This window comes from Spirosoma sp. SC4-14 (genome assembly GCF_037201965.1).
GTDB lineage: Bacteria > Bacteroidota > Bacteroidia > Cytophagales > Spirosomataceae > Spirosoma.
Genome location: NZ_CP147518.1, coordinates 2,145,830 through 2,203,500, shown reverse-complemented (window position 1 = coordinate 2,203,500; position 57,671 = coordinate 2,145,830). Strand labels below are relative to the sequence as shown.

General features: G+C 47.1%; 53 protein-coding genes and 1 tRNA gene (2 of these 54 running past the window's edge). 25 read left to right on the top strand and 29 right to left on the bottom strand.

The genetic code is table 11. The features are described from left to right. From WBJ53_RS08900 to WBJ53_RS08880, 5 genes are all read left to right on the top strand, one after another. On the top strand, window positions 1-514 hold the 3' portion of the coding sequence (locus WBJ53_RS08900; protein ID WP_338875731.1) for a glycosyltransferase family 1 protein. Its footprint begins 590 nt before the window's first position; 514 of the gene's 1,104 nt are visible here — the last part of the coding sequence; its start codon lies off the left edge, out of view; it ends in the stop codon at window positions 512-514. A 4-nt stretch (window positions 515-518) separates the two neighbouring features. Continuing rightward, entirely contained in the window at window positions 519-1,415 is an 897-nt protein-coding gene (locus tag WBJ53_RS08895) for a glycosyltransferase family 2 protein (protein WP_338875730.1), read from the top strand. Window positions 1,416-1,487: 72 nt separating this feature from the next. Continuing rightward, the gene (locus tag WBJ53_RS08890) at window positions 1,488-2,870 is read left to right on the top strand and encodes a hypothetical protein (RefSeq protein WP_338875729.1); all 1,383 of its coding nucleotides are present in this window, start codon (window positions 1,488-1,490) and stop codon (window positions 2,868-2,870) included. Further along, a complete protein-coding gene (locus WBJ53_RS08885) occupies window positions 2,870-4,036 on the top strand; it encodes a glycosyltransferase (protein ID WP_338875728.1) in 1,167 nt (388 codons plus the stop codon). Before WBJ53_RS08890 ends, WBJ53_RS08885 begins: the two co-directional genes overlap by 1 nt. 22 nt (window positions 4,037-4,058) lie before the next feature. Next, a complete protein-coding gene (locus WBJ53_RS08880) occupies window positions 4,059-5,246 on the top strand; it encodes a glycosyltransferase (protein ID WP_338875727.1) in 1,188 nt (395 codons plus the stop codon). On the opposite strand, the gene WBJ53_RS08875 is transcribed toward WBJ53_RS08880, so the two are convergent. The 3 genes from WBJ53_RS08875 to WBJ53_RS08865 all read right to left on the bottom strand — a co-directional run bounded on the left by WBJ53_RS08875 (window position 5,215) and on the right by WBJ53_RS08865 (window position 8,969). Then, window positions 5,215-6,069, bottom strand: coding sequence for a polysaccharide deacetylase family protein (locus WBJ53_RS08875; RefSeq protein ID WP_338875726.1), 855 nt, complete (start codon window positions 6,067-6,069; stop codon window positions 5,215-5,217). The genes WBJ53_RS08880 and WBJ53_RS08875 overlap by 32 nt on opposite strands. Window positions 6,070-6,152: 83 nt before the next feature. Beyond that, window positions 6,153-6,917 (bottom strand): formyltransferase family protein, encoded by a 765-nt coding sequence (locus WBJ53_RS08870; RefSeq protein WP_338875725.1) that lies wholly within the window; start codon window positions 6,915-6,917, stop codon window positions 6,153-6,155. 63 nt (window positions 6,918-6,980) lie between these two features. Then, the gene (locus WBJ53_RS08865; RefSeq protein WP_338875724.1) at window positions 6,981-8,969 is read right to left on the bottom strand and encodes a sialate O-acetylesterase; all 1,989 of its coding nucleotides are present in this window, start codon (window positions 8,967-8,969) and stop codon (window positions 6,981-6,983) included. 134 nt (window positions 8,970-9,103) lie between these two features. Between WBJ53_RS08865 and WBJ53_RS08860 the strand changes: the two genes are divergently transcribed. The 7 genes from WBJ53_RS08860 to WBJ53_RS08830 all read left to right on the top strand — a co-directional run bounded on the left by WBJ53_RS08860 (window position 9,104) and on the right by WBJ53_RS08830 (window position 18,100). Then, on the top strand, window positions 9,104-10,021 hold the full coding sequence (locus tag WBJ53_RS08860) for a glycosyltransferase family 2 protein (RefSeq protein WP_338875723.1): 918 nt from the start codon (window positions 9,104-9,106) through the stop codon (window positions 10,019-10,021). Continuing rightward, window positions 9,987-10,580 carry a WcaF family extracellular polysaccharide biosynthesis acetyltransferase gene (locus WBJ53_RS08855; RefSeq protein WP_338875722.1) on the top strand — a complete coding sequence of 198 codons (594 nt, stop codon included), beginning with the start codon at window positions 9,987-9,989 and terminating at the stop codon, window positions 10,578-10,580. Before WBJ53_RS08860 ends, WBJ53_RS08855 begins: the two co-directional genes overlap by 35 nt. Continuing rightward, on the top strand, window positions 10,577-11,356 hold the full coding sequence (locus WBJ53_RS08850) for a glycosyltransferase family 2 protein (RefSeq protein ID WP_338875721.1): 780 nt from the start codon (window positions 10,577-10,579) through the stop codon (window positions 11,354-11,356). The genes WBJ53_RS08855 and WBJ53_RS08850 overlap by 4 nt, the downstream gene beginning before the upstream one ends. A 177-nt stretch (window positions 11,357-11,533) precedes the next feature. Continuing rightward, window positions 11,534-12,742 (top strand): MraY family glycosyltransferase, encoded by a 1,209-nt coding sequence (locus WBJ53_RS08845; protein ID WP_338875720.1) that lies wholly within the window; start codon window positions 11,534-11,536, stop codon window positions 12,740-12,742. Window positions 12,743-12,939: 197 nt separating this feature from the next. Then, complete coding sequence (locus tag WBJ53_RS08840) at window positions 12,940-15,360, top strand: PAS domain S-box protein (RefSeq protein WP_338875719.1); 2,421 nt, start codon at window positions 12,940-12,942, stop codon at window positions 15,358-15,360. A 160-nt stretch (window positions 15,361-15,520) separates the two neighbouring features. Then, entirely contained in the window at window positions 15,521-16,183 is a 663-nt protein-coding gene (locus WBJ53_RS08835; protein ID WP_338875718.1) for an arginine-tRNA-protein transferase, read from the top strand. A gap of 870 nt (window positions 16,184-17,053) precedes the next feature. Further along, window positions 17,054-18,100, top strand: coding sequence for a hypothetical protein (locus WBJ53_RS08830; protein WP_338875717.1), 1,047 nt, complete (start codon window positions 17,054-17,056; stop codon window positions 18,098-18,100). A 40-nt stretch (window positions 18,101-18,140) separates the two neighbouring features. Here the strand turns inward: WBJ53_RS08830 and WBJ53_RS08825 are convergent, their stop codons facing one another. Together WBJ53_RS08825 and WBJ53_RS08820 are read right to left on the bottom strand one after the other, a co-directional pair. Further along, window positions 18,141-20,237 (bottom strand): alpha/beta hydrolase domain-containing protein, encoded by a 2,097-nt coding sequence (locus tag WBJ53_RS08825; protein WP_338875716.1) that lies wholly within the window; start codon window positions 20,235-20,237, stop codon window positions 18,141-18,143. Between the two features lie 52 nt (window positions 20,238-20,289). Beyond that, window positions 20,290-20,634 (bottom strand): carboxymuconolactone decarboxylase family protein, encoded by a 345-nt coding sequence (locus tag WBJ53_RS08820; RefSeq protein ID WP_338875715.1) that lies wholly within the window; start codon window positions 20,632-20,634, stop codon window positions 20,290-20,292. Between the two features lie 260 nt (window positions 20,635-20,894). On the opposite strand from WBJ53_RS08820, the gene WBJ53_RS08815 reads away from it, so the two are divergent. Further along, entirely contained in the window at window positions 20,895-21,104 is a 210-nt protein-coding gene (locus tag WBJ53_RS08815) for a hypothetical protein (RefSeq protein WP_338875714.1), read from the top strand. Window positions 21,105-21,208: 104 nt separating this feature from the next. Here WBJ53_RS08815 and WBJ53_RS08810 read toward each other — a convergent pair whose 3' ends face one another. Next, window positions 21,209-21,739 (bottom strand): hypothetical protein, encoded by a 531-nt coding sequence (locus WBJ53_RS08810; RefSeq protein WP_338875713.1) that lies wholly within the window; start codon window positions 21,737-21,739, stop codon window positions 21,209-21,211. A 191-nt stretch (window positions 21,740-21,930) separates the two neighbouring features. On the opposite strand from WBJ53_RS08810, the gene WBJ53_RS08805 reads away from it, so the two are divergent. Further along, window positions 21,931-22,266: a hypothetical protein gene (locus tag WBJ53_RS08805; protein ID WP_338875712.1), complete on the top strand. Its 336-nt coding sequence runs from the start codon at window positions 21,931-21,933 to the stop codon at window positions 22,264-22,266. A gap of 185 nt (window positions 22,267-22,451) precedes the next feature. Here the strand turns inward: WBJ53_RS08805 and WBJ53_RS08800 are convergent, their stop codons facing one another. From WBJ53_RS08800 to WBJ53_RS08790, 3 genes are all read right to left on the bottom strand, one after another. Next, complete coding sequence (locus WBJ53_RS08800) at window positions 22,452-22,853, bottom strand: response regulator (RefSeq protein ID WP_338875711.1); 402 nt, start codon at window positions 22,851-22,853, stop codon at window positions 22,452-22,454. Window positions 22,854-22,873: 20 nt separating this feature from the next. Continuing rightward, complete coding sequence (locus WBJ53_RS08795) at window positions 22,874-26,503, bottom strand: CheR family methyltransferase (protein WP_338875710.1); 3,630 nt, start codon at window positions 26,501-26,503, stop codon at window positions 22,874-22,876. Between the two features lie 423 nt (window positions 26,504-26,926). Then, the gene (locus WBJ53_RS08790; RefSeq protein WP_338875709.1) at window positions 26,927-27,307 is read right to left on the bottom strand and encodes a hypothetical protein; all 381 of its coding nucleotides are present in this window, start codon (window positions 27,305-27,307) and stop codon (window positions 26,927-26,929) included. Between the two features lie 377 nt (window positions 27,308-27,684). Between WBJ53_RS08790 and WBJ53_RS08785 the strand changes: the two genes are divergently transcribed. Beyond that, window positions 27,685-28,503 (top strand): hypothetical protein, encoded by an 819-nt coding sequence (locus WBJ53_RS08785; protein WP_338875708.1) that lies wholly within the window; start codon window positions 27,685-27,687, stop codon window positions 28,501-28,503. Window positions 28,504-28,763: 260 nt separating this feature from the next. Here WBJ53_RS08785 and WBJ53_RS08780 read toward each other — a convergent pair. The 3 genes from WBJ53_RS08780 to WBJ53_RS08770 all read right to left on the bottom strand — a co-directional run bounded on the left by WBJ53_RS08780 (window position 28,764) and on the right by WBJ53_RS08770 (window position 30,812). Next, window positions 28,764-28,837: transfer RNA gene (locus WBJ53_RS08780), tRNA-Arg, on the bottom strand. 174 nt (window positions 28,838-29,011) lie between these two features. Continuing rightward, a complete protein-coding gene (locus tag WBJ53_RS08775; RefSeq protein ID WP_338875707.1) occupies window positions 29,012-29,695 on the bottom strand; it encodes a hypothetical protein in 684 nt (227 codons plus the stop codon). A 109-nt stretch (window positions 29,696-29,804) separates the two neighbouring features. Further along, a complete protein-coding gene (locus WBJ53_RS08770) occupies window positions 29,805-30,812 on the bottom strand; it encodes a gluconolaconase (RefSeq protein ID WP_338875706.1) in 1,008 nt (335 codons plus the stop codon). 258 nt (window positions 30,813-31,070) lie between these two features. On the opposite strand from WBJ53_RS08770, the gene WBJ53_RS08765 reads away from it, so the two are divergent. From WBJ53_RS08765 to WBJ53_RS08755, 3 genes are all read left to right on the top strand, one after another. Further along, window positions 31,071-31,430 (top strand): hypothetical protein, encoded by a 360-nt coding sequence (locus tag WBJ53_RS08765; protein ID WP_338875705.1) that lies wholly within the window; start codon window positions 31,071-31,073, stop codon window positions 31,428-31,430. Between the two features lie 119 nt (window positions 31,431-31,549). Further along, window positions 31,550-32,593 carry a tRNA preQ1(34) S-adenosylmethionine ribosyltransferase-isomerase QueA gene (gene queA / locus WBJ53_RS08760; protein WP_338875704.1) on the top strand — a complete coding sequence of 348 codons (1,044 nt, stop codon included), beginning with the start codon at window positions 31,550-31,552 and terminating at the stop codon, window positions 32,591-32,593. A 125-nt stretch (window positions 32,594-32,718) separates the two neighbouring features. Further along, on the top strand, window positions 32,719-33,405 hold the full coding sequence (locus tag WBJ53_RS08755; protein ID WP_338875703.1) for a 2-C-methyl-D-erythritol 4-phosphate cytidylyltransferase: 687 nt from the start codon (window positions 32,719-32,721) through the stop codon (window positions 33,403-33,405). A 67-nt stretch (window positions 33,406-33,472) separates the two neighbouring features. Here WBJ53_RS08755 and WBJ53_RS08750 read toward each other — a convergent pair whose 3' ends face one another. Next, entirely contained in the window at window positions 33,473-34,915 is a 1,443-nt protein-coding gene (locus WBJ53_RS08750) for an aminotransferase class I/II-fold pyridoxal phosphate-dependent enzyme (RefSeq protein WP_338875702.1), read from the bottom strand. Window positions 34,916-35,020: 105 nt separating this feature from the next. On the opposite strand from WBJ53_RS08750, the gene WBJ53_RS08745 reads away from it, so the two are divergent. Next, window positions 35,021-35,896 (top strand): LysR substrate-binding domain-containing protein, encoded by an 876-nt coding sequence (locus tag WBJ53_RS08745; RefSeq protein WP_338875701.1) that lies wholly within the window; start codon window positions 35,021-35,023, stop codon window positions 35,894-35,896. Window positions 35,897-35,898: 2 nt separating this feature from the next. Further along, the gene (gene meaB, locus WBJ53_RS08740; protein ID WP_338875700.1) at window positions 35,899-36,903 is read left to right on the top strand and encodes a methylmalonyl Co-A mutase-associated GTPase MeaB; all 1,005 of its coding nucleotides are present in this window, start codon (window positions 35,899-35,901) and stop codon (window positions 36,901-36,903) included. Window positions 36,904-36,950: 47 nt separating this feature from the next. On the opposite strand, the gene WBJ53_RS08735 is transcribed toward meaB, so the two are convergent. The 5 genes from WBJ53_RS08735 to WBJ53_RS08715 form a co-directional block, all read right to left on the bottom strand. Beyond that, window positions 36,951-38,585: a glycosyl transferase gene (locus WBJ53_RS08735; protein WP_338875699.1), complete on the bottom strand. Its 1,635-nt coding sequence runs from the start codon at window positions 38,583-38,585 to the stop codon at window positions 36,951-36,953. Between the two features lie 78 nt (window positions 38,586-38,663). Then, window positions 38,664-39,026 carry a hypothetical protein gene (locus WBJ53_RS08730; RefSeq protein WP_338875698.1) on the bottom strand — a complete coding sequence of 121 codons (363 nt, stop codon included), beginning with the start codon at window positions 39,024-39,026 and terminating at the stop codon, window positions 38,664-38,666. 53 nt (window positions 39,027-39,079) lie between these two features. Beyond that, window positions 39,080-39,613 carry a hypothetical protein gene (locus WBJ53_RS08725; RefSeq protein WP_338875697.1) on the bottom strand — a complete coding sequence of 178 codons (534 nt, stop codon included), beginning with the start codon at window positions 39,611-39,613 and terminating at the stop codon, window positions 39,080-39,082. A gap of 561 nt (window positions 39,614-40,174) precedes the next feature. After that, window positions 40,175-41,659, bottom strand: coding sequence for a SusD/RagB family nutrient-binding outer membrane lipoprotein (locus tag WBJ53_RS08720; protein WP_338875696.1), 1,485 nt, complete (start codon window positions 41,657-41,659; stop codon window positions 40,175-40,177). 47 nt (window positions 41,660-41,706) lie between these two features. After that, complete coding sequence (locus tag WBJ53_RS08715) at window positions 41,707-44,967, bottom strand: SusC/RagA family TonB-linked outer membrane protein (RefSeq protein ID WP_338875695.1); 3,261 nt, start codon at window positions 44,965-44,967, stop codon at window positions 41,707-41,709. A 771-nt stretch (window positions 44,968-45,738) separates the two neighbouring features. Between WBJ53_RS08715 and WBJ53_RS08710 the strand changes: the two genes are divergently transcribed. The 3 genes from WBJ53_RS08710 (at window position 45,739) to WBJ53_RS08700 (ending at window position 48,565) form a co-directional block, all read left to right on the top strand. After that, window positions 45,739-46,014: a hypothetical protein gene (locus WBJ53_RS08710; protein WP_338875694.1), complete on the top strand. Its 276-nt coding sequence runs from the start codon at window positions 45,739-45,741 to the stop codon at window positions 46,012-46,014. Between the two features lie 208 nt (window positions 46,015-46,222). Then, a complete protein-coding gene (locus WBJ53_RS08705; protein ID WP_338875693.1) occupies window positions 46,223-46,654 on the top strand; it encodes a hypothetical protein in 432 nt (143 codons plus the stop codon). 3 nt (window positions 46,655-46,657) lie between these two features. Continuing rightward, window positions 46,658-48,565: a hypothetical protein gene (locus tag WBJ53_RS08700; RefSeq protein WP_338875692.1), complete on the top strand. Its 1,908-nt coding sequence runs from the start codon at window positions 46,658-46,660 to the stop codon at window positions 48,563-48,565. An 81-nt stretch (window positions 48,566-48,646) separates the two neighbouring features. Here the strand turns inward: WBJ53_RS08700 and WBJ53_RS08695 are convergent, their stop codons facing one another. The 10 genes from WBJ53_RS08695 to WBJ53_RS08650 all read right to left on the bottom strand — a co-directional run bounded on the left by WBJ53_RS08695 (window position 48,647) and on the right by WBJ53_RS08650 (window position 54,878). Beyond that, window positions 48,647-48,871, bottom strand: a complete 225-nt coding sequence (locus WBJ53_RS08695; protein ID WP_338875691.1) for a hypothetical protein — start codon at window positions 48,869-48,871, stop codon at window positions 48,647-48,649. 31 nt (window positions 48,872-48,902) lie between these two features. After that, on the bottom strand, window positions 48,903-49,352 hold the full coding sequence (locus tag WBJ53_RS08690) for a hypothetical protein (protein ID WP_338875690.1): 450 nt from the start codon (window positions 49,350-49,352) through the stop codon (window positions 48,903-48,905). Next, entirely contained in the window at window positions 49,349-49,651 is a 303-nt protein-coding gene (locus tag WBJ53_RS08685; protein ID WP_338875689.1) for a hypothetical protein, read from the bottom strand. The genes WBJ53_RS08690 and WBJ53_RS08685 overlap by 4 nt, the downstream gene beginning before the upstream one ends. Before the next feature lie 84 nt (window positions 49,652-49,735). After that, window positions 49,736-49,930, bottom strand: coding sequence for a hypothetical protein (locus tag WBJ53_RS08680; protein ID WP_338875688.1), 195 nt, complete (start codon window positions 49,928-49,930; stop codon window positions 49,736-49,738). A 128-nt stretch (window positions 49,931-50,058) separates the two neighbouring features. Beyond that, the gene (locus tag WBJ53_RS08675) at window positions 50,059-50,256 is read right to left on the bottom strand and encodes a hypothetical protein (protein ID WP_338875687.1); all 198 of its coding nucleotides are present in this window, start codon (window positions 50,254-50,256) and stop codon (window positions 50,059-50,061) included. Between the two features lie 55 nt (window positions 50,257-50,311). Beyond that, window positions 50,312-50,659, bottom strand: coding sequence for a hypothetical protein (locus WBJ53_RS08670; RefSeq protein ID WP_338875686.1), 348 nt, complete (start codon window positions 50,657-50,659; stop codon window positions 50,312-50,314). Window positions 50,660-50,663: 4 nt separating this feature from the next. Next, window positions 50,664-51,362: a hypothetical protein gene (locus tag WBJ53_RS08665; RefSeq protein WP_338875685.1), complete on the bottom strand. Its 699-nt coding sequence runs from the start codon at window positions 51,360-51,362 to the stop codon at window positions 50,664-50,666. 223 nt (window positions 51,363-51,585) lie between these two features. Then, window positions 51,586-52,518 carry an ATP-binding protein gene (locus tag WBJ53_RS08660; RefSeq protein WP_338875684.1) on the bottom strand — a complete coding sequence of 311 codons (933 nt, stop codon included), beginning with the start codon at window positions 52,516-52,518 and terminating at the stop codon, window positions 51,586-51,588. A gap of 27 nt (window positions 52,519-52,545) precedes the next feature. Then, window positions 52,546-54,696 carry a Mu transposase C-terminal domain-containing protein gene (locus WBJ53_RS08655; RefSeq protein ID WP_338875683.1) on the bottom strand — a complete coding sequence of 717 codons (2,151 nt, stop codon included), beginning with the start codon at window positions 54,694-54,696 and terminating at the stop codon, window positions 52,546-52,548. Beyond that, window positions 54,693-54,878 carry a hypothetical protein gene (locus WBJ53_RS08650; RefSeq protein ID WP_338875682.1) on the bottom strand — a complete coding sequence of 62 codons (186 nt, stop codon included), beginning with the start codon at window positions 54,876-54,878 and terminating at the stop codon, window positions 54,693-54,695. Before WBJ53_RS08650 ends, WBJ53_RS08655 begins: the two co-directional genes overlap by 4 nt. A gap of 90 nt (window positions 54,879-54,968) precedes the next feature. On the opposite strand from WBJ53_RS08650, the gene WBJ53_RS08645 reads away from it, so the two are divergent. After that, complete coding sequence (locus WBJ53_RS08645; protein ID WP_338875681.1) at window positions 54,969-55,346, top strand: helix-turn-helix transcriptional regulator; 378 nt, start codon at window positions 54,969-54,971, stop codon at window positions 55,344-55,346. Window positions 55,347-55,986: 640 nt separating this feature from the next. After that, window positions 55,987-56,412 carry a hypothetical protein gene (locus tag WBJ53_RS08640; protein ID WP_338875680.1) on the top strand — a complete coding sequence of 142 codons (426 nt, stop codon included), beginning with the start codon at window positions 55,987-55,989 and terminating at the stop codon, window positions 56,410-56,412. A gap of 205 nt (window positions 56,413-56,617) precedes the next feature. Here the strand turns inward: WBJ53_RS08640 and WBJ53_RS08635 are convergent, their stop codons facing one another. Next, window positions 56,618-57,671, bottom strand: the 3' portion of a protein-coding gene (locus WBJ53_RS08635) for a glycoside hydrolase family 130 protein (protein WP_338875679.1). 404 nt of this gene lie beyond the right edge of the window; only the last 1,054 of its 1,458 coding nucleotides appear in the window; its start codon lies off the right edge, out of view; the stop codon is at window positions 56,618-56,620.

The window sequence follows — 57,671 nt, the reverse complement described above, 5'->3', positions numbered from 1 at the left end:
CTATGTGGGCAAGCGCGGGCTTTATAAAAACTTTACTACCTTTTTCAGGGCTGTCAGGCCGGTTTTTAAACAGCACCCCAACTTACACCTGATCTGTGCAGGTGGAGGTTCCTTTACCGCCGATGAGCAGGCGCTGTTTCATTCGGCTCAGTTAGGTAGCCGGGTCCATTATCGGCCAATTACCGATGAAAGCCTGTTTGGGCTCTATCATCATGCAACGGCCTTTGTGTTCCCATCGCTCAACGAAGGTTTTGGCATACCAGTGCTTGAAGCCTTTAGTGCAAGTTGTCCGGTCATTTTGAGCAATCGGAGTTCATTGCCCGAAGTAGCAGCCGATGCCGCCGTTTATTTCGACCCGGAAGATGACGATTCCATTGCCAATGCCGTTGAACAGGTTCTGTCGAGCAATGCCCGACAACAGGAATTACGACAGAAAGGCACAGAGCGATTGACGCACTTTTCGTGTGAACAAACTGCCCGACAAACGCTGACTGTTTATCAATCACTCCTCTAGACACATGAATCAGCCTGGCCAATCGCTCCACCCATTCGTCACCAAAGCCTACCAACCCCGCACGGTAGCCACTGAAAAATCGTATCCAAAACTCACCGTCGTAACGCCTTCTTACAATCAGGTTCACTACCTGGAGCGCACGATTCTTAGCGTATTGAATCAGAACTACCCCAATCTGGAATATTTTATCATCGATGGCGGATCGGCCGATGGGAGTGTCGATCTGATAAAAAAATATGAGCCTTATCTTGCAGGCTGGGTAAGTGAGAAAGATCGCGGTCAGACGGATGCTATAAACAAAGGCTTTCGCATGGCAACCGGCGACTATGTTGCCTTTCAGAACTCGGATGACACGTTTGCGCCCGATGCCTTCAGTCGGGTTGCCGATGCCTGGCGCCTGGCACCCGATACCGACGTTTTTTTTGGCGACATGTACATAACCGACGAACAGGACGTTATTCTGGAAGAGCTTCGTGCCCCTGAATTCTGTGTCGAATGTCAGATTTATGAAGGCATGCAGGTATTTAACCAGTCGCTTTTTATCCGGCGGGAGCGTTTAAATGAGTTTGGTTTTCTGGACGAAAATTTGCGCTTTGTTATTGATTATGAAATTGTGGCCCGGCTGGGCGTTCAGCCCGGTATGCGGTTTCGGCATGTTGATGGGTTTTGGGGTGGATTTCGGGTTCAACCGAATGCTAAATCGTCAACAATCAGTACCGTTGGGCTTAGTGAGCATCAGGTTATTAAAGAAAAATATCGTCCGCAGCTACAAAGTTCACTGGGAGAAGCATTCTGGCAGCGTTATTGCCGTTTGCGTAAACTACTGACCTTTGTGCTTCAGGGCGAATTTGGCTACGTCCGGCATCGTTTACAGCTACGACAAGCCGCAAAGAAACAATAGTTTTCAGCGAACCGGTACCGTGTTTGTGCCTCGCAAAACCGATAAACTATCCATCTAAAACTGACATTGTTCATGAATGGGCTAATTCGTTTTCTGCAAACTATCGACTACATGCGCATGGTGGTTGGTATCTGTATTCTGGTAGACGGTTATCCATTGATTTTCTTTTTCCGGGATGCACTCAAACTGGCTCCAGGCAGTACGGCTTTTACGGCGGCTGCACTGGCGGGTGGCCTTGTTCTGATGGTGCCTTTTACCATTTTCAGGCGGTTGTATAGACCTAATCTTACCATTTTCTGGATGGGCATAGCTTTTTTACTGCTGTGTATTTTTTATATGTATGTCTATATGGGCGATCCGGGCTTTAAGGATTATGGAAAAGACATGATCTATTACACCTACATTTTCCTGTTCCTGTTCTTACTGATCAACATTCCTAACGATATTATCCGCGTATTTATCCCGGTTGTTATTCTCTTTACCCTGGTATCGAACCTGGGGCTGGTTTACTCGCTGATTACAAACCCGACCTGGGCCATTGGGCAGCGGGCAACTATTACATTAGGCGACAACGACGATGGGTCTGGTAATCCACACGCCTTTGCCCGAAATGCGTTTATGGGGCTTATCGCCTGCGCCATGTGGGTAATTCGTCCACAAACAAACCTCATGTTTCGGTTTTTGGCTCTTTTTTCGGGCGCACTCAATCTGGCCATTCTGGTACTGACCCAAACCCGCTCCGGCATTCTGGCTATGCTGATCGCAGTGGCCTTTTTCATGTTCTACAACGTGCGTCCGGCCCAGATTCGGCTCGCTGTTCGGGGTCTATTGAGCCCTATTTCGCTGGTTACGATTGGTTTAGGCATCGTTGGAATCATTATCTTCTTCCGAAGATACGACGATATATATTCCATTCTGTTCAGCTATGTATCGGCCTTCGTCGAACGCAACCTCGAAAATGTGTATGCTCTGTTAGGCTTAAAAGCCAAAGGGGCAGGCTATCAGGCCGCGCTGGATGCTTCGGCGGCCAACCGCTCCGTGAGCGCCACGTTCTTCTCGAATGTGCTGGTAGGCCACATCTACATGCTGGTTTTAGGCTTTGGGTATAAGTACCTTTATCTCGATATTCCCATTATGGAATCGCTAACCAACCAGGGGTTGCTGGGGTTTGTGCTCTTCGCGGGTATGAATGGAATAATTTTCTATAACGTCCTGAAAATCATGCGAACCAATCCTAATCCATTGAGCACGTTTCTAGCCTATTTCTATATGCTCATTCTGGTAACGCTGTTTACCAACGGGCGTCCATACGAAATAGCATTCTGGTTTCCGTTAGCACTTATGATACGGTTTGTGGGCGTTGAGCACCTGTTTCCGGCTTATTTATCCGATAAGCCTTCAGTCCCCGCTCCTACAGATCAGTTCATTGTCGTTCCAAATAATCAGGCTTCCTGATGCGCATCCTGATTGTTCATAATCTGTTGTGGGCACACTATAAATCAGCTGTTTTTCAGGCCTTGCAGCAACTCGTCGATCAGCAACCCAACGTTTCGATGCTAGTCCTGCAGATTGCCCGCAACGAACGTTCGCGGGCGGGCCTGGAAACTGAGGATAGCGAATCGACTCCAACTTATAGCTATAACTACAAGTTGCTCTTTGACCGGTATCTGGAAGAAGTTAGTCTTTTCGAGCGAATCCGTGCCCTTTATTTGCACGCCAAAGCCTACCGGCCCGATGTTATCAATCTCACCGGTTACTACGATCCGGCCCAGTTGCTATTGCTATTCTGGGCCAAAGTAAACGGCATCCGGGTAATTATGCAGAATGAAAGCACTGCCGCCGACCACGAACGAGGAGGCTGGAAAGAACGATTCAAACGCATAATCTTTAAGCAGTGCGATGGTTTTTTCTGCTTTGGCAGTCTGTCGGCCCGCTATGTGACCGAGTTTGGTGTAAGCCCAGACAAGGTTCTGCTCAAAAAAAATGCGGTCGACAATCCAACGCTTCAAACCGTTTACGAAAAAGCCATTCAACAACGTACCGATCAGCAACAACAATTAGGTTTACGGCCGCATAATTTTATTTTTGTCGGACGGCTTATTGAGTTCAAAAACCTTCCCGTTCTCATCACTGCCTTTGGCGAAGCCCTCAGCCAATCGCACAATGGCAATCAGTGGGGACTCGTTCTCCTCGGCGATGGGATTGAACATGATTCGCTGGTCGACCAGGTAACCTCTCTGGAACTGACCGACCCTGTCAAATTTTTGCCAGGGCGCCCCTGGTTTAAAGTGCCCGAGCTATTAGCTCTGAGCGATGTACTCGTCTTGCCAAGTCGTTCTGAACCCTGGGGGTTAGTTGTTAATGAAGCAATGGCTTGTGGCCTGCCCGTAATTGTCTCGAACCGCTGTGGTTGTGTGGCCGATCTGGTCCGCGATGGCCAGAATGGTTTCATTTTCGATCCAAACCATTCCATTCAACTAATCAAGCGACTCGTTGAGTTTATGGATAATAACGTTGATATGCGGCAGATGAGTACCGCAGCCAAACAGCTAATTGCTCCTTATTCGCCCGGAGCCGTTGCCCGAGAAATGCTACAGGGATTTAGTAAAATCACAACATAATCGTTTATTTCGCAGCACCTCTATGCGAATACTAAATATTTGTGCTTATACCTGGGAGGCTGGTGGTCCTCCCAAGATCATCTTCGATCATACGCAGGTAGCGCTTCGTTATGGGCATCAGGTCGATATTCTGAGCCCCTATTCTGAAGGCGAAAAACCATATCCTGTTCCTGAGGGCGCCCGGCTTATTCTTTGCCGTAGAACACCCATCATCAGCCGTTTTTTCCGTGAGGTTTCAGGCGAATTATACCAGTACCTGAAAAAGTATATTCATGAATATGACGTTATTCACTGTCATGGTTTGTGGCATTTCGGAACGCTGGCTCCTTTTATGGTCGATAATAGTATCGCCAAAGTAATTACTATTCATGGCGTGCTCGACCGCTGGGTATATGCCCATAACAACCTGAAAAAGCAGTTGATGGACAATCTGGCCCAAAAACGGTATTTGCGCCGTGCCGACCTGGTTCAGATCAATAATACCGACGAACGCGAAGACATCGCCCGTTATTTGGGCTCACCTCATCCGAATGTTGTTATTATTCCTAACGGCATCAAACTGAGCGATTTCACTCACCTGCCCGCTAAAGGTACGTTTCGTCGAAAATTCAACGTGCCCAACTCCCGAAAAATGGTTCTGTTTATGAGCCGACTTAATATAAAGAAAGGCCTTGGCCTGCTCCTGCCCGCATTTAAAGCGTATCAGCAGAAGCATGCAGATGCCATACTGATTGTTGCTGGCGGTAACGACGGCTACGAAGCCGAGGCCCGCCAGTTTATCGACGACAACAAACTCAGCGACTCGATTCGGCTGGTCGGTATGCTAACCGGCGACGATAAGAAAGCCGCATTGGCCGACGCCGACCTCTTTACCTTACCATCTTACTCTGAAGGTTTCTCGATGGCCGTACTGGAAGCAATGGCATCAGGGGCGCCAACACTCGTATCAGACCGGGTTGGATTTGGCGAAACTATTCGTCAGCATCAGGCAGCCGGTCTGGTCAATGAGCTAACTCCAGAAGGGGTTCTGAAAGGACTGGAAACCATGCTGGGCGACAACGACCTGCGCCAACAGGTTGCCCAAAATGCAACAGCTCTCCTGAAAGCTCAATATGACATCGACATTGTAGCCAAACGCTTACTGGACGAATACGAAAAGATCGTGCATTCGAAAAAGGCTAAATTGTCACCTCTTTCGGCGCTATCTTAGCCCAGTCGACCTGCCGGTCGGCTTCGGCCAGATCGACAAACGGGAACTCGATCAACAGTTGCCGGAGTTTGGGTAAACAGTTTTTCAATCCATAATAGGATTTGAATCGGCGGGCCCGGCTTAGTCCTGGAATCATAGGCTGCCCGGCGTCAAAATCGCGGGGATGAAAGTAGGTCATTACGTAGTTGGAGCGGCTCATCAGCCCCCGAATTGCCCGATAGGGCAGCAATCTGAAATAGCCCCCGCCCGAAAAAATCAGATCCTGACCCAATACGGCGGCCGTGTTGATCGGAAACTCTTTCAGTAAAGTACCTTCTACATTCAGGAAACCGGGTTCAAACATTCCCAGGGATGCATCGCCACCGTGCGCCCGACGGGCCGAAAAAACGGAACAGTCAATTTCGATTCCCTGCTCGATCAGGATCGGGAAAACCCAGCGATTATATTCCTTAATTGAAAAACCCGGTGCCCGGTACGATCGTACTTTCTTACCCGTAATATCCTGCAAGTGCTTGATCGACCGTTCCAGGTCGGCCTGAAACTCGGCGGGAGTTTGCTCATAGGCCAACTGATGCGCATACGAATGCGTAGCAATTTCGTAGCCTGCCGCATCAATTCGCCGGATAATTTCCGGATGTTTATCGGCTACCCAACCCAGGCAAAAAAAGGTTGCCCGACTTTTGGTATCGTCCAGAAGCTCGAAGATTCGGTCCATATTCTCATAAATCCGCGTTTCGTACCGACCCCATTCAGCCTCCGTACGAGTCGACGCATTGTCCAGAATATGAAACCACTCTTCAATATCAAACGTCAGAATATTCATAGATAAATGGAGAGTTGGGAATAAGTCATTAGCCATTTGTCTATAAACTAATGACCAATGGCTAATGACTTATTCCCAATCTGTTAATAAAACCGTTTACCCGCAGCCAGAAAGGCTTTCACATCGTCGCGGGTTGGAAAGGTGAAATAGGTCATCTGAGCCGCGTCGTTTTCGATCAGCTCATACTTGCCCGAATGGATCTTTTCGATCGATTCCAGAATGGCATCCATGCCCATCTTCTTGGTCACATCGATCAGTTCGGCCTGACTTCTGTCGCCGATTTCCAGTTTGTTCTGAACCAGAATTGGGCCACTGTCGATGCCTTCATCGACAAAGAAAACCGAAACGCCGGTATGCGTTTCGCCGTTTTTCAAGACCCAAAACGAAGGCATCAGCCCTCTGTATTTTGGCAGAAGCGCCGTGTGCAGGTTAATACAGCCATGCGTGGCTACATCCAGCAACTTGCGCTTAAAAATCTGATTACCCGCAATCGACACAAGCAGATCGGGTTTATAGGCCCGAATTTTTTCGAGATTTTCGTCTTTATTGATGGCTCCTTCAATTTCGATAAGCGGAATTCCCCGATCGGCCAGTGTTTTTCTGACGTTATTGCGGCTATCCAGCTTGGAGAGTACAAACTTAAAGCCATACCGAATAAAAAAAGGAAGCCCAAAAATGTCGTAGGTCTTCTTCATTTTCTCACTGAAGCTCTCGCGCTTGCCAAACGGCGATACGTCGAAAACAACAGTGGCAACAACTTCAGCGTAGGGAGGTAATTTTTTTAACAGGTAGTCGATATTTCGGGCAAGATAGAATGGATCGTCCTGCGTCAGAATCACTAGGCGCATATATCTTCAAAGGGATTTTAGCTACAAAACTAAACAATCTGTGCTAATGCCGAGGCTCATCGCTCACTGAACAACAATCTTATGGTGTAAAACCTTTCCATCGGTAGTTTCAACCTCGGCAATATACAGGCCTTCGGCTACGTCATTCAGTCCGATCAGTAGCTCATTCTGCACTTTCCCCTGCCAGTTTTTTATGGTCTTACCCAATACATCACGAACCACTATCGACTTAATAGCCAATTGATCTACCTCGATATGCAGTACCCGATCGGCTGAAAGAGGATTCGGATAAAGTTTTATGGGCAATTCGGTATTCGCTATTCCCAGAACCAACGGTTTCGACATAACCACATTGCTATAGACCGACTCTGATGTGCTGCTATAAGCCCGTAATCGGTAGTAATAGCTTCCAAACGGATCGGGCACGTTGGTATCATTGAAGGTTGCAACTGTACCTGACACTCTCGCAATGGTTTTAAATGCCGTCTGCGACCCATCGCTGCGTTCCAGAATCTGCGTTTGGGCCGTTGCCGGAGCAGTCCAGGTCAGTTGAATCTGTTTTTCAGAAATGGGCTTAGCGGCAAGCGTCGTTACGGTCGGAATGGCATCGGCAATGGCTACACTATCGAAGCTGAAAGCGCGCATACCGAGCGTGTTTCGCAACGTTGGCCCGTTATAGAACGACGATAAGGCATCAGAAAAGTAAGCAGGCAGATAACGCAGAAATTTAGCTGCCGAGGGTTGTTTCAACCCCAGTATTACCCGATTGCCATTTGTAGTTCCACCCGACAGAAGCCCGGCCTGTTTATCGAGGTAGAAATAATCTTTTAGTTCACGGCTTCCTATTTTTTCACCAGTCGCGAAGTTATAGTAAGCGGTATCTTTCCAGGCCATTTGCATATCGCTGTCAAATACCAGCGTAATGGAGTCTTTAGGGATATTGTAGAACACTTTTTTCACATCGGGCGAGTTGATCTGCAAGGTATCCGTCGACCCATAAAAATCGCGGGCAATCTGCCGAAACTGTTCATAAGCGATCTGCTGATGGCCCAGCGGATCATAGTGAATACCGTCGTATCCACGGGCTCCAATGGTGGCAATTGACTCCACGTTGTCGAAGAGGTATTTTGTCCGGCGCTGAAAATCGCGCAAAGCAGCGGCCCCTTCTTCCTTATCGGCCAGAATATTGATCTGGCCAACATAAATACGGGCATTGCCGTAGTCTTCGCGTAGCTGGTCGTAGAGAACTTTAAACTTCTCGCCATACCCATCGGGCCCGTTTCCGGCTTCGTCTTCGCCCTGTTTCCAAATGATCGCCTTTACGTGTTTATCGACTCCTGCCCACTGAGCCCGGTATAATAATCGGCCATAAAACGTATCCAGATCGGCATGATTGGCAGGGTTTCGGACGGTCAGAGCCGCAATGCCTGTACCGCCATAAGCTCCGTTCAGCACCAGAGTTGGTATGCCATACTGCTCCAGAATAAAGCGTTGCAGGGTCAGCCCGAATCCGCCGATGCTTCCATACGGATCTTTGGCCGCATACCAGCTCATGGCATCCGGAATACTAGGCGCACCATAAGGGTACGAACAGTTGCGCAAGTACGTATCGTCGAAATTAAACGAATAATACTGATCCAGCCCAGCCAGCGCCAGCGCATTCGACTGCCCATGAATGATATATACATCGCCACAGACAATACGCTTTCGCCCGGCAACCAGGGCCGAGTCGGTATTGTTATACAGAAAGACGTTAAAGTCGTACTGTGCTTTTTCGGCCTTAATCGTACTTGAAAACTGAAAAGGTGTGTTGGCAACCGAAGGTGATAAGGTCTGACTCGTAAAGCTGGTTACTTGTCCTTCTCGAAGTACCTGCAGGGCAATTTTAGTGTAGCCGGTACCAACAACCGTTCCGCTAACCCATACCGTTGCCTGATTGTTAGCGTCTCGGGGATAAAGCTGTAAATCGCGGGGCAGTTGCGTAAAATTAACCTGAGCGGAAGCCGAAAAATAGCATAAAAACAATACAAGGGAGGTGTAGAGTGACTTCATTGACTTTTTCTTGGCTAAAAAAAGTGATAATATTGCAGCATTAACCAGTATAAAGTGGTCTTGTAAAAATAATTGCTTCTAGATATTAAATATAATCTACAGCTATACTATTTTAATAGATCTACTACTTGGGCATGGCCGACGTATCTGTCATTATTCTAACACACAACGAGGAAAAACACATTGCCCGGTGTTTGCAAAGCCTGCACCCGTTTACGGATAAGGTTTTTATAGTTGATTCATTTTCAACGGATCGCACTGTTGAAATTGCCCGTTCGCTAGGTGCTGTCGTCGTACAAAACCCCTGGATCAATTATGCGATCCAGTTTAACTACGGAATCGCCAATACGCCTTTCCAGACCACTTGGCTGATGCGCATGGACGCCGATGAATATGTTCTGCCCGAATTAGCGGCTGAAATCAACCAGAAACTGTCGACCATAAGCGCAGACGTATCGGGCATATACGTTAAGCGGAGGGTGATGTTTTTCGATCAGTGGATTCGGCATGGCGCTTACTATCCGATCTGGCTGCTTCGGCTATGGCGACGCGAGCAAGGCATCTGCGAAGAAACCTGGATGGATGAGCATATTAAGCTATCAACGGGACAAACCATTCAGTTTCAGCACGATCTGGTCGACCACAATCTCAATAACTTAACGTGGTGGACACAAAAACATAATAATTACGCTATTCGCGAAGTCATTGATTTGCTGAATATTAAGTATAACTTCGACGAGACACAACGCGTTGAACCAAAGTTGTTAGGCACCCAGGAACAACGAACCCGGTACCTAAAAATACAATATGCGTCGTTGCCGTTATTTGTTCGGCCATTTTTGTATTTTTTCTATCGGTACTTTATTCGACTAGGAATTTTAGATGGGCAGAAAGGATTGATGTGGCACTTCTTACAGGGCCTGTGGTACCGTTTTCTGGTAGATGCCAAGATGTTTGAAGTGTATTATCATGCCGGACGCGACAAGCAGGCAATTATCCAATTTTTCCGAACGCACTATGGCAAAGACCTCAGCCCAGGCAATCGGTCCTGAACAAATAGAGAGAAAAACTGATTTATCAGTATATGACATTAGTTGGTATAAACCGGGCCCTCGCTGGAAAATTATAGTCTGGTTTATGGTAAACGCCGTTCTGATAAATTCTTACCTCCCCCTCCCCATGGTTTTTAAGCGCTTCATTCTGAAGCTATTTGGTGCAAAGATGGGAAAGGGCGTTGTGATTAAGCCCGGCGTCAACATCAAATATCCCTGGTTCCTGGAGCTAGGCAACTACGTCTGGATTGGCGAAAAAGTATGGATCGATAACCTGAGCCAGGTCGTTATTGGCGATCATTCCTGCCTATCGCAGGGAGCTATGATTCTGACTGGCAATCATGACTACCGCCGGTCGACGTTCGATCTGACAACCCGGCCTATCACGCTTGACGATGGCGTCTGGATTGGTGCCAAAGCCATTGTCTGCGCAGGCGTTCGCTGTCATTCACATGCCGTACTGTCGGTCAACTCGGTTGCCACGCGCGACCTGGAGGAGTACGGAATCTATCAGGGCAATCCGGCCATTTTGGTCCGCAAACGAATTATCAGGGCGTGAACGTATCGATCATTACAGTGGTGTTCAATGGAGCGGAGCACATCCGGGATTGCATCGATTCAGTACTGAATCAAACTTATCCGAACATTGAATACATTATTATTGACGGAAAATCGACCGATGGCACCGTAGACATTGTTCGCTCATATGGTACAAAAATTGCTCAATTTGTATCGGAGCCCGATAAAGGTCTATACGACGCCATGAATAAAGGAATTGGCATGGCCACGGGCGATGTAATTGGGTTGCTCAATGCCGACGATTTTTACCGGCATAACCGGGTCATTGCAAACATGGTCGCCACCTTCGAACGAACCGGTAGCGATGCTGTTTATGGCGATATGCTCTACGTAGACCGCACCAATACCCAGAAGCTGAAACGCTACTGGCGTTCGGGATGGTATCATGAACGGGCCTTTTTGTGGGGTTGGATGCCCGGCCATTTATCGTTTTTTGCCCGGCGCTGGCTCTACGAAAAATATGGTACGTTCCGGCTCGACATGAAAAGTGCAGCAGACTACGAACTGTTGCTTCGATTCATTCACAAAAATAAGGCCAAACTCGCTTACATGGATGAAGTTACTATTGTGATGCGGGCTGGAGGAATCAGTAATAGCAGTTTAAAAAACAGGCTTAGAGCCAACAAAGAAGATCGGCTGGCCTGGGAAATGAACGGATTGAAACCTTATTTTTTCACACTGTGGCTTAAACCCCTTCGTAAATTACAGCAATATGTTACCAAACCACCCGCACAACCGAACCAGAACGGTAAGTAATCAGAGAACCGTTCAATCAAATTATTCTTGTGTTCTTAGCTAAAGAATTGATTTTTATGGTAAATCTGAATTAATCTGCATTTTCACTGTCCACATATTTTTAGTTAAATGGGCTTGTCTGGTAACTGTTTTGGTAACGAATCCAACCGGTGAGCTACTCACCCAACTTGAAGCCTTATGAATCTTGATCTATTATTTGCATATCTACAAAATAAACTAAACGACGATCTGTTCGCGCTGGGGCTGTACCAATCAGTTCTGGCATTTCTGGTTGCCTGTTTTGTTTCTGTAGTGTCGATTCCTGTCGTCATCAAAATTTCTGAATTAAAATCATTGATGGAGAAACCCGGCGACCGTCGGTCTCACTCCACGCCTACTCCAACCTTCGGCGGGATTGCCATCTTCGCAGCTATTTTAATTGCCTATTTTCTGTGGCCCAGTATCGACCAGACCGATGTATACAGAACTGATCTGTCGGTGGCCGGAATGACGATCCTGTTTTTCATCGGCATCAAAGACGATCTGGTTGGTATAGATCCCAACAAAAAAATTCTGTTTCAGGTACTGGCTGCTATGATTCTGATCTTTTTCGGTGATCTGCGGGTCGATTATCTATACGGAATTATGGGGCTCCACCATATCGATGAAGTAATCAGTATCCTGCTGACCTGTTTCATTTTTATTGCCCTGACCAATGCCATTAATCTGATCGACGGTATTGATGGCCTTGCCGGCGGCATTGCCACCATTGCCAGCGGCACGTTTGGAGCCTGGTTTCTGCTAACCAATCATTTTACGATGGCGTGTCTGGCATTCACGCTGGCAGGTGCGCTGCTTGGTTTTCTTCGGTTCAATTTTTCGAAAACCAGCAAGATATTTATGGGTAATACCGGCTCGCTAATCATTGGTTTCATGCTTGCGTTCTTTGCCGTACGTTTTGTGAGCCTGAATGCCTCCTACCGCTTTGAGCCAACTGCTTTCTTTAACGCTCCTATTATTGCTATCGTGATCCTGATTGTGCCTATTTTCGACACATTACGTGTGTTTCTGGTACGTATTCTGGCGCGTCGGTCCCCCTTTTCGGCCGACCGGAATCATATGCATCACATTTTACTCGATAATGGGCTTACGCACGCTCAGGCAACAGCCGTTTTGTGTGGCACATCGCTGCTAAACACAATCCTGTTCTTCCTCCTGCACCGCAACATTACCAATACGCAATCGCTGCTTATTCTGGGCGGTTTGTTCGGATTATATATGGTCACGAGTTTTATGCTGAAAATGCGGGCTATGTATATCTCTACGCACCCCCGTCGCCGGAGAGCGGTGCTGCGTCGCGAATTGCAGAATGGCATCATTGGAAAACGAATTGTAGACTATTTATAAGCGCCCCTGCTTATAGAAAAAGCCCAGACTGCCTAGTCTGGGCTTTTTCTGTTTTAGCTGATCACTACAATTATGTTGCGCACGAACTGTAGCGAAAGTTAAAAAACAGGACATTGTCACTAAAAAAGTCACATAAACTACTTACGACATAAACAGATTGGTCTATTTTTGTACGAAGGCGGTATAACTTTATACAAATGGCGGGCAGTACAAAAAGCGTTGAAGAGGAGTTACTTGCAGTAAAAGCTGAACTCCAGCGGATTAAACAACAAACCAGTCAGGCGCTTCAGGCTGTAGGTATTGGCTTATGGACAATGTTTCCGCATCAAAACCGGATTCTTTGGGATGAACAATGTCAGCGAATATATGCATGGTCAGAAGCGTCGATTCGTCTGGACGAATTTCTGGCCCGTATTCATCCTCAGGATTTGCCTCACTTACGGTATGCGATGAGCAATCCCCCTAGTCGTCATACCGGAAAACCAACCGTTATCGACTATCGAATCAGCAGCCCATCCGATGAAACCATACGATGGATTCGTATTACCGGGCGGGCTACCATTTCACAATCAGAAGAAAGTTTTTACTTTTCAGGAACGGCTCAGGACGTTACCGACGAAAAAAACAAGGAAGCCACGCTAAAAACCGTTGAACAACAGTTTCAGACGGCCTTTACCAATGCAGCGGTTGGGGTAGTTATTCTGGATACTCAAAGCAACGTAAAACTAATCAATACCGCGTTTGCCGAGTTCGTAGGTTATTCGCAGGAGGAGTTGTTCGATAAACACTTCAGAACCATTAGCCACCCCGACGATATTGACGAGAATGTAGGGCTGGTGAACCAACTACTCCGGGGCGAATCAACTTCGTATGTGTTCAACAAACGTTACCTCCGCAAAGATGGCTCAATTGTATGGGGGCAGGTTAGCTCGGCACTTGTGCGCGATCAGGATGGAAACCCCGATAGTTTCATCAGCATTGTTCAGGACGTAACAGCTCAGGTGAAAGCCCAGGCCGATCAGAAGCAACTCCTCGCCCTATTACGAGCGAGTGAAGAACGGCTGCGGGAAGCAATTGAACTGGCCGAACTCGGGACCTTCGAAATCAACCTCTCTGACAAAGCCCTGCTGCTCTCCGAACGCGCCAAAGAATGGCTGGGCTTTTCGGCTCAGGAACCTATTGATCTTCAGCAATTGGTTGATCTGGTCCAAAATCGGGACGAAGTAAAGCAGGCCCTGGAGCGGGTGGTTTCAACTACCATCAACACAACCCTGATTCTGGAGTGCCGGATTCAACATCGCCAGACGGGCCAGGAGCGACTCTACCAGACCCTTTCGCGGATAGTTCGCGATAATACCGATCGAAAGAAATTGCTCCTCCGAGGCATTGCCAGAGATATTACGGCCCAGCGCGAGTATGCGCAGGAACTGGAACAGCAGGTGCAGGTCCGAACGCTGGCGTTGCAGAAAGCCAATGCACGAATTGAACAACAGGCTGACCAGCTCCGTTTTGTTACCGACAATGCGCTAACAGCTATTGCCCTCTATTCAATCGTTCGCGATCCAGACACCGGCTCAGTTGTTGATCTGCGCTATGAACTGATTAATCGAATGGCTCAGCAAATGACAGGTCGACAGGCCCATGAACTACTGGGCCGAACCACGCTGGAGGTATTTCCGGGCATGGTTAACAATAAGGTCTGGGACCAATACCTGAAACTGGCCGAAACGGGCATGCCCCTCCGCTATCATAACCATTATACCCAGGATGGATACGATATCTGGTACGAAGTACAGGGCGTTCGTCAGAACGAGTTTCTGGTCATGTCGTTCCTCGACATTACCGAACTAAAGCAAACACAGTTCAAGCTGGAATCACTCAATAAAGATTTACGGGAAGCCAATCATAACCTACAGCAGTTTGCCTTTATTGCGTCGCACGACTTACAGGAACCACTCCGGAAGATACAGTCGTTTGGAACACTATTGCAGGAACAGTATGCCGATCAGCTAGAACAGGGGGCCGACCTCATTCACCGAATGCAACTAGCGGCCGAACGAATGTCGACGCTGATTAAAGATTTGCTTGCCTTTTCCCGAATCACGACGCACCAGCAGCTAACAGTCAATGTACCGTTGAAGCGGGTTATCGATCAGGTTATCGACAATCTGGAGATTGCTATCAGCGAAGCCCAGGCTACAATTACCATCGATTCGCTGCCAACCGTAAAAGGAGACGAATCGCAGTTCAGGCAACTTTTTCAGAATCTGTTATCCAATGCCTTAAAGTTTCGTCGCCCAAACATATCAACTCAAATTCATATTCATACGCAACAACTTACCTTTGCCGAATTACCACCTGGTTTAAGCGCTGCTTCGCAAGCGAACAGTTATTATCTGGTGAGCATAAAAGATAATGGCATTGGATTTGATGAAAAATACCTGGACCGAATTTTCCAGGTATTTCAACGACTGCATAGTAGAAATCAATACGTAGGTACAGGAATTGGGCTTGCCATTGTTCAGAAAATTGTCACTAACCATAGTGGCATTATTACGGCCACCAGCAAACCCAATGAAGGCAGTACGTTTCAGATCTACCTGCCTGCCGATGTCTGATTCTGGCTCCTATTTTGGTTACGGGTCCCCTGCAACGTTCAATTCTATTCTACCGTAGTCTCTAGCGGCAGGGTACTAAATTGATGTTATCAACTGAACCAGTTTCAAAAATTTGTGTTTAAATTAAGCCAGATCAGTACAGTAAAATCTACCTACCCGAATGAAACGAAGCGAACTGGATATATGCCTAAGCAAAGGATATTTTCGAATGCAGCAGTACATTTTTACGTGTCAGTTTGTCGCATTTGATAATATCCTTTACTCGGTGCACTGGCTCCGTATCGTGTTAGGCAATGTTTCATACGGAAAAAGTCAGCTTCGGTTGCTCAAACAGAATGATCCATTTTCGGTAACTATAAAGCCTTTCCGACTGACGGACGAAATAGAGGCTCTTTATACGCTCTACAGAAACGCCATTAACTTCGATGCCCCTGGTTCTGTAGAATCTTGTCTGTTCGATGGGGCTACTTACAATGTTTTCGATACATACGTTGTTGAAGTTCGGGATGGGGCTCTGCTCATTGCGGCCGGAATTTTCGACAACGGCACCCATAGTATTGCAGGCATTATGAATTTCTACCATCCAGCCTACCGTAAATATAGTTTGGGTAAATTCCTGATGTTGCAGAAAATCAATCATGCCCGCCATCAGCAAAAGATCTATTATTACCCTGGCTACCTGGTTCACAATTATCCCAAATTCGACTACAAGCTATTCCCCTGCGAAGCCGCTACCGAAGTCTACGACGCTCATTCGGGCATCTGGCTACCGTTTTTATGGGAAACCGTAAATGCTCAATCTGCCGAGCTGATGAACCAATAACCCCAAAAACCTATGGTTTTAATCATTTCAATATCGTACCTGGCATCGACTTTATCGGATAGTATTTTCCCTGCATAATAAATATCCTTCTTTTACCTTTTTTCGGCTCAGTGCCTATACGGGCTAAAACAGGCTGCAATCTGGTTAAAAACCAATTAATCTGATAGTATAGTAGTTCTTCTTTAGGATATTTGAATCCCTAATTAAGGGTTTAGAAATAACCGGGTCCCCGGCGGCTGCTTAGTTGTCGGGGCTTTTTCTGGGCTTCTTTCCTATAACCGACTTTAGTAGCTCTCTCCTTTGTCGACGAATGATTCCAATCAGGTTAATTTTACCATTTATTCCAATCAAAATTATCTTTATTAGTTACTTATACCCAACGTTTCTACCTATTTCGGATACCGAATAATTAATTAACATAAAATCATTTACATATACAAAATCTTAATAAGTAGCTTCGTGCGTACTACCTAATTGAACGATGAATCCTCTTTTCACTCGCGCTGCTGGCTTTCTGCTGGCAGTTATCCTATTGATCGTCCTTTATCGAAAAGTTAGCTTTCGCAAACGTTGTCCGGCCTGTGGCTATTCGGAACCAAATCGTAGGCCCCGGAAGGGTATCACCAAGCGCCTTCCTGTTAAAGCGTATATATGTGTACGTTGCCGAAATCACTTTTACAAAGTTGAACTCTTTGAAGAAGACCCGCATGAGTATGAAGTAGCTTGAGCTCCTTTCCAACTGGTTTTGGTAGCCAAATGAAGCTACCAAAACCAGTTAGGGAAAGTAAAGGGATGGTTACTGGCAGTAACTAACAATTGTCTTATGCCGACATTTTAAATACGTTTGTATAGTTCTATCCCTTCTTAACTATGCGTTATTTGATCCTTGTGTCTCTACTTACTCTGGTGTGGCTTTTCAACTCATGTAACCTTATCCATCCTGGGCAAAAAGATGGAAAGTTTCAGAAAGAGCCCATAAATCTAACGGACTTCAACTCCGAGTACGACGATTATAATTCAACTCTTCCTTCCAATAAGTACGGGTATGGGCCGCTCATTTTTTCATCGAAACGCGCCGTAAAGGATCGTTTTAATCTGGTTTGTATGCCGTTCAATCTCACGTATGACGACAAAACGGATAAACTGTCGGCCAATACGTCCGTTTTTAGCGGAAGTGATGTACTGGAAAGCATCCGCACGCTGAAGAATGAGCTACAGTTTATTAATGGCGCTTATAACGTTCTTGGCCCGCTTGCTCTCCCCTTCAATACTCCTCAGCTCGAAGACAATACCGGACATAATGGTCAATTCCTGACACTTTTTGCCGATGATCAGGCGGGCAATCTGAACATTCGTTTTGGCTACAACGCCGTAGGCAACAGGTGGGCGTTTGTGGGTCCAATGGATGTTTCGTTCCTGAACAGCTCTGCCGACGATGCCTATCCCACTTTTTATTCCAACTCGCCAAACGGTGAGTATTATACGACACGATATAGCGAAATATATTTTACCTCAAACCGGGATGGTAATTTCGACATCTACCGGGCCATTATTCCTACCAACAAGTCGCTTCTGGACGTTTTGGGATCGGGCGAGAAATTTCCTATTGAAAAGGTCGAAAGTCTTTCCAGTCCATACGACGACAAATGCCCCTTTATCATAGATAACAAAATGGTGTTTACCTCGAACCGCCCCGGTGGACAGGGTGGCTACGACCTATATAGTTCACGAAACATCAACGGTGCCTGGTCGGCTCCCGAAAACCTGGGTTCCCGGATCAATTCATCGTCCGATGACTATCGCCCAATAATTCCTCGCGACCTAAGAACTGCTTTCAATTACGACCTATTGATTTTTTCGTCGAACCGGCCCGGTGGACTAGGCGGCTTTGATCTCTACATGGTTGGTCTGGAATGATGCCGAAGTCTTTTTACTGGGTTAAACAACACCGGCTCGTTTACCTGAGCACGCTACTGGCTTCGGCTTCCCGGATATAATTTTGAGCATCCTCTTCCAGCAAGAACCGCTGCTGAACTAGTTTTCGAGTGCTTTGCCGTACGGCGTTTACATACCCATCGTGCGTTTGGTAACGTTCTTCCAGCGACAATCGTGGATCTACAGATCCAGCTTCTACCATAGCGGTCCGTTCTTGTTTAGTTCTGAAAAATGGAATATACTGTCCTGCCGACTCGCAGCCGTCATCTTTCCCATAGTCATCTCTCCGCAGAGCCCAGCCGGTTGTAGTAGCGATTGGAGCCTCTACAGCTGGCAAGCGAATCCCGGCTATTTCATTGCCATCCTGATCTACTTTCGATACAAAACAGGCATATACAGGGCGCTTTGTCAGGCTGGGAGGATACTGAGCAAGGATGCCCTTATCAAATTCAGGACCAAAGTTTAGCTGATACCGGATAGTGACAAGACCAGAATAGGTAACATTAGGAATGGATGGCCAGCCAAGAGATGCCTGAGGCACTACTCCCGTTGGCGAATCCTGTTGAGCGATGGCCATAGCAGCGGTCCTATTGGCACGGCGGGGCACCTTACTTTCGGGGGGCTTAATTCCTCTGGTAACCCATTCTTCCAGCGCAATAAATAGTGCTCTCAGTACGGGTTCTGCATTGGTAGGATTCTGTAGTTGCTGACATATTCCCCGATTTGTTGCATTACCGGTGCCGTGCTGAGCACCTGCAATCAGAAAAAAACGCACATTCTCCGGGTCTGGCAGGTCGTTGCCGGTTAAATCGGTATGCAGTAGTGATGCGGCTTTAACCCAGTATTCATTAGCGGAATTGATCTCGAATACCTTAGGACACGTGTCACTCTCCCGACATCGGAACTGGCGACCTGCCGTTTTTCCCGTAAACGGATCGGTCAGTACAGGATAGGCAAATGGAAAAATAGCCTCCGGGAAAAAGTGATTCTGGCGGTTACGTTCTGTTCGCGAGGGCTGGGCAAACCGATAATTAATGGCAACTCCACTGCTCCCACCCAACCAGTTTTCCATACCATCAATAACACGTCGGCCCTGTTCATCGGCATTAAACCCCAACGTCTGAAAATCGTTCAGATAGCGTGCCGGTTGCGATAAAGCGTATGAAAACGTATACTGCACATCAGCCGCAAGTGGATTGGCATGGCCATACTCATCGGCCTGGGCATAGCGCAGAAAAGAAATAAAATCGCGCGTAGCTGCCAGGCCCAGCCCTGCTACTAATGGATTTTTAGCGGTATACACAAACTCATAAATAGCACTCTGCTGAAACGCAGTACCGGCGGGTAGTAATCGAATGGAATGGTCATCGATATATTCCCAGCCATCGGGGCCGATCGTTTTCGGAGCATCATTCAGCCGATTACGTACAGTGAGCTTCCCTTTGCTTTTATCGAGTGAAGCAGTAGGATAAGCTAATTTATAGGAGCGTGCGGTCGGATTATCGAATACGATATATTCATACGAAGGCCCGGTTAAGGGTGAACCATCAGACTGAGTAGCCACCGGTACCGTAATGGTCAGGTTATTGTTGTCGGCAGTTGCCGAAATATCCCAACCGTTCCAAACCAGCGTATAACCACGGTTCATCAGAAACGCGTCGCCAGCATCGGCGGCCGTGGTCGGATCGTTCCCGCCCCGACTCGTATTTAACCCTCCGAACAGTTTACCACCCCGGTTGTTGACTTCCAGAAAAAGTTTATGACTCCCTGCACTTAGGTCAACAGGCTTTAGAATATAAATATCCATTGCATATTCTACCATGCCATTTCTGTTGCGTGGAGCCAGTGTAATGTCGGTAATCAGGGAATTTTGGGGTTGTTTAGGGTCAATTTCTCCATAAGCGCGACCCCTGAGTTTTTCGTAAACGCCTACTCTTCCAAAGGTTCTGCCCTCAAACGTTGGCGACTGCCGATGAGTGATTTCGATACGCACAATTCGTGCATAAGCAGGCGAAAAAGCGCAGAAACTACCAGCCAGCAAAATAAGGGCTATAGCCGAACGAACAATACCGGCTAACATCTGAAAAGCAGACGATTCTAAGGGGCAAAAACTGTTCATTTCAGAAGTCGTGAAGGGTATCCTGGCATTCCAGGCTCATAAAAAAACGCACTCAGCGAGCTGCTGTACTTGCTTCCTCAAAAAGACGCATAGCCATAAGTCCATTGCCAACCGCTCCGCCTGCACGAATTGCGGCTGCAATAAATACGGTTTCGGCTATTTCTTCCTGAGTAGCACCAGCTTCGACGGCATTCTGAATGTGCGATTCAATACAATAGGCGCACTGTGTTGTCAGGGCAACAGCAACCGACATCAATTCGCGATACTTAACCGGGATAACACCATCTTTTCGCTCTGCGGTGTATTTAAGATTCAGAAATGCCGCAGCTTCTTTGGGAGCCGAGTTAATGAGTTTGTTGGTGTATGCACGATCTTTCGGAGTCTGGTATTCGGCCATGAGCGTTGATTAAACAAAGTAAGGAAATAGGACGAGCGCGTGGATCGATGAACGAACGCCGTTGCGTCGACGCGATCCTGCCTGTATAAACAAGAAAGTCAGCCCATTGCCAATTTTACCCACGGAACACATAGATCGCTACGCAACACCAAATCTGCCCTTTCGGCCCGCTTGGCCTGTTTCTGAATAACGTTCGATAGCAACTAATAACTTTCTGGCCCGTTTTTCGCTTTATTACTATGCAGTAAATACCAACGTTTATGAAAAAGCAAAAAAAGTTAAAAAAGGAGAGCTGGACAGAGTCGGTTAGTCGCTACCGCAGATCCAGCAGTAAGCCAGCACGAGCGAACTATCCAATGCCTAAAGAGGGTATTGTCATGCATATTGAAGAACTAAAAGAAAAGTTGAGGGAGATCCAGTCGAAATTAGGTTTCGACCCGAGTTTACTCCCGGAAATTATTCATACTTAAGCATAAGCTCGTATACAAAACGGCCCGGTCAATTGACCGGGCCGTTTTGTATACGAGCGCTACATCGATAATTAACTCCGCCAGATCAGCCCTCACCTGACTGGTCAGGCAATGCTTTCGTCCGTAGCCAGAACAGGTCTGGCAATGCCTAGGCCACTCTCCAATTCCCCGCGCAGAGCTATTCCGATCGAATCCAGATAATCAATAACCCCAACGGCGTTAATAAACTGCGAAAATTCGACAGGTTCATCATCGGGTCCCTGGCCTTTCATACAGCCACAGATGATGCCATTACTGCTTATTTGAAGTTCTAAATCGACTGGTTTTCCTATCGGGTTTGATAAAACTGACAGCGTTTTTCCGTCCAGAACGTGAGCCACAATTTCCCGTTGATTGATTCTGCCAAATGCAAGCCGAAAGCACTCTGTTGCTTCGTGCTGTGTGATCTGGGACACCGGACGAAGTTCAATCTGAATATTCCGCACCTTGTCTTTAGCCCGGAACAGATAAGCAAATACGGCTGGTGTAAGCTCGCTTTGTACTGGTTTCCAACTATCGGCAACCAACCGCTCGTAGAATACAGGTTGCCCGATATAGCGGGCTGCGGTACTAGCCTGAAATAAATTTTCACTCATTTGTACTCGTAAACTATACGTTTTTCAGGATGTAGGATTACTATATAAACGCTTCGGGCTTACTATTCCTCCCCGAATCGTACGTTTGTAGCTGTAAAAATACCGGTTTATGTACTCTAAACCGTTTATCTGCTTAACATTTACCGAATCATTCCTGTTAAAGACTTAGTGTACACAAACCCAGTCACGTTATGATGAGCCAGGAAGCAGAAAATTTGAAAGTTATCTTTTATCAGCCGTCGGCTGAAGGGAAGCAGGGAGTAATTGTAGCCGACGGCTATTTTAGCTTTGTGCCAACCTGCAAGGCAGGCGATGCTATTAATATTACCATCAGTAGTAAACAGGCAGCAGACCCGATTGTCCACGACCCGATTGGTCATAAAACGCATCGGATCTTAGCCACAGACTGGGTCATAATGACAGAAGACAACACTAAACAGGCAGTAGCAACACTGATTATTTCCGTATCGCCCATTGACCAAATCCAGCCCCCGGCCGATTACCCTGGCCTTGTTGGCACCCACTAAGTGCATGGCAGATTTGCTCCAGGCAACTGGTTGAGCTAATGGCTTAAGTCTAATGCCCGCTTTTTGAGCGTTGGCTGCGTTGCTTGCAGAAAGCCGTGGCCAACGCTTTCTACACCGCCTGCCGTCGAATAGCGAACGCAACTAGCGTTCAAAAACGGCTTACGCAATAATTCGATTCGCTTACGCTAGCCTTGATCAGTTGCCAGCCCCTGTTCCAGCAATTTTATTAAAATGGGCCAATCAGCAGGTTTAATTAAGTGTGCGTTGAATCCTGCCTGCCGACTTAGCTCCTGGTCGGCCTGACTACTATAACCCGATAGCGCAACGAGCATCATCTGACGGCCCCAGGGCTGAGCACGAATTCGTTGGCAAACGGTAAAACCATCCATATCCGGCATCGCCAAATCCATGATAATAACCGCAGGGCGCAACCGTTCTGCGGCTTCCAGACCAGTCTGGCCATCATGGCAAACATGAGCCCGATAGCCCTTTAATTGCAGCATTCTTTCCATAAGCATGGCTGCATCCTGGTTATCATCGATTAGCAAAATTACCTCTCTGGTCGACTGAGTATTGGTCAAATCCATAGTTTGGTTCCTTAATTGTTTCATTTAGTGGCCAGAGGCAGGCGCACAATAAACTCACTACCCTTCTCTAATCCTTTACTCCGAACATCGACTCTTCCACCGTGTAAGCGCACCAGCTCACGCACCAGCGCCAGCCCCAGCCCTAACCCATTCTGAGGGCGGGTATGCGACATATCTAACTGAGTAAACATAGTAAAAATCTGGTTTAACCCTATTTCGTCAATACCAATCCCATTGTCTACTATGTGCAGCAAGGCTTCATCCCCTATTCGTTCGAGCGAAAGTTCAATAACCCCCTCAGACAGTGTAAATTTAATAGCATTATCGACCAGGTTGCGAAGTACCTGAGTCAACCTGTCGGCATCGCCCATAACATAGAGCGGTTCGGAGGGTAAATGAACCTTAAACTGGTGGTGTGCTTTCTCTACCAGAGGGCGCACCGTAGAAGCCACTTCGGCAACAAATTCAGTAAGGTTAAGCCGCTGACAGCGCAACTCTATTTTACCCCGACTAATCCGGCTTATATCCAGTAAATCATCCACCAGTCGCACCAGATGGGCTACTTCCCGGCTCATAATAGACCGCACAACGTCCAGAGGAAACTGCTCATCAACGCCACCTGTTTCCTCCAGGAGCATCAGCGCATTCGACAGAGTACTAATTGGGTTCCGTAGTTCATGAGCCAACAGGGCTAAAAACTCATCCTTCCGCTGGTCCGATTCTTTAATTGTTGCTTCCGCCTGTTTCCGATCCGTAATATCAGTGGCTGCACCGAACCATTCGACAACCTCCTGCTGCTTATTCAGCAACGGAACAGCCCGCGAAAACGTCCAGCCAATATTACCATCCCGCCGAATCACACGATGCTCAAATTCGAACGGTTTTTTCCCATTAATTGCCTGCCGAATGGTTTCCTGTACAGCAGCCTGATCTTCTGATGGAATATACTGCTCTAACCAGCTTCGGTTAGGATACTCGGTGTCGGCAAGAAAAGACATCCCCTTCAACTGATACATGACTGTCCAGTCGGGGCTCATTTTATAGAGAGAGTCTGAACTGGTTGTCACAAATAGCCGAAACTGTTCTTCGCTTTGGCGCAGGTTCTCTTCGGTTTCCCTGCGTCGGCTGATGTCGACAAACGTAACCACAACGCCATTTATACGATCTTCCGCCGTACGATAGGGCAGTACATGCATAATAAAACTACGGCCGTCTGTTGTCGATACTTCCCGTTCAATAGGATGAAGCTTATCCAATACTTCTTCCGCATCTTCCAGCAGGTGACTGTCTTTCAACCGGTGCGTTATATCGGTCAGTGGCCGACCATAGTCAGATAGAATCAGGTTGAAGATTTCGCCGGCAGCCGGTGTAAACAGATTAACCCGAAAGCCCCGATCAAGAAACAGGGTTGCAATCTTGGTTGAATTGATCAGGTTTCTCAGATTATTGCTACTTAGCGACACTTCTTCGACCTTGACTTTCAATTCCTGATTAACCGTTGTCAACTCTTCGTTAATCGACTGTAGTTCTTCCTTACTGGTCTCCAATTCTTCGGCTGCTGATCGCAACTCCTCATTCATGGCCTGTAGTTCTTCGTTAGAAGCTTTAAGTTCTTCGGCCTGCAGTTCATGATGGGAATTGGAAGCCGCCAGTTGTGCTTTCACCCGAATCAATTCTTCTTCAAGTTGCCGGGCTACGGGTTCAACGGAACTTATTATACTGTCGGGCTGGGCATCGCCTAAAGAAACGGTATCGAAGAGCACCAGAAAATAGCCCCTGGCCGGATCTTCTGGCCGTAGTACAGGGCGTACAAGCAGAACAACCGTTTCGGTTTTTCCTTCCAGATTCAGATTAAGGGGAGGCACCTGAACATTGGTTTGTCGCTGAATTGCCTGATAAAAGGCTGTTCGAAGTTCAAGCCGCAGTTCGGGGCGCACCAGTTTAAGCAGGTTGTTAGATAATTCGCCCCCCGCAATGTGCAGATAACGCCCTGCCCGCTCCGAAACATGCAGAATGTCGTATTGATCATTGACAATAATGGACGGGGGGGCATATTGCTCCAATAGCTGCTGGTGCAAATCGCCATAGTTGATCCGGCTGCTCTGTTGTCCCGAAGTTTCGACCAGCACCTGGGGCGCTCGTTTAATTTCGGGCGCAAAGCGAGGAACTGATTCGGGTACCGGATAAGGGCGCGAAACAACCGGCCGACTCTGGTAGAGATGCTGCTCCCGATTTACGGTCACATACAGGTCATTGGCTCCATCTACCGTTTCCGACAGCCCTAACAACAGATAACCGCCTGGCTTAAGGGCGAAGTGAAATGTTTCCAGCACACGTTCCTGAGCTGTTGGATTAAAATAGATCAGCAGATTCCGGCAGCTTATCAGATCCAGCCGGGAAAAAGGCGGATCTTTCAACACATTATGATGAGCGAAAAGAACCATTTCGCGGATTTCGCTACCGATCCGATAGGATTCTCCTTCCTGGGTAAAAAACCGGCGCAACCGTTCCGGAGATACATCGGCAATGTCGTTGAAAGTATATAACCCTTCGCGGGCAGTAGCAATGGCCGCTTCGTCGATATCGGTAGCAAAAATCTGAATTTTGGGAGCTTCGATCATGCCAGGAATCAGTTCAACACATAGCATGGCCAATGAATATGCTTCTTCGCCTGTGGCGCAGCCCGCCACCCAGATCCGAAGAGAATCGTCTGTTTTTTTATCCTGAAGCAGACCCGTTTTCAGCATTGACTCCAGGGTTATAAATACCTGACTGTCGCGAAAAAAGTTGGTTACTGAAATAAGTAAATCTTTCAGCAGCGCCTGCGTTTCTTCGGGATGCTCATGCAAAAATGCAGCATATGCGGGCAGATCGGCCAAGTTACGAACACTAATCCTGCGTTCTAACCGGCGTAGGAGCGTGGGGCGTTTGTAGTTGGAAAAGTCGTGTCCTGTTCGGAGTCGTAATTGCGCAAACACCTCCCGCAAAGCCTGTTGCTGGTCCTGCGGCCGCTGACCCACTTCTTCAGGTATATCAATTGTCTTTAGTTTTTGCCGGTAAGCCATCAGGCGGGCCGGAATTTGAGCCACTGGCAAAACATCATCTACCAATTCAGTAGCAATCGCATTGCGGGGCATCTCATTGAAGGCGGCTTCGTAGGGATTTTGTACAAAAACCCCTCCTCCATTCTCTTTAATGCGTTTAATGCCCATAGAACCGTTAGCTCCGGAACCCGACAGAATCACGGCAATAGCGTGCGAACCCTGAGCATCGGCCAGGGTTCGGAAAAAAATATCTACTGGAGCTCGTCGTTCTTCCAGCCGCTGATTGGGTAAAGCAAGCAGGCTTCCATCTGCCATTTGCAGATGCCGGTTTGGAGAAATAACGTATACCTGGTTAGGAACTATTGGCTGTTTTTCATTTACCTGAATAACCGGAATATTGGCCACACTCTGGAGGATATGAGCCAGTTGGCTATCATAGTTTGGCGACAGATGCAGAATGACAATATAAGCCATGCCCGAATCGGCCGGAACCTGTTCAAAAAAGGACATAAGCGCTTCAACACCGCCGGCCGAAGCACCGATTCCCACCATTAAGGGAGCCGAATCAGCATGATCATTTTTATTTTTTATTTTCTTTTTACTCATGGCAACACCCCAAAGGCTTTCTATCTAAATTTTTTTTCAAGCCGATAAGCCATTTTAGTCTTATCGGCTTGTTTGCTCCTATTTCTTTTACCAATAGTCGATCAGCCAGTAGCCTCGTTTCTATAATCGAGTTATTCAACAACATCTCTGTTCCTGGCTGTCATTGATTCGCAATTGGCTTTATGTGTACTGATGCTGGCAAACCCCTGCTACGCTTCTGCGTTGCGCTCAGTTAAACCGTGGCTCGCCCCTGGGTGAAAGTCCTGTATGCAATGAAACCAATATGGCGTATTTTTTTACTTATCAATTCAATTATACTGATTCTATAGGCGGAAATTTTCTTTATCCTGTTCTATACACAAACTAAAGTAATCTGGTTTATCGGTACATTGAAACAACCCTTCTTCCTTTTGCCCGACGCTATCAGAGAAAATCTTTAATTACGTCAAATCGGCGTAGGCGTTCATTGTACAAATCCAGGGCTTCATCACTACCGCGCTGGCGCTTCAATGCAAACAGCATTACACGCAATCGATCGCCAAAGTAGGCAGCATGGGCCTCAAAAAGTAGCTCCTGATTGATCCATTCGACCGATTTATTAAGTTGCCAGCCCTGATTTAAAACCGTACTCAACACCTGAGCCGTATGATTTAAGTCTACCGTTACTGCCTGAACATCTTTGATCGATTTGGCAAATACCGAATAATATACCTGCTGCGAAACAGGCAGAATCCAACTTGATTTGGCCAGAATCATCCGGATAATCTGTCGGGCTTCCTTAATATCGATGGCTTTCTGAGTCATTGCTGAACGGAATGCTATAGCTACCCCCAAAGGTATGTTTTTTATGAGCTACCGCTTGAATTTACCTATTATACGTTTACATTGATGACCGTCCGTTTACCAGGGTTTGGGAAAGATAGACTTTACAGCCAGCCAGTCACCGATCCAATCGCATCCCTCAGCAAGTCTTTCAGAATGGCTGAAAACCTATCAATCGTTTAAGCAACCTTGTCGTTATTTCATCTACAGAGGAACTATGTGTATAAGGTGAAAGATTCGCTGGTTCCTATTTACGCTCACCCTCAGCTAAATAAAATATATTTGCACAATAGCCATTCATAATAAGTAATATTCTTCAAAACGTTTGCCTTTCCTTCCAATACCCGTTGTAAGTATCCATGAAATTTGCTCTTAATTTGTACACGTTATGTTCGATTGGAATCATATTCTTTCTGTTGAATGGGTGCAATCGCGAAGATAGCCCCTCGGCACCCAATGCGAAGCCTACAACTATGTGTAGACTAATTGGATGGGATGTGTACGATGGAAGCCGTCACACTATTTATACCGTTACTTATGGCGAAAAAAACCGGGTAAGTTCCATTCTAACAACAGCGGAGGGCTCTACAGTACCTCCTACTAAATACCGTTACTTGTACCAAGCAGACGGAACACTCAAGCAAATAATGGTTGTCTATCCTCGAACTGCTATTGATACCCTCATAACTCAGATTGATGCAGAATCGAGGAACGGAAAATTGACCCGATTGATTGTCAACAATATTGGAATTTCTATCGATCGTTTCAACGTAATTTATAAAGACACGCTCATTTATCGTTATGAACCTGAAACGGCTGGGTCGTCGGGTGCGGTGACGTTTACATATGACGCAAAAGGAAATGTTAGTGAGATCAAAGTAGAAGGGCCTACAGAAAATTCGTCGATCACTACAAATTCGTTTGCCTATTTGCCCTACAAAAATCCCCTCCGTTTACTCCAACTGCCTTTCTGGCAAACCCCCAATAACCTTATCACAAACAACTACGTTTCTTCTGGTTCTGTTTCTACCTACACACCTCGTGGAACGATTCGAGTTTCAGCCGCAATACCTCTGGTATCTTCCAAGCAAAGTACCTCGGGATATGTTGTGGAGGCTATAACCAATGTAAATGGACGAGATGTGAAAACTGTATATAATTTATCCGATTGTGATTGATAAGCGGAAACAGACTCTGAAAGGTAGTGATGCCCCAAACCTTTTCGAGTTGGATTGTGACAGCAATCAACCGGAGTGTCCTGAGCCCTTGAAAGTGAGCTAATGAAAAGTAGGTCGGGCCGCCGGGCGGTAAAAAACTTAACTTTCAGGATAATCGAAAGGGTCAATGAGCATACCTTAACCCGTTAATCTTGGCGAGTTTGTGGGCTAGTAAAAACAAAAGCAGTTACGAAATCGCCCGTAACTGCTTGATTATTAAGTGATCCCGAAGCGATTCGAACGCTTGACCGTCTGCTTAGAAGGCAGATGCTCTATCCAGCTGAGCTACAGGACCAGAAAAAAGAGAGCGTCGGGCTGTTCCAAAACAATAGTCCTCCATAAAACGTCATGTGCTTTAGCAAAAGATGTCTGTTCCGGCAGCCAAAAACGGTGCAAAGCTACGCAAAAAATAGCAAACCTAAAAAATTGGCCTGACGAGTGCTAATAACCCCTAGCTCCGGAAGGCTATTTAGCGGGAAATAACCGCAAATTGCCAGGACTCAATGGCCCCTGTCACCCGGCTATTTTTCAGTACATAACGTATAGTAGCTACGTCAAGCTGCGTACCCGATCTCAGCGCCTTTTTTATATTTTCTGGCATCGAAATACCAATGGCTCCCATTATTTTCTCTACCGTTTGTGTATACGTCTGCAAGGCTTCTTCTCTTTCGTGACTATTGTTGATGTTCACCTCAACCCTGAGCGTTTCAATGTAATCGGGCGATGGCGATTCCAGGCAAAAAGTTAGGTTATTAGGCAATCCGTTGGAGCCTTGTTCACCAAAATCCTGAAAATCAGTAGTATATATCCAGCCATCGTGATCGGTTCGCCACTTTCGAATTGTGCCCGTTCCGGCTGCTACTAGTTTGTTCTGAAGCTGATGAACACTATTAAATAACCGAATTTGGCGCGGCTGCAGCCCAACAAAGGACGTATCGTATTCCGATTGCAGAAATAAGTTAATGACGGCCTGATGAATACGGTTCGCATCGGCTTTTGCCCGCAAATCGTCTCTCGGGAGCAGCCACCAGACAGCACCTCCTACCAGTAGGACCAACCCAATACTACCGCCAACATACATGGGCGTTTTCTGCTTTCGCGAATTTACCAGACCATTCATCCAATCAACTACTAAGCCCGTTTGATTAGTCACGGTATTGACTCACAGAGGCCCAGTAAGTATTTACCATAGGAAGCCAAAACCACTGTGCCTCTGTGAACAACACGAAAACAAACAATCGGAATGATCCTGGCGTCTATGCTCAGTTGCCCGATAAACTGGATTTAAATTGCTGAATGCTATAATCACTGGCCTGTAGCAAAGACGGATTTTTAGCCGCAACGGCCTTGTTTACCTCCTCAATACGGGCATTGAGCGTATAAATCCGCCCGTTTACGGCCACGTTTGTGGTAGCCTGGTTATATCCCGTCGAGTCAGTTTCAACAATCGCAAAGGTATTCCAGTTGTCGGTACTCCGAAGCCGGGAAACCCGGTTCCGATTGTTCACTACGTATAAATCGTTATTATAAAATACCATGCCATCGCCATTGGGCAATGTCGGTCCCAGAATTTGCTTAGGCAGTATCGATGTATTATTTAAGTCTATTTTGAACAGGGTACCTTCATTCGATTTAACCACAATCAGAAAATTGTCTGGATGGTAAACAATACCATTCAAATTAAACCCTTCCGTTCCGGCAAAGAGTGGCGAATATAGCGCACTAGGCTGCGTTGTATCGGACGGTATTTTATAGATAACGGGAGCAAATGAATCCGTTACGTAAGCGTTGCCGTTGGCATCGAAGGCAATGTCGTTGGCAAAGTGCTTCGAATTTGGGTACAGCTTCGCCAGATCGTAACGGGCAACTGATGCGCCGGATGCCAGATCATAAACAAATAAACCGGCCGTTGTAAGGGTAGTTCCGGGCTTACTTTTGGTCGATACGCCCTGATCGCTGTTGCAAACGTACAGTTTACCATTATTGACTTTTATACCAATGGCGCTAATCAGAGAAGTATCCGAAGCAATAATGTCTTCATAACGTCCATTCAGGTCTACCTTGCCAACTTTACCCTGTGTGATCGAGCTAACCAGAAACTGGTCGAGCTGAGACGAATAGGTGATTCCCTCCGGATATTGACGACTGGCCGAAAATGCAATACGTTCCGAAATAACCGGGGCACTAAACTCAGGATCTGGTGTGTTACAGGCTGTCAGGCTACCCGCAAGTATAAATAGCCCACAAACTTTTTTTAAAAATACATCCATCAGAATAAAACTTGTAAACAATTAAGGCATTTACGATCCAATTATAACGACAGATTGGTTCTTTATCGTTTATGTTATAAACTAATCCTAGTTTACGAACCCTTCGCCTAACGAAGCTTTTTATTTCCATGCACTCATTATCAGCAACATGAGTCCTGTGGTAGTATGCTTTATTTTTTGCGCTGGGAGTGGTGGCCAGGCATCTAAACTATCTACTCTTTTTCGAGTTGTATAGTTGTCAAAATTCTTTACAGCGCTATGAAACATTTTGAAACCTTAACTGAAGCCATGGAAAATCTGCGTAGCCGAGGCTATACGCATGAATTTGCCCCTAAAAAAGATTTCCTGGTTGAACAAAGCACGGAAACCAAACTGCGGGGCGAAGAATTTAATGTCGATGAATTTCATCGCTTCGAAGGCACTTCGGACCCAGGCGACGAGATGACCCTATATGCCATAACCACCATTGGTGGCCTGAAAGGTGTATTTGTTTCGGCGCAGGGGACCTATGCCAATGAGGTCTCGTCCGAATTAATGGCTAAATTTAATGTAGCCGACCGACCAGAGGTCAATACGACCGGATCGGTGCAGCCAATAAATCATTTACCAGCTAACTAATAAGCCTTTTTGGCATATTTGCAAGAAAAATCCCGGAACCCGTCAAAATTTCCGGGATTTTTACTATATTTGCGGCCTTTACAAAAAAATCGCGCTGTTCTTTTTCGTGCTGATATATCATGAAGTTATCCGAATTCAAATTTGATTTACCTGACAGTTTAATTGCGAAGTACCCGGTTGAACGGGGTGAATCACGGTTAATGGTTGTTGACCGTAAAACCAAAACTATTGAACACAAGCAGTTTTCGGATATATTAAGCTATTTCGGCGACGGCGACGTGATGGTTATTAATAACACGAAGGTGTTTCCGGCCCGGCTTTATGGCAATAAAGAAAAAACGGGTGCTAAAATCGAAGTCTTTCTGCTGCGCGAACTCAATCGCGAAATGAAACTCTGGGATGTTCTGGTCGACCCCGCCCGTAAAATTCGGGTTGGTAATAAACTGTATTTTGGCGACAGTGATCTGGTCGCCGAAGTCATTGATAATACCACTTCGCGCGGTCGTACGATCCGTTTCCTGTTCGATGGCAGCCATGAAGAATTCATGAAAGCCGTTGATGAACTGGGCGAAACCCCACTCCCCCGCGAAATCAAGCGTGAAGCCGAACTGGCCGACCGCGATCTGTATCAGACCGTTTTTGCTGAGCATGTTGGCGCTGTAGCTGCTCCCACGGCGGGTCTGCACTTCACCAGGGCTATGATGAAACGGATGGAAATCAAAGGAATTCATTTTGCGCCCGTCACCTTGCACGTTGGCCTTGGCACTTTCCGTCAGGTAGATGTCGAAGATCTGACCAAACACAAGACCGACTCCGAAAACTACCGGATCTCTGAGTCATCGGCTCAAATCGTTAATACGGCACTCGATGGCGGTAAACGCGTTTGCGCCATTGGCACTACGTCGCTAAAAGCCATCGAATCGTCGGTGTCGGCCAATAGCCGCCTGAAACCAGTAGAAGGCTGGACGGATAAGTTTATTTTTCCGCCCTACGATTTCAAAATTGCCAATTCGCTGCTTACCAATCTGCACCTGCCCGAGTCGATTCTCATTATGATGACAAGTGCTTTTGGTGGTCATGAACTGATCCGGCAGGCTTATGAAGTGGCTATCAAAGAAAAATACCGTTTCTTTAGCTACGGCGATGCCATGCTCATTCTATAAGTAATCGTAAGTCATAAGTAGCTTTGCTGCTCATACCGGTCGTTAGTCATTTGTTAGTCGGGCATTCGGGTGCGTTTCCGACTAACAAATGACTAATGATCATTAAAGGGCTCTCCTTACTTCTTATGCTTTACGATTCGCCATCCGTTCAGGTTCCAACAAATTCATTTGCCATTATTGTTGCTGGCGGCAGCGGGAGCCGGATGAAATCCGACATTCCTAAACAGTTCCTGCTCCTGCATGGCAAACCCATTCTTCAGCACACGATCGAGCAGTTTCTGGTTCTACTACCTGCTTCTCAGATTATTGTGGTTCTGCCAGCCCGTGAACAGTCAACCTGGGGCTCCCTATGCAATCAGCACAATTTCCATCCAGCCGTTCAGCTTGTTACGGGTGGTAGCAGCCGCTTTCAGTCGGTACGCAACGGACTTGGAGCAATCAATTGTACGGATGGCCTGGTGGCCGTGCACGACGGCGTGCGTCCTTTCATTACGCCCGACATTATTCAGAACAGTTTCGCTATAGCCGCCCAAACCGGCTCGGCCGTTACCTGTGTGCCCGTAAAAGATTCGGTGCGGGTGGTGGATGCCAACGGACGAAGTAATGCTCTCGATCGGAGCCTGTATCGACTGGTACAAACTCCGCAGACGTTCCGGCTGGAGTTGTTTCGGCAGGCATTTGCCGTTGATGAACAGCCCTTTTTTACCGACTGTGCCAGTGTGATGGAATACGCGGGGTTTGAGATTACGCTTATCGACGGCTCTTACGATAACATTAAAATTACGACTCCCGACGACTTGAGAGGTTTTTGAGTAGCCGGATGTTAGATAGTAGACAGTGGATGGTGGAACAATTGATTTTATAACAGACATCCACTATCTATTCTGCGTAGTGGTAGTGTTGTTGGCTGATTACGTCCAGCAGTTCTTCCAGATGCGTATCGGTTGTAAGTGGATTCATGAGCGAAACACGCAGGTAAACGCGCCCGCGTAAGGTAGTCTGCACAATGTAGAAGCGGCCTTCTTTCAATAGCTTCGCCCGAATCTGAGTGTTGAGCGTATCCAGTTGGTCGGCGGTGTGGCCGTTGCCAACATACCGAAAACACACAATATTGCTCTCTGGCTCAACGGCCAGCTCAAATTCGGGTCGGCTCCGAACCTGATCGGCAAACCGACTTGCCAGTCGATATAGGGTTTCGACATTGGCCGTGAAGATGGCTTCGCCGTAGGTTCTGAGCACCGTATATACTTTAGCACTCATCATCAGCTTCGTGCATTCGAACACCCGTTTGCCCGAATTGAACCAGTCTTTCGCCGTAGCATCACTCCACAAATACTGAGCTTTTTGCTGAAAGGTTCGGTAGGAATCCAGCTCGCGTCGGTACAGAACGGCCGTAACCAATGCCGGAATCATCATCATTTTATGAAAATCAACCACAACCGAATCGGCCCGTTCGATGCCACGAATCAGTGGCCGATAGGTCTCTGACATAACAGCAGCCCCACCGTGAGCACCATCGGCATGAAACCACAATGTATGTTTCTCGCAGAAATCGGCAATTGCCATTAGGTCGTCGTATGAACCGGTAGAGGTTGAGCAGGCGCAGCCCACAACCGCAAATACCGTTAAACCGTTGGCCCGAGCCTGCTCCAGATAAGTTTCCAGTAGATCCGTTCGCAGTTGAAAGCGTTCGTTGGTTGGTATTTTGATAATGCCATCGCTACCAAGCCCCATAATCCGGGCGGCCCGATCAACACAATAATGTGCTTCTTCCGATACCATAATCGCCAGTCGGCTTCGCTCGGCATAGCCCTCTTCCCATACGTTATTGGAAACAGCCACTGCCCGGGCGGTCAGCAAAGCCGTAAGGTTAGCCAGCGTACCTCCCGACGTTAGCAGCCCACCTGCTTGCGGGCCCAATTGCATTTTTTCGGCCATCCATTGGGTCACAATCCGTTCGAGCGCATTGGCCGTCATTCCCATTTCATACACCGCCATCCCATTATTAAGCAATCCCGTTAGCACACCAGTCAGAGCCGCCAATGGCAACGGTGGTGCAACCTGGTGGCCCATATAGCGCGGATTATGCAAGTGGATAGATCGTTTCACAATATCAGTCAGCACGGGTAGGGGATCACCATCGATGGGCTTCTGGAAATCGGCCTGCCAATAGGCCAGCAGTTCATCGGGCTCTGCATAAGGCAATACCGGCTCATTGGATCGTTCGTCCTGATTTAGCTGGTCGGCCAGTAAATCGACCAGTGTGTGTGCCTGCTGCCGAAACCGTTCGGGCGAATAAGCCGCTGTTAGCAGATTGTCCATGATGGGTTACAGATTGAGTGATTATGTTGTACTACACAAAGTAATTGATTCGGTCTGATACAGAGAAATACTTATTTTTGATGAATTGATAGCACAACGGCATCAATGGATATTTATCAACTGAAGCATTTTCTGGTTCTGGCCGACACGCTGAACTACCGCCGAACGGCCGAACGTATTTTTATTGCCCAACCGGCCCTCAGTCGTCAGATTCAGCAATTAGAATCGGAACTAGGCGCGTTGCTCTTTAAACGCGATAAACGCACTGTTACGCTAACGCCTGCCGGTTTATATCTACAGCAGGAAGCTGGTCGGCTGCTCGAACAGCTCGACCAGACGTTTAAACGAACGGCCCAGATTCATCGGGGCGAAGCGGGCGAAATCCGTATTGGCCACGCTAGCTCGGCCATGCAGTCGGTGTTGCCCAAACTGCTGATCAGCATCCGCGAACAAACGCCAGACCTGAAAGCGCTACTGATGGAAACAACCAATCGATACCAGTTGGAAGCGCTTCAGAATCGGGAAATCGATGTTGGCTTTTCCCCTAATGTGATTACGCCACCCAGCATTAGCAGCCGGGTAGTTTACGCCGAAAATTTTGTGGTCTTATTGCCCGAAAACCACCCTATTGCTGTCGAAAATTTTACCGATCTATCGGTTTTAGCCCAGGAGTCGTTTATTTTACCGCCCCAGTCAGAAGGAAATGGCTACGTAGAAAGTATTCAGGCACTGTGCCAGCAATATGGCTTTCTGCCTCATATTGCCTATGAGTCGGCCTATTCGGGAACAGTGCTGCGGTTGGTAGAAGCCGGAATGGGTATTTCTATAGAACCGATTTCGACCCTGCGTGGTCAAAATCTTCGCATCAAAACCATAGAGCTCACCAACCTACCTCAGAAAGCCGAAATGAGGCTCCTCTGGCTAACCGAACGAACCACAGAACTGGCCCCGTTTTTACGACTGGTTGACCGGATTTTATAACCATGCGAACCCGACTCTCTTCCGATCAATATGCAACTGGTATTCTGGCAGGCGACCGGCTATTGCTGAGCCGGGCCATTACGCTCATTGAAAGCCGACGTGCCGACGATCAGGCCCTGGCGCAGGACGTATTAGCTACGGTAGTAGGTCATAACTCGGGGCATGATTTACTGGGCAATGGAGCCTCCATTCGGGTAGGCATAACGGGAGTACCCGGTGTTGGAAAAAGTACCTTTATCGAGTCGCTGGGCTCACTTTTGACCGAACGTGGTCATCGACTGGCGGTGTTGGCCGTTGACCCTACCAGCCAGCGTTCGGGCGGTAGTTTACTGGGCGACAAAACCCGTATGGAAACCCTCTCACTGAACCCGAATGCCTATATTCGACCAACGCCAGCGGGCGATTCACTGGGTGGCGTAGCGCGTCGGACCCGCGAAACCATGCTGCTTTGCGAAGCAGCCGGTTTCGATATTATTCTGGTTGAAACCGTAGGAGTAGGTCAATCAGAAACAGTAGTTCATGGTATGGTCGATTTCTTTCTGTTGCTCATGCTGGCCGGTGCGGGCGATGAACTACAGGGCATGAAACGCGGAATTATGGAACTGGCCGATGCATTGGCCATTACCAAAGCCGATGGCTCAAACATGGCAACGGCCAACCGGGCTCGCGTCGACTACCAGAATGCACTTCATCTTTTTCCTCCCACCGGCACAGGCTGGTTCCCTCCGGTGCTTACCTGCTCGGCTCTTACGGGCGAGGGCATAGGCAACCTCTGGCAAACAATTACTGACCATCAGCAGCTAACCCACCAGAACGGCTATCACCTCCACCGACGGCAGGAACAACAGTTAACCTGGTTTCGATCGTTGGTACAGGAAGAACTTAACACTCGTTTTTTTCAGCAGCCAGGTTTGCGCGAGCGTCTTAGCGACATTGAAACAAAAGTAAGGTTAGGAGTGCTCCTGCCAGTTCAGGCAGCACAGGTGTTGTTTACTACGCCATACTAAGTGATTGTGCGAACAACACGCTACCTGCCCACCACTGATTGAGTCTGTTACTTAAACAGAACCAGTTTTGCCGAATGCCGATCAAACAAGCGCATCGTGTCGATGATCTGATAGTGTTCTCCCGCTAAACTGGCCGAATCGGCAATATAATAAGCACCGGGATGCACCTGATCTGTCAATCGCAGGATTTCGCCCCGCACGGCTTCGATGTGAAACGAATTCACATCAGTAGCACCCACAGGCTGACTAATGGTTTGGCGAAAACCGTATAGCGGATAACCCATACTTTCGCGGGCAATTCGTTCAGACTCATTTTTATAAAACTGCCGCGACGCCAGACGACCCGGCAGGGCAATCCAGTTGATGCCGATTCGCACCACAATCATAACGAGTAGCATCCGCATAAGCCGGTTGCCGGTATCCTGCCATAGTGCCCATGTACTGAGAGCCAGCAGGCAAAACACAACCGTTGTTTTCCAGCCAATTCCGTCTACAATTCGGGTTTTTGGATGAAGCAAAGCCACCCAGGAGCCAATGGTAACTATGATGCTCAATGTAATCCAGATACGTTCGACCCACAAGCGCGGCTTATCGGTTGGCTGGCTATACTCGTAATACATGTAGGCCAGGACTGTAAATACCAGTGGCAGCAGGCCAATCAGATACCGGGCGTAGACCTGCGGAGACGACCAGTATACCCAACAGTTTGCCAGAAAGACAACGGCATTGAAGGCAATAAACGAATTGGCCCGGATGATGGCCACAATACCACGACGGAAAAGAAGAACGAGCAATAACAGATACGGAACAAAATGATAAATCATCTCGAACGGAAAGGTGATCAGGTGTAGCAGCGTTTGGCCAATACCAAATGTTACTACGGTGCGTTTTGCACTTTCGTCGAACAGAACGCTGGCAACACTACCGAGTGGAATCTGATTACGCGTAAAATAGGCCATGTAATAGCTGCCAACAATGACCAGAAATAAACCGATTCCGGCCCAGTGTGCTGCCTGCAACAGTCGGTTGAACTGTCGGGTATAGGCAAACCAGCTAATTAACGTAAGGCCCTGAAATACGACAGAGGGCAATCCTTTTGTGAGAAATCCCAGCGCTGTCAGGACATAAGTACTCAGGAACAATGGCCAGTATCGTTGCTGACGGTCGAAATGATACACCAGCATCATCGACAGATATGTCAGGAGAGCAAACGGAATATCGATCGAACTCCAGAGTGAATCATAAATCAGAACCCGGCCGTTTGTTAATACCATCAGGGCCACCACAAAAGCGAACCATCCCGACTTTACGGCGGCAACATTTGCATAGTGCCGCACAAATCCAAAAACAGTTAACCCAAGCAATGCCAATGAAACAATCACCGGAAATCGTACGGTAAACGACGAATAACTTTCAAACAGCCGATAGAATACGACAAGAATCCAGTTATAGAGCGGGGGTTTGTTGAAATAAAGCTCACCGTTCAGTGTTGGTGTTATGTAATCGCCCGACAGAATCATTTCCAGGGCCACCAACGCCCGACGTGGCTCATCGGAACTGGTATCGAGCGGCAGGTAGCCTAAATGCGACACCAACGCCACCAAAAGCATACCAACAGTTAGGATGGCCCAGCCAACCGGATAGCGGACGAATACCTGTTGCATTACGGCACTGAGCTTCATGAATACCCTACGTTTACATCCCAACCACAAAAAAAGGCGAACCAGTGGTTCGCCCTTCATTTTCTCGAAAAATAATCGCTACGAATTACCCAATGTCTGGTCGGGCTCATCCGTACGAGTTATTGGGACAGCTCCCTCGTTCGTACGTTGATTCCAGTCGGCTTCGGCGGGCAACGGTGGTTGCCCCCACGAAGCCCGCTTAGCTTCTTCGACATCAGCAGCCGTTGGCTGATCGCCATTTTCGGTTGCCAGTGCCTCTGCTACATCAACATCGCCCGGCACATCGGTATCATTGCTGTCTGCCACGCGCGACGGCAGATCGTTGTCCAGATTTTTATCGTTCAATTGTGCCAGTTCGGGTGCAATACCCATTGTGTTGTGCATTTGCTGAGCCGCAAATGACTCAGTGCTTTCTTTCCGGCTTTTGCTACTTACGCTCATAACGTTGATTGGTTTAGTGTTGAGTTTTAATGGCCAGATTCCAATGACTAGTTCTAATAAGCTGGTTTATAGCTCAGATCGGTGCCGGTCTGGGCTATTTCGTCATCAGCGTCCTGTTGCGATTCTGAGTCGGAATTTTTCGGCTGATTCTCCGACTGCTTTTTATTGTTCTGCTCCTTGGCTTCCTGCTCGGCTTCGGGCGTACCCACCTGCCTGGCCGAAGCATAATCGTCGGGGCCGCTGGTTGTAACATCAACCATAGCAGTATTGGTATTTTCCTGTTGTTCAACCGCACTATCGAGCCCCTCCTGCGTTACTTCCATTGTGCTATTGTTCTGATCGCCCATGCGCAGGATACCATTTTTGCTATCCATGTCGGTACTCCCAATAGCGCGGTCATTTCGACCATCCTGCCCACCTCTTACCTGTAGGCTATCGAGGCCGTTGGCCGAATTTTCCTGCTCATATTGATGCTTATTATCCTGCTTTCGCAGATCGACATCCGTATCGTCAGAACCGAAGGGGCCTTCCGTTCGACCATTAATCTGCGCTTCCCGGCGCTTTACATCGTTGGTGTCGTTGTTCATCGCGTTGAGTATTGTTTCTACTAAGAATAACTCCGCTGCCCCAAAAAGGTTTGATACGTTACGCCTTTAAACTTCTGACAATATCAACCTTACCAATCATGAAAATAAGACTATTTGTATTGTACTTAACAAGCAAAATAAATAACATTTACCCTTCGTACCAGCTTACCTACCGCTTAATAAATAGTAGGTTATAAGCATTCACAAAACATAGAAAAAACATATTTAATATATGAATATTTATTTGATTTGTCTAAAAACAGGAATTGTTCATATACTTTTCCGGTTTATTTATTCGACGGTAGACCAGTCAGAAGGTTAGGCTGAGTTCTTTTGTAATCTCGTTTGCCCTAAATCAATGGAGCAGATGTTTCATTGTACGTTTTAACGTGCTAATCATGTAGAATTAATTTAATAGTTGGATAAAGCGTAATGCAAAAAGCGGTCTGATCATGTCGGCCCGCTTTTTTTTGTTAAAACGATACGTTTCCAAAATGGCTTAAAATACAGAAGGAGACCGTTTAGGATCTCCTTCTGCACAGATAAAATCAACTAAGATGGCTACTTATCCCACCAAACGGGCGAGCTGGTTTTATCGCCATTCGAGAGCTTACTGATTGCTTCATTATAAGCCGCCGTGTTTAGAGTTGGCTCGGTGTTCGGATAGCCATACCGACGCGGAATCTCCTTGCTATCATTAACGGCATAAGGAGTTGGCTTCAAATCGGGATACCCCGTACGGCGCCACTCGATCCAGGCTTCAGTACCATTCGGATACAGTGCAATCCAGCGCTGATCTCCTATTTTAGCCAGAAAATCGGCCTGCGTTGGTGCAACAGCAGCGCTTGTTGTGTAGGCCGCAAATTTGGCTGCATCATAAACGCCATACTGCTCCCACGATGCTTTGATGGCTGCATTGTAAGCCGCCATTGCATCGTCGGAAATCCAGCCCCGAACAGCGGCTTCCGATTTGGCCAGGAGCATCTGAGCCGCCGTAATCATATAACCCGGCTGGGTTCTCGACAAAATTTTGGTACCCGGTGCCGACGACTCATGCTCGCCTGTATACTGAATCAGCAGGTTCCGGTTTAAACCATACGGCAGGCCCGAATATTCGCCCGACGACGTTGGAGCGGCATAAACCGGCAGCCGTGGATCGCTGAGTGCTTTCAGTTTATCGACCAGTACATCGCTGACGGCGTAGTCGTTCCGACCATCGAACAGCGCATTATCCGGATTCCGGAACTGGTTGGCATCCGTATACTGCACAAATGCATTATCGGCATTGGTGCTGATATAGCCTGCGGCATCGGAATAAGCAGCCGCAAACTCGGTTTTCCCCGTAGCCGGATCTACTTTAGTGAGCCGCAATGCCATCAACATTCGCATCGAGTTAGCAAACTTCTTCCATTTGGCGGCACTGCCATTGTAGATAATATCGCCACTAAACACTTTGCCATCGTCAAACTGAGCTGATGCTTCTTTCAGTTCCTTGAACAGATCGGCATAAATAGCCTGCTGCGAATCGTATTTGACCTGCGTGTTTTTCTTCAGCGCATCGAAGTATGGCACATCACCCCAACGGTCCGTTATCACCCAGAACATATACGCTTTCAGGATGCGGGCAATGGCCAGTTGATTATTATTCGAGCCAAACTGCGCCACATAGGCTTTCGTAGCAGGATCATTATTGTAGTCGATAATCGTTTGCAGATCTTCCAGTGTAACGGCATAATACCGGTTCCAGTCGGCAAACGTTGTCGAATATAGCGAGCTTTCGGGATACTGCGTCTGCGACCAGTATTGCGCAAATAACCGAGGCTCGGTAGCCAAACCGGTTAGCCGTCCGGCTACTCCATCCAGCAAAGCCCCCGTTGAGGTAGTTGGCGGAACCCCGGTAATGGCTTCCGTTAACAGAGCCGACGTTACGGGCGTCGAGGCAGCGTTGGGGGTTATGTTCTCACTGCCAAAATCGCTGCAACTGGTCATGAAACCCAGTGCAGAAAGCAGACCGAGTGTCAGAACTTTATGTTTTATCGTTGTCATTTGAATGCTAATGATAGGCTGAGCAATGCGATTGTCTCAGGTTATTTCTAGAGTCCTAAACGAATGTTGAAACCAAGTGAACGGGTGCCAGGCTGCTGACCATTTTCACCAAACCGCTGCGACAACTCCGATGGGTCGATGTTGCGGTTGGTCGCATAAATCAGCCAGGGGTTACGAGCCACCACCGACAGGTTGACCGACTGGAAATACTTGTTTGGCTTCAGCGGTAACCGATAGCCCAGGCTAACTTCACGCAGTTTCACATAGGAAGCATCGAAAACGGATGGAGTTATGATTTTATTATTACCAAACTGGTGATAATAATCATAAGCATCAACGTAGGTATCCACCGCTTCTCCATTCTCGTTTACCCCTTTTACATGGACTCCACCACCATCGGCAACCGCGTCGCGAACATTTTTGCCTTTGTCGTTGGTAGCCGCCGTTTCGGCATACAAGCCTGAGTACGTTCCCCAGTGATTCGACAGCGAGAAGTATTTGCCGCCATTCTGGAAGTCGATGCTAAACGCCAGGTTAAAATCCTTATAACGCAGATTGTTTACAAAACCACCTGTAAACGAAGGCAATACGGTGCCAAAGTACTGGTTCGTGGCAAACTGATAGGTACCATCGGAGTTTATGACAGGCTGACCATCTTTATACACAATGCCATTGCCGCGCAACTGCCCCCATTTGTTGTTGCCACCATTGTCGACACCCGTCGAGTGAATAACATAGGCATAGCCAAAAGCATCATTTGTAGTATAGGACTGTGCTGTTTGGCCAAAGGGGACGGCCGAGGTTGCCTGAATCGAATTTACTCCCGGTGCCAGACTGATGATCCGCGACGTATTGACGGCAAAGTTCAGGGTCATGTCCCAGTTGAAGTTTTTACCAACAACAGGTTTGCCATTCAACTGAATTTCGACCCCGTCGCGTTCAATCCGGCCCGCGTTAATCACCTTCTGGGTGAAACCACTCGTTGCCGTTACATCGACATTCAGGATTTCGTTGATTTTGTTTTCGTGATAATACGTAAACGCTAAACCCACCCGATTGCGCAGGAAGCTCAGGTCGATACCCATCTCGTAAGCCGACGACAGTGACGGAATAATACCAGCATTCGGCAGCAGATTCGGCGTTGTCATCAGGCTGTTCGTTCCGTTATATTTTGCCTGATCGACAGCATAAGTCAACGCCAACTGATACGGGTTCAGATCCGATCCGACCTGCGCCCAACTGGCCCGTAACTTACCGAACGACAGGAATGGCAGCGACTCGCGAGTCAGCTCAGAGAACACAAAGCTACCCCCTACCGACGGATAGAAATACGAGTTATTATTTACAGGCAGTGCCGAACTCCAGTCATTACGTCCCGTCACTTCCAAATAGATCAGGCTACGCCAGCCCAGCGACGCCCGCCCATAGATACTACGGACCGTTTTGCGGAAACGGTTGTTGGTTTGCGTAAACTGCTGTAGCGAGTTACCAATCGTAAACAGATCCGGCACAAACAAACCGCCATTCGTACTCAGGTCGACCCGTCTGTAGGTATTATCACGGATGTTTCCTCCAACGTTGGCATTCAGGTCAAAATCACCAAAGTGGTTTTCGTAGGTTGTCAAAAACTCGTAATTATCTTCGCGTTCGGTAATCTGGCCAGTCGAATAGCTGGCTTTCTGGCCGGTTTGCGCACCGCTCAGTTCAATAATCGTTGGCGTTTTGTTTTCGTAATTGGTGTTACGCTGATTCCGACGCAACCAGCCCTGTACGCGGAAGTGATCGTTCAGTTTATAGGTCAGGTTAACATCGCCAAACAACCGGTCGCGGTTCGAGGTGTTGTTGATATTGTCCTGATACGAATACCAGTTATACCAGTAGTTTCCTTTGTTGAACGTGGTCGAATTGAAGTTGGTCGTCGCTGTCGGGTTCGTATGGTTCCAGCTTGCCAGCGCACCGATGGGCGTATGCAAGTCACGCAACTCGCGCATGATGCCCATATCGAGATCGCGGTGGAACCACTGGTTAAACGACCCGGCACCGGAATAGTTTCCGTAGCCATCGTCAAAACTGCCAAACAGCTTTTCGGTAGTGAAGTTAAAATTGATGCCTGCCGTCAGGTGTTTGCCCAGATCATAGCTGGCTGCTGCTGTAACATAGTTCCGTTTCAGCGATGTATTGGGCAATACGCCGGTCTGATTCAGGTTGGTGTACGACATCCGAATGTTGTAGCCAGTGCCACCACCCCGCAGGCTGATGCTGTTGTTAAACGACTTACCCGTGTTGTAATAATCCCGTACGTTGTTGGGCTGGGCCGTATAGGCTGCCGTTTTGAACGAGTAAGGACTACCCGGATACCACGAATACCAGGGGATGTATTCGCCACCGTCGATTTTTGGTCCCCACGAAGCATCGTCCGAATAATCGTGATAGCGTTTGCCATCCAGTGCTTTCCATTCTACAGGATTACCCGGCGCCCAGTTAAACGTGCGCCAGTCTGACTCACCACCGCCACCGTACGAATTCTGATATTTCGGGATGATATTAACCTGCTCGAAGGTAGTCGTGCTGTTAATGTCTACGCCAATACCTTTGCGGTTCAGCCCTTTCTTTGTGGTGATAACAATAACCCCTGCATCACCACGCTGACCATACAACGCCGTTGCGTTTGGTCCTTTCAGCACAGAGATGTTTTCGATATCGTCGGAGTTGATGTCCAGCGAACCGGGCGTATCGCTGTCGCTGGTCAGCGGTGTACCGTCGATGACATAGAGCGGGTTTTTATCGACCAGCGAAGCCGCTCCCCGAATCCGGACCACAGCTCCGGAGCCCAGTTTGGAGCCTGCCTGACTTAGCACCTGCAAACCAGCAACTTTACCGGCCAATGCATTACCCGCATCGGGCTGACGCGTAACGGTCAGTTGTTCGGCACTAACTTGCTGGGTAGCAAATGAGATCGATTTAGCATCCCGCTTAATACCGAGTGCCGTTACGACTACTTCCTGTAATTGTGCTGCATCGGATACCAGACTGACATTGATGCTGGTTTGATTTCCGATTTTAACCTCTTGCGTGATGAAGCCAATAAAACTAAAAACTAAGGTAGAACCTGCCGGAGCATTTAGTTGATAGTCACCAGTAGCATTACTGCTAGTTCCACGAGTTGTGCCTTTGATTGAAATGTTTACGCCAGGAAGCGGGGAGCCATCCTCTGTTGACGTAACCTTACCACTGACTGCAATATCCTGCGCCAGCAATGGCAAACTCAGTAAGCACAGCAGTAGCTGCGCCATTAGAAGTTTTCTCATAAATTAAACTAGTCTAGGTTAATATGAAGTTCACAAAGAAACTCATCACGAAATTGTGCAAATTATTTTACACTACAAAATTTCGCTCTATACCTATATAACAGAATAAATAGCCAATCTTAATTCATATTATAATAGAATTACCTGATTAGAACTTAACACTCTGATAATCAGAAAGAAATTAAAATAGAATTAAGAATTAAAAAAGCCAAAAACTTGTGGTAACAATCTAATAAAGCTTATTGTTTTTTTGATTCAATAAACCTTATTTAATGGCTTCAAAGTAGGGCAAAATATTAGATTAGTCATATTTACTCAACTATTCACATGGCAATATCAAAGCAGGTATTTTTACTTAATTGTACCTGAATAGGAAATTTCAAATATTAACTATAAGATAATCAACAAATTAAGTGCAGCTTAAATTCTTCAAACAGGAAGAGGGGGCAAGCTACCGGCGCATTTTCGCCCATAAGTAGCTCACCCCCTCTTGCAGTAGTTACTTAGAACTACTTACATATATGTACCCTGATTCAGGAAATAGTTGGCGTTGAAGCAACAGGTTCTTTATTCTGTTGCGTATATAGACAGAAAAACCAAACACGAAGTTTGGAAAAACCAAACACGAAGTTTTCAATTTTGCCGAATTGTACAAAACTAAGCAATGGGCAATTTTTGGCAGACATTTAAACAGCCTTTAAACTGGATTTAAATATGCTTTAAATTTCGCTAACTTACCGCTTCCCTAAGATAAAAACGAAGAACGAGCTAATGGTAAAATCAATTGACAACTTCACCTATGGCAAGCGAGATGGTAGACCGGATTTAGATTTAGGTCATCAGCGAAACGAGTACTATAAAGAATATATGCGCGAAGCCGTTCGCTGGGCAACGATGAGAAACAGCAAACGCCTACCCGTTATGATTACTTTTTATGGAAGTTGGGACGCAGATTTGCAATGGACAGTAGAGTGTGAGGATGCAGAAACACAACAACGAATTGAAGAAGTACTAGCTCACCTTCGTTCGACTCGACAGACAATCTAATCCAAGGTAGGTTTCGCTCTCCCTTTTACCTTGCCCCCTACAGGATCGTTCACCGCCTTAGTTGAATGGTCTTTTTTTGCTCTACTTAACCATAGGATAAAGGCTTTGGATTAAGCTATCCCCTCACAGTATCAATCTTTTTAGTAGCTTTGTTCAGGTGCATTCGTCAGTAGAGCGATGTACTTTGTTTTATATCCACACACACATTATGTTCAATCGAGACAAAGCTATCCAGCAGCTTAAGAAGCTGTTCAACACCTCACCCGTTCGGGTAATTCCTGCAACCGTCCTATCTATTGAGGGCAATACCTGCACGGTGCAGCCTGTCGGCTCCGATCTGACTCTGTTTGATGTTCGCCTGTTTGCCGAAGCCGAACAAACAGGCGTAGCTATCGCTCCCAAACCCAATACACTGGTACTGGTTGGTATTGTTGGTGACAAGGTCGATCCGGCCAAGTTATGCGTTTGTCAGGTAATGGAAGCCGATACAATCAGCCAGACGGTTGAGGGCTTCACTATCGAGCTAAACGAGCAGGGGGCAACCCTTGTCGGACCCAAAGGCCGCATTGATCTTACCAAAGAGGTTCTATCATCCTGCTTTCAGTCGTTCGTCCCTTATTCATTACAGCAGACGGCCTAATCAATGAGTAATGTCTATCAGTGGATATTCCAGTTGCAAGACAGGATGTCCGGGCCATTGCGGGAAATCTACAGCCGCTATAGCTCTACCATTGCCGGGATGAAGAGCATGACCAATCGGCTCAAGTCGTCGTTTGCAGGCGCTACCCAATCGGTCGAAGAACTACGGCGTAAGCTGGAACAGCTCAAAGGCCGTCGTGATTTGCTGATTAATACCAGCCAGATCAAAGCAGCCAATAAGGAAATCGACGTTTTGCAACGCAAGATTGACAAGTTGGAAGGAATGGGACGGTCAAAGTCGGGCAGTTTAATCGGCAATTTCGCCCGTGAAGCCTTACCCTATGCAGGAGCCGCTGCCCTGATTGCGGGTGCCGGCTCCTTCTTCTCATCGGGCATTAGTGCCGAACAAACCCAGATTGCCTACCAGCAGTTTGCCGGATCGCAGGCTCAAGACCTTATCGACAAGCAAAATCGCTTTGCCGATGCTACCCCCTTCTCTAACGAAGAGGTGTTAAATACGGGCCGGTTGATGCTGGGTCAGGGCTTTAAGGTCAACGAGATACTACCCAACGAGCAAATGGTAGGCGACGTAGCAGCCGGGGTACAAACCGACTTTGGCGAACTAATGCGGGTTTATGCCAAAGCGAAAAGTAATGTTGTCGTGCAAAACGACATACTAGATCAGTTCTCGGACCGGGGCATTCCTATTTTGCAAACGCTGGGCGATATGCTGGGTAAGACCCCCCAACAGATTCGCAAAATGGCAGAATCGGGCGAATTGAACTTTGGCCACTTGCAGGCTGCTTTTAAGAAAATGACTTCCGAAGGGGGTATTTTCTTTGGGATGCTCGATAAGCAAAGTAAATCGGTAGGGGGCCGCTTATCGACCTTCTTAGGGACGATTCGCAGTAAGATTACCAAGCTGGCCGAATCGTTAAACCCGATACTAGGGATGCTACTCGACATTGGCAATGGCCTACTAACCGCCCTTGAGCCAGTGTTTGCGGCCCTTCAGAACCTGTTCAAGTCCTTCGAGCCGTTGTTTTCGGCATTGGGCCGGTTGCTTGCAATATTCGGAATAACGGGCGAACAGGGTGGTTTGCTGACGCTGGTTATGAATCTATTGGCCACGGCCATAAATGGTGTTGCGTTTATTGTTAATATCCTGGCGTCGGCAATCGATTTTCTAACCAACAATCCCGTGTCAGCATTTATTGTGGCCGCTGATATTGTGATTCTGAATCTGGGAACGATAGTGGGCTGGATAGCGACACTGGTGGGCTGGCTGGGAACCGCGTTTTCGGCAGTGGTTGCCTTTGCTGAAGCCTGGTGGGCGGCTAATGCCGCTATTCTGGCGTGTCCCGCCGTTTGGATCTTAGCCGCCATTGCAGTAGTCGTGGCCGGAATCGTCTGGGCGTGGGAGAATGTCGAAGGATTCCGCAATGCACTAATACGGCTTTGGGAAGTAGCGAAAGCGGTCTTTTCGTCGCTGGGGAAAGCCTGGGATGCGCTAATGAAAGGCGACTTTTCGGGTGTAGCCAGTGCCTTTTCGGGGGCAATTCAACAGGGGCTTGCCAATGCTGAAGTCAAGATAAAAGCCGACAAAGCGGCACGGGCAGCGGCTGGCGCTCCTAAGGTGCCCACCGCTCCGACGCTGGCTAAGCCCCAAATGCCACAGGCTCCAGGGGCGGGTGGCGGGAAAACCGGCAAAGATTCACCTGGCAAAGCGGGTGGTCTGGAAGCGACTACGGGCGGTACCAAATCGACTACGATTACCATTAATCTAAAAAGCCTGGTCGAGCGGCTCAACATCAATTCAGGAACCGTTCAGGAGGGCATTAAGGATATGGAAGCGCAGTTGACAGACTCACTCTTGCGCGTGTTGAATAGTGCTAACTCAATGGGTACCTAAACAGGTATTCGTCCTTGGAAAACAAAACAGCCCGAAACCAACGATTTCGGGCTGTTTGCATTACCTAACTTTTAACTTAACCTATGATTGTCTTTGTTGCCTTTCCTTGTAGCGTCCCCGCTGGAAAATGATCCGCTCAAGCGTATCGGTCGTCAAAAAGTATTTTACCGATAAGGCTTCCAGAATAAATTCGTTGCGCTTGCCAGCGGTAAACATCTTTTGATATTCTGCCCGAATAGCTTCGTTGCGTTTTTGTTTTAACGTTTGTGCCGAAGTATCGAGTTGCGGAGCGGATTGAGTAACCATCGGATTTAGAGTGTGTTAACGTGCGAAATTATCAGGCTTTCCCCTTCGCCAACGCTTTATAGTCGGTCTCAAATCGACGTTGGCTTAAAAACGTTTCGGGGTAAAGACGCTCCATGTTGGGGCGCGTCGATAAATAATAGCTATACGGGGCAATGGCTTCCAATGCCTTAAGCTTGTCCGCATCGGGTAGTTTATCCCAAAGCTTCTGAACCCTTGTTTTGTGACCGACTTTATAGCCGTATTCCTCCCAAAAATGGGCAAAACTCAAATCAGCCGATATAAGCTGAACCGTTAGGGTTTTGGAATCATGGACCAGTAGGGTTAGGTCATTGCGACCCATTGGAAACCGGCTTTTTAGCCAGGTCCGCTGCATCTCGTTAAGTTGAGCGTCATTGGTGAAGTTGACCAAGTTGCCGCCTTCATCGTAACTAAAGGCCATTTCGCCTTCAAACAGCGTCGAAGTCAATAGATACCGGGTCAAGCTGTTTTGGGGTTTGACGTGGAGACAGAAACAGCATACCGGCCACGCTTCCAGACCATTGCTTCAACAGTCTGTTCGGTCAGAAAATAGCGTTCCGCTAACTCAGCGATAATCACAGCCGACTTGATGCCCCGTTCTTGCTGACGGGCAAAATCAGCCCGTATCGTTTCCAGACGACGGGCACTATTCGACACGAAAGGACTTGTAGAAGTCGAAAACGAAGCCATTTTACGGTTACGGTGGATACGGGGATTCCACCCCGCGTTCTGTAACGCCGAAGATAAATAAAATCTATACATTTTGAAAACTGATTGTCGGTTAGGTCAATTGGATAAGGTGTATCCAAGAATTGAAGGGGAAATCAAATGCCCTTTAAGTGGTATTTAAAGAGGCTTTAAACCAAGCGATTTATTGAACTCAGCCACTTCACAAGCTTTTGCCACAATAGATGGGTAACGCTTTGCTTTAGGCCGTTGTAAAGTTTTACGAAGACATTCAAGGTTTATTCCAAGGCCAATGGCTATTTTAACATAGTCGCCACGCCGTAAATATCTTTTAGCTTCTTCTAGTGTTTCCATTATCCGGTACTGGTTTTGAGGTCGTTAAATAAACTTTTTGCGCAATTTTTCGGGCTTTATCGAGTTCATCAAGCCGCTTTTTTAGCTCAGCCGAAAAGTGTTTTGGCTCTGGCATGGCGATTAAATTATTAAGTTTGACGAGCCACTAATCGACTGATAGTGGCATTTGAGACACGAAACAAGTCCTGTCGGTCGGCCAATGGGCCTGTTAGCCGTTCAACACTGACTAACAGGCTATTGATTGCATCAACTGACAAGGGACTTTCTTCCAGTTCAGCTATCGCCGATAACAGAAAGAACAAGGCGCGGACCTCAGAAAGAGGCATTGTTGATATACGAACTAGACTTTGAACAGCCATCTTAATCAGTATTCAATGGGTGCTACACCTCAAATTGACTCATGATCTGCTGAAACCGGCTTATTGGTAAATCCTTTAACAAAGTCAGAATTTCCTCATTCGTGCGGGATTTAGCGCATAAAGGTTGAACACCTTCCTGCTTCTGAGCTAATTGGCTTAAAACCTGTTTAGCATGTGGATCTAGTGCAGCTACAGCCGGACCTAAATAATTAGCTATCCAGCTTATACTTTCATACTGTATCCCACCTTTGCCATTGGCTAGCCAGAATACTTCATAGAGCGCCTTTTGCAAATCCTCATAATAGTCTACTGCATCAGCATCTACACATGGAATTTCAATTATTAAAGCATTTTCCTGAAAGCGTACCATAGTTTTAATTTTCTCGTCTAAAAGGTTGATTATTATACAAATGAGACATATGGGTAAGCGTTGCCTGTAGCTGCCGAATCCGACGAATATCGGCTGGGTCTATCGACTCAGCGCCAGCGATCTGGCGTTCGATCTCGACAAGCTGATCGGTATATTCTTCGTACATATCCCCAAACTCATCCACCGTATCCCGATCCTTCATAATGAGCCAGGGTGATTCAATGACGGCCTTTGGCTTGTCTATATACGGGCGATAAAGCTGGTTAACAGGCTGTTTTTGGGGTTCCTGTTGGGCGGTTTGTGTCGGCTTGCCAGTCCGTTTTTTATCTTCGCTTTGCTTCCATTTCTCCATTGCGGTAACGGCTTTGCGAAGCGTTTCGTAGTCCAACTCATTGAGCTTGCCTTTGAACTTCTTGGTTAAAAAGACGTTCAGGTTATCCCAATCAGCCTGCATCATATCGGCCACACGAAAAATATCTTTGGCGATATTGATGATCTTGGCGCGCATTTTCCGAATGGAAGCCATCTCCAAGCCTTCCAGATGTTTAATGGCTTCGGCCATCTCCTCTTTTGACATATCCTTTGAAGACTCTGAACGACCCTGTGTATACGTCAGCACCAAAGCCGCTTTCTCTTCCTTATCAAACTTTCGCGCTGTCAGTAGGGCATGAAAGCGAGCGTTCTGAGCAGTAGTCCGTTTCATTAGTTGTTTCATTCATTTGATTGTCTACTCGTTAAAAGTTTATCTCACAAAACAGCCCCTTGGACAAGCCGAAGACTATCGACCTTATCCAAGTCCGTCAAAAACATTTGCGTCGATTCTCGAAGAATTTAAACACCGTTTAAACGGCTTCCTTGTTTTTATCCTGCATGCGGATTGAGCAATCCGACTGAAAACGGGACAACTTACCATTGGAGGCTACTTCCTAGCCCTGAACCTGACTAATCCGACGATCCAGAATCAGCCGTTCCAACCGGCGCAAATCTTCGTCTACCAAATCTTCATAGCGGCCAAATACTGGCACTAATACCTGTTGGGGATTCATCGCCAACCAGATTTCTTTTTGGGTCTTGGCATCCCCGATCCCATTGGCCGCACAAATCGCCCGGACATCCTGTTCAGTAGCTCCAACCAAGTGCATAAACTGACGACCAAGCCGACTGTCTAACTCATCATACCCCCGCACACTACGGCGAACGCCTGATTTAATGTGCTTTTCCAGATCGTCAGCCCCTACAATTACTAGCCCGATGTGCCCTTTTAGCTCGTTGTACAGGGGAATAATCAGCCGTAGGCTTGCAGGACTGAGCTTATTGGCTTCATCCAGTATCAGAACGGGCCGACAACCAATGGCTTTTTGTTTAAAAAAGTCAATCAAGGCTTCGGCCATTGCTGCCAGATTCAGCCCGGTAGCATCCAGACCGACCGTCTGACAGAGTTTGCTTAAGAACAGCTTGTGGCTCCAAAACTCTTTGCATTCCAGATAGAACACCGTCCCAATCGTTGCTTTCGACCGATACAGCGAAATGCCTGCCGATTTACCCTGTCCCGCCTTGTGGGAAACCGCCAGAAACATGGCGTGTTGTTGGGCATCGGACAGATACTTGTTCATCCAACGGGTATTCATCGTTTCCACCAGCACCCAATTTGCGTCCGACAGTTGGTGCCCCAGACTCGTGCCGACTCGCTGCCACATCTGATCCGAGACAAGGCCAAACAGGCTTTCTTCCTGCATGTTCTTGCTGACGGTAGCCACATTGGCCCCTACTTTCGTGGCAACCTTCTGCCAGCTACCCAGCGCATGACGTTCCTGTGTCAACAGCAACGCAATCGCTTTCTTTTGCTCAATTGTAATCATAGTTATACATAGTTAAGTTGTTGAATATCAATACCGAACGTATTTATTCGGGTCGTAGGGATCATCGTCCAAGGCAGTCGGAATCACCTTTTTAGGGATAGGCTTAACGGTCGGGCTAGGCTTCGATGCAGCTTTGGCTTGCCGCTTGAGTTTGGCCGTCATGGTTGCCCCCATGCTATCATAAACCACTCTGGTCATGGCACTTTCAGCCGCTATACTGGCCGCTTTGTCGGTCTTGGAACCAAGCATCAGATCAATGTCAGAGGTATTAGTAAGAATACCTTTCAAATCCGCTTCCTTTTCGACCTCAAACCGTTTCACCTGGGCCATACGCCGTCCTAGCTCCTCACTATCGGCATTAGGCCCGTGTATAGCGATCCGTTTCGTTTCTTCCAGATCAAGCAGGAACTGATCCGTACCCGGCACAAACAGCATTACCCGGTCTAAATCCGTGTCGTCATAGCGAACGGCTACTTTCTTGCCGCTATACTGATAGAGAAATTCTTTATCGAAAATCTGGTAGACATACTCCTGATGATCGACCGTGAACTTGATCTGATTCCGTAAGACAGTCACCTCTTTTTCCAGCCAGAACAATTCGGCTACCCACCAGCTTTGCACCTCGATTACGTGCGGCTTTTCGCTTTGCTCGTAGAGTTGAGCCGGGGTCAGTTCAAGCCGTTTGTGTTGTTTGGAGTACTCGCTTAGCTGGGTATGTCGGTACACTTCCACGCACCGCCACGCTTCCTGCCATGCCTTGTCAAAGTCCCAGCCCTCTTTAGTCGCTTCCTTTCTGAGTTTATCCAGATAGGTAGCTGACCGATGGGCCGAAGGTCGGGTAGAGCGAATACCCTGCCCATAGTAGTAGCGGGATTGTGCCAAAAACACGGTCTGTAAGGTATCGAACCAACGTTCTACAGCCGCTTTCCCCTGAGCGTTATGGGTACAAACCATTTTTACACCTTTGGCTTCCATTCGATTCAGAACCGCTTGGATTTCATCGGTTAGATGACCCGGAAAGCGGTCATAAACCAGTGTATGCGGCAAATGCCCGGTAACATTGACGGCCATTTTAAAGGCATTAACATAGGTCCAGCGGTTTTCTGTTACCCCGAAATCAACCCCGACAATATCCCCGCTGTATACATCCCGAATGGCAACGATGAACAGGAATTGGGTTCCTTTACCGTCGAATGCCTTGTGTTCGACAAAGTTGATTCGGGTCGCATCGACCTGCCAGCAGTCACCGGCATACATTGCCCGTTTAAACGAGTGGTAGTGCTGATAGACAGCCGCCCGACCGCCTTCGTTGCCCCAACGCCCGGTCGTTAACTGCCGTATTTTAGGCGATTGAAGCAGCTTGGTTACCCAGCGATCACTAGGAACCGGCTTACCCGTTAACTGACAGACTTGCTGAACCTTTCGGGCAACGTGCGCATCGGTATAATTCTGTCCACTCATCCGGGCCTGCACGACCCAAGACAACAATTCCTGATCGTCAGAGTACAAATCGCGGTTTTGGTTGCCTTGCCGGGGTAATCGAATGACTTCGGTAATCGGCATGGGAACCTGTTCCCGTTCCTGCCCTTTTTCCTTCTTGCCAATGTAGCGCATCAACACCCGTTCTTTAAGGTTCTTCACCTCCATTGGTAAGTATTGATGACCAATCGGAAAATATTGATCATAATCGGGGGTAAGCCACTCGATAGCCTGCTCATAGGGGGTGTAATCCCGCCAGTCCTGCCCGGTTTCAATGACATACCGGCCAATTGTTTCCACAATGGCCGCTGCTCTGGCTAAGGCTATTTGTGTTTTTTGGCGGTGTTTAGCATCGGATAACTCGACTGGATACAAGCCGATATACTGCTTATAACCCTCTATACAGACCAATTGTAAGCGTTCCGGCAATGACCGTTCACTCAAAAGTTGACCTTCTGTCTGAGCAGGAATTTCACCGGGTTCAAAGCCATTACAAAGCACTCGCCGAACGATACCTTTATATCTATCAGCCATCGTATCATAGCGAATCAAACGTTTACGCCGATCATCTGGATCAGCGATAGATTGCCATTGCTTAGAACCTCTGCGATAGCCTCGCTCAATAGTATCCGACTCAATACCACAGAGTTCCACTAAATCACTTAGGGCTATATACGATATGTCGCTGATAAGTTTCATATACCAAGACCGGCATTTGCTTGAGCAATTTTTTTAGCAGCGTCAAATACCTGCGAATAGAGCTTAGACGTTGGTCGGCTAGCAATCTTTATTGCATATTTCCGTGAAACCCCCACCATTTTACCCACCTTCCTCCAATCACCGTATTCTAAGTGCTGCTTGATTTCTTCTATCGTGTCCATTTCCTTTGGTGTCAACTGACGACGAATCAAATTAAACAAAACTCTTTATAATAAACAATAGTCTTTAAAGAAATTTTAAAAATATCCTTTATGACAGGGAGTGAATTGAGAAAGAAACTAGAGCATTCGGGAATTAGCCTTACTGAATTGGCCGAAAAATTAAATATTACCCCTCAAGCTCTTAACAGTCGGCTAAACGCCAAAGAGATTAAGTTCTCTTTCATATTAGACCTATCGGAAGCAACAAAAGAACCTGTAACTTATTTTTATAATGACTTACAAGAGTTCAGTGAAAGCATGAACTCAATTAAAAAGAGCCAATCAGATGACAAGGGTAACAGGTCTACGCAATCACAACAGAGGAAGATTCTTGAGTTAGAAGCCAGACTAAAAGATAAAGAAGAGACTATAGAAGCTTTAAAGAAACTTGTTGATTTGTATGAAAGAAGAGAACAGAACAAAGGCTAATAATAGCAGCATTAAATCTGATTGCTAACTATATGAGCAATCTATATTGAATATATTACAACTTGTTTACAAGAAAAATAAAGCGAGTGTAACAATTGAACTTTTCTTACATAGCATGTCCGCCTAATTGTCCGCCCAAATGTCCGCCTAATTCCAAATACGAAGATTAGGCGGACATTTTAGGTACTTAGAAAAACCAAATACGAAGATTAGGCGGACACTTAGAGCAATTTCCTTGTTATTGACTTTTTCCGGTATGATATACACACCTAATTGCACACCTATTTCCAAACACGAAGATTAGGGGTGTATTTAAACGGCTATTAACGAGCATTTAAACAAAAAAGCCTCACAGGAAGCACCTGCAAGGCTTATAAGTATAAATTGAGAATCGCTTTAATTCAGGCGATTACTACTGTGTAACATCTCAAGAGCACGATACCAGACCAATGTGTCCAGATCAGCCGGACGACAGGGCTTTTTTAGATTCCTGCCTAGCCAAGCAGTCATTTTATCTGCCGACTCGTCTGATCCCTTGGGGTCAGTCAATAGTCGCTGAGAGAACTGCAAAAGGTTCACAGAGAAATTATAATGTTCATCTCCGTATTCATAATCATACCTAAACATAGCTTCTCTTCTTATGAGTGACGAATATACACCCAGACCTATTTCAAACCTACTAAAAGACGATATTTTAGAATGGATTTGCCGTTTGCCAATTGATCAATACGGCGACTTTTCAACCAATACAATCCTAAAGGATGTTGGAACAGATTTCAACATCCTAAGCGCCATACTGTCTCAGTTTAAACGACTTGGCCTTATCCAAGAACTTGGATTGCATAAAAAACAGATACATATCAAGGTCAATATTGAAGCTCATGACCTACACAATAAAGGCGGATTCTCCTTTTTAGATGCCCTTTCTCAAGCTAATCTGCAAAAACTATTGCTGGAACTACGGCAACTCGAACAACAAACTGAACCTAAGTCAATCGAACTTGTTAACTCAGTTTCTGGCGCTATTTCAGCTATAACAGCCGCATTAGCTCTATTTAAGGGATAGCCTATTAACTAGGTAAAAAGGGACTCAATAAATTTAATGGTAATCCAAGTTATAGCCCTAAAAGCGCATAGTTTCTATTCATTTCTTTAAGGGCAATTCAAGCCAAATACAAAAGTTCGTGTTTGGAAAATTTTGGCCAAAATTATAACTGCTTGATTTTCAATGAATCGGCCAAAATATATTCAATACAACTTCTTATTTCGATTTACCCCCCATACGTAAGTTCGGCCAGCAGTTCGCTAACGTTTACAGTAGCAAAGCTACTGGCATAGTCAGACATGGCATAGGGAATAATTAGCTCCCCATTATTAATCAACCCGCCACAGCTATACACTACATTGGGCACATAGCCTTCGCGCTCGTTTTCGTCGGGGCTCAGGATTGGCTCTAGTGTTCGGCCAAGCACTTTGCTCGGGTCGTTAAGATCGAGCAGGAAAGCCCCAATAGCATACTTACGCATTGGCCCTACCCCATGACTCAGCACCAGCCAACCCGCTTCGGTTTCAATGGGTGATCCACAATTACCCAACTGCACATATTCCCAATGATAGGTAGGTTTCAGAATCAACTCCTTTGTCTGCCAGAAATACAGATCGTCGGAATACATCAGATAAATATTCTCGCCATCCTGCCGCGAAATCATGGCATATCGACCGCCAATTTTTCGTGGAAACAAAGCCATTCCCTTATTCGACACCTCGGCTCCATTCAGCGTGCTGACGCTGAAGTGCGTAAAATCTTTGGTGGCCAGCAATTGCGGAAACGTAACACGGCCGTTGTAGGCCGTGTAGGTAGCATAGTAGGTCACGTCGCCATCGTCGTCGGTGAACTGCACGAACCGGGCATCTTCAATGCCATTGGTTTCATTAGGCGAGGTTGGGAAAATACAGCGTTCATCCAGGCTCTGATCTTCCTCAAAATGGATTTCGTAGTTCGATTTGGCCAGTGCCAGCAATCCACTGGCAATGGTTTCGTATTCGGCATTGTAGCGATATTGCGCCGTTACGCGCTTGATCTGCCCTTCGAGATCGGCCAGACTAAACTCGTCGCCAAGGCCAGTCATCATTTTTTCCTGAATACTGTTTACGAGTCGCAGCTCATAGAGCTTGCGCTCAAACTGAGCCCGGTTAAATAAGTGGTTGGCTACAATTTCTGGCGATGTCACATAACGAGATGGCTTTCGCAACACAATCTTACCTTCCTCGTCGATATAGCCCATTCGAAACGAAATAGACGATACGTGTCCTTCGCCCGTTGCC

Coding starts and splice junctions, on each gene's coding strand:
- WBJ53_RS08895 (WP_338875730.1), top strand. CDS start 519: ATGAATCAGCCTGGCCAATCGCTCCACCCATTCGTCACCAAAGCCTAC.
- WBJ53_RS08890 (WP_338875729.1), top strand. CDS start 1,488: ATGAATGGGCTAATTCGTTTTCTGCAAACTATCGACTACATGCGCATG.
- WBJ53_RS08885 (WP_338875728.1), top strand. CDS start 2,870: ATGCGCATCCTGATTGTTCATAATCTGTTGTGGGCACACTATAAATCA.
- WBJ53_RS08880 (WP_338875727.1), top strand. CDS start 4,059: ATGCGAATACTAAATATTTGTGCTTATACCTGGGAGGCTGGTGGTCCT.
- WBJ53_RS08875 (WP_338875726.1), bottom strand. CDS start 6,069: ATGAATATTCTGACGTTTGATATTGAAGAGTGGTTTCATATTCTGGAC.
- WBJ53_RS08870 (WP_338875725.1), bottom strand. CDS start 6,917: ATGCGCCTAGTGATTCTGACGCAGGACGATCCATTCTATCTTGCCCGA.
- WBJ53_RS08865 (WP_338875724.1), bottom strand. CDS start 8,969: ATGAAGTCACTCTACACCTCCCTTGTATTGTTTTTATGCTATTTTTCG.
- WBJ53_RS08860 (WP_338875723.1), top strand. CDS start 9,104: ATGGCCGACGTATCTGTCATTATTCTAACACACAACGAGGAAAAACAC.
- WBJ53_RS08855 (WP_338875722.1), top strand. CDS start 9,987: ATGGCAAAGACCTCAGCCCAGGCAATCGGTCCTGAACAAATAGAGAGA.
- WBJ53_RS08845 (WP_338875720.1), top strand. CDS start 11,534: ATGAATCTTGATCTATTATTTGCATATCTACAAAATAAACTAAACGAC.
- WBJ53_RS08840 (WP_338875719.1), top strand. CDS start 12,940: ATGGCGGGCAGTACAAAAAGCGTTGAAGAGGAGTTACTTGCAGTAAAA.
- WBJ53_RS08835 (WP_338875718.1), top strand. CDS start 15,521: ATGAAACGAAGCGAACTGGATATATGCCTAAGCAAAGGATATTTTCGA.
- WBJ53_RS08830 (WP_338875717.1), top strand. CDS start 17,054: ATGCGTTATTTGATCCTTGTGTCTCTACTTACTCTGGTGTGGCTTTTC.
- WBJ53_RS08825 (WP_338875716.1), bottom strand. CDS start 20,237: ATGAACAGTTTTTGCCCCTTAGAATCGTCTGCTTTTCAGATGTTAGCC.
- WBJ53_RS08820 (WP_338875715.1), bottom strand. CDS start 20,634: ATGGCCGAATACCAGACTCCGAAAGATCGTGCATACACCAACAAACTC.
- WBJ53_RS08815 (WP_338875714.1), top strand. CDS start 20,895: ATGAAAAAGCAAAAAAAGTTAAAAAAGGAGAGCTGGACAGAGTCGGTT.
- WBJ53_RS08810 (WP_338875713.1), bottom strand. CDS start 21,739: ATGAGTGAAAATTTATTTCAGGCTAGTACCGCAGCCCGCTATATCGGG.
- WBJ53_RS08805 (WP_338875712.1), top strand. CDS start 21,931: ATGATGAGCCAGGAAGCAGAAAATTTGAAAGTTATCTTTTATCAGCCG.
- WBJ53_RS08800 (WP_338875711.1), bottom strand. CDS start 22,853: ATGGATTTGACCAATACTCAGTCGACCAGAGAGGTAATTTTGCTAATC.
- WBJ53_RS08795 (WP_338875710.1), bottom strand. CDS start 26,503: ATGAGTAAAAAGAAAATAAAAAATAAAAATGATCATGCTGATTCGGCT.
- WBJ53_RS08790 (WP_338875709.1), bottom strand. CDS start 27,307: ATGACTCAGAAAGCCATCGATATTAAGGAAGCCCGACAGATTATCCGG.
- WBJ53_RS08785 (WP_338875708.1), top strand. CDS start 27,685: ATGAAATTTGCTCTTAATTTGTACACGTTATGTTCGATTGGAATCATA.
- WBJ53_RS08770 (WP_338875706.1), bottom strand. CDS start 30,812: ATGGATGTATTTTTAAAAAAAGTTTGTGGGCTATTTATACTTGCGGGT.
- WBJ53_RS08765 (WP_338875705.1), top strand. CDS start 31,071: ATGAAACATTTTGAAACCTTAACTGAAGCCATGGAAAATCTGCGTAGC.
- queA (WP_338875704.1), top strand. CDS start 31,550: ATGAAGTTATCCGAATTCAAATTTGATTTACCTGACAGTTTAATTGCG.
- WBJ53_RS08755 (WP_338875703.1), top strand. CDS start 32,719: ATGCTTTACGATTCGCCATCCGTTCAGGTTCCAACAAATTCATTTGCC.
- WBJ53_RS08750 (WP_338875702.1), bottom strand. CDS start 34,915: ATGGACAATCTGCTAACAGCGGCTTATTCGCCCGAACGGTTTCGGCAG.
- WBJ53_RS08745 (WP_338875701.1), top strand. CDS start 35,021: ATGGATATTTATCAACTGAAGCATTTTCTGGTTCTGGCCGACACGCTG.
- meaB (WP_338875700.1), top strand. CDS start 35,899: ATGCGAACCCGACTCTCTTCCGATCAATATGCAACTGGTATTCTGGCA.
- WBJ53_RS08735 (WP_338875699.1), bottom strand. CDS start 38,585: ATGAAGCTCAGTGCCGTAATGCAACAGGTATTCGTCCGCTATCCGGTT.
- WBJ53_RS08730 (WP_338875698.1), bottom strand. CDS start 39,026: ATGAGCGTAAGTAGCAAAAGCCGGAAAGAAAGCACTGAGTCATTTGCG.
- WBJ53_RS08725 (WP_338875697.1), bottom strand. CDS start 39,613: ATGAACAACGACACCAACGATGTAAAGCGCCGGGAAGCGCAGATTAAT.
- WBJ53_RS08720 (WP_338875696.1), bottom strand. CDS start 41,659: ATGACAACGATAAAACATAAAGTTCTGACACTCGGTCTGCTTTCTGCA.
- WBJ53_RS08715 (WP_338875695.1), bottom strand. CDS start 44,967: ATGAGAAAACTTCTAATGGCGCAGCTACTGCTGTGCTTACTGAGTTTG.
- WBJ53_RS08710 (WP_338875694.1), top strand. CDS start 45,739: ATGGTAAAATCAATTGACAACTTCACCTATGGCAAGCGAGATGGTAGA.
- WBJ53_RS08705 (WP_338875693.1), top strand. CDS start 46,223: ATGTTCAATCGAGACAAAGCTATCCAGCAGCTTAAGAAGCTGTTCAAC.
- WBJ53_RS08700 (WP_338875692.1), top strand. CDS start 46,658: ATGAGTAATGTCTATCAGTGGATATTCCAGTTGCAAGACAGGATGTCC.
- WBJ53_RS08695 (WP_338875691.1), bottom strand. CDS start 48,871: ATGGTTACTCAATCCGCTCCGCAACTCGATACTTCGGCACAAACGTTA.
- WBJ53_RS08685 (WP_338875689.1), bottom strand. CDS start 49,651: ATGTATAGATTTTATTTATCTTCGGCGTTACAGAACGCGGGGTGGAAT.
- WBJ53_RS08680 (WP_338875688.1), bottom strand. CDS start 49,930: ATGGAAACACTAGAAGAAGCTAAAAGATATTTACGGCGTGGCGACTAT.
- WBJ53_RS08675 (WP_338875687.1), bottom strand. CDS start 50,256: ATGCCTCTTTCTGAGGTCCGCGCCTTGTTCTTTCTGTTATCGGCGATA.
- WBJ53_RS08670 (WP_338875686.1), bottom strand. CDS start 50,659: ATGGTACGCTTTCAGGAAAATGCTTTAATAATTGAAATTCCATGTGTA.
- WBJ53_RS08665 (WP_338875685.1), bottom strand. CDS start 51,362: ATGAAACGGACTACTGCTCAGAACGCTCGCTTTCATGCCCTACTGACA.
- WBJ53_RS08660 (WP_338875684.1), bottom strand. CDS start 52,518: ATGATTACAATTGAGCAAAAGAAAGCGATTGCGTTGCTGTTGACACAG.
- WBJ53_RS08655 (WP_338875683.1), bottom strand. CDS start 54,696: ATGAAACTTATCAGCGACATATCGTATATAGCCCTAAGTGATTTAGTG.
- WBJ53_RS08650 (WP_338875682.1), bottom strand. CDS start 54,878: ATGGACACGATAGAAGAAATCAAGCAGCACTTAGAATACGGTGATTGG.
- WBJ53_RS08645 (WP_338875681.1), top strand. CDS start 54,969: ATGACAGGGAGTGAATTGAGAAAGAAACTAGAGCATTCGGGAATTAGC.
- WBJ53_RS08640 (WP_338875680.1), top strand. CDS start 55,987: ATGAGTGACGAATATACACCCAGACCTATTTCAAACCTACTAAAAGAC.